The organism is Mesorhizobium sp. WSM4807 (genome assembly GCF_055811615.1).
In genome coordinates, this window is sequence record NZ_JBVVQY010000023.1 from 1 (window position 1) to 56,802 (window position 56,802).

Consider the following 56,802-nt stretch of genomic DNA (forward strand, 5'->3'; position numbering starts at 1 on the left):
CCCCCTCGCGCACAATGCGCAAAACTGTTCGCGATGTCCTCGCACACCTGTTCGCGATGTCCCCAGTCCAAACACCCACAAGGGGGAGGGAGACTTCCGCTGGCGCTGACCTCGGCAAATTGCCTGCCTTTCGGCGCCAAAGGGGAAGTAAGGGCGCGCGGCAGCGTTCCCTCCCCCTTGTGGGGAGGGTTAGGGTGGGGGTCCATCTTCGCAAGAATCCAAATGCGATTACCCTGCCCGCAAGGGGGAGATTGGCAGCTTCGGCGTTTACACCAGCCCGCGCTTGACCATCATCGCTTCGGGCGACGGCATCTTGCCGCGGAAGGCGGTGTAGAGCTCTTCCGGGTCCTTGGAGCCGCCGGCGGCGTAGATGTTTTTCCTGAGCCGCTCGGCCAGCGCCGGATTGAACGGGTCGCCCGTCTCTTCGAAAGCGGCGAAGGCGTCGGCGTCGAGCACCTCCGACCACATGTAGGAATAGTAGCCGGCCGAATAGCCGTCGCCGGCAAAGATGTGGCCGAAATGCGGGGTGCGATGGCGCATCGCGATGGTGTCGGGCATGTTGAGCTTTTCGAGCGTTTCGGCTTCGAAACGAAGCGGCTCCTCCGGCGCATCCGGCCGCGCGTGGTAGGCCATGTCGACCAGTGCTGACGCGGTGAACTCGACCGTGGCGAAGCCGGCGCCGAAGGTGCGCGCCGCCAGCATCTTGTCGACCAGCGCCTTCGGCATCGGCTTGCCGGTCTTCACGTGCAGCGCGTGCTTTTCCAGCACCGCCGACACCGTCAGCCAGTGCTCGTAGAGCTGCGAGGGCAATTCGACGAAATCGCGGCTGACCGAGGTGCCCGAGACCGACGGCCAGGTCACTTCGGTCAGCATGCCATGCAGCGCATGACCGAATTCGTGGAACAGGGTTTTGGCCTCATCGACCGACAACAGCGCTGCCTCGCCCTCCGGCGGCTTGGCGAAATTCATGATGTTGTAGATGACCGGCTTGGAACCATCGCCAAGCTTGTAGCCGGACTTCAGCGCGCTCATCCAGGCGCCGGAGCGCTTTGAGGGCCGCGCGAAATAGTCGGCCAGGAACAGACCGCGCTCGCTGCCGTCGGCATTCCTGACGACGAAAACGCGTGCGTCCGGATGCCAGGTGGCGATGCCTTTCTTCTCCTCGAAGGTGATGCCGAACAATCGTGTCGCTACGTCGAAGCAGGCTTCGATGATGCGGTCGAGCTGCAGATAGGGCTTCAGCTCGGCCTCGTCGAAGGCAAACTTCTCGGCGCGCAGCTTCTCCTGATAGAAGCGCCAGTCCCAGGCGGCGAATTCTTCGTTGCTGCCGGCCTCGGCCGCCAGCCGCTGCAATTCGATCTGGTCGTTTGCGGCCTTTTCCAACGCCTTTTCCCAGACCGGATCAAGCAGCGTATGCACCGCCTCCGGCGTCTTTGCCATGGTGTCGTCGAGCTTCAGCGCGGCGTAGGAAGCGTAGCCGAGCAGCTTCGCCTTTTCGGCGCGGAGACGCAGCATATCGCGCACCACGGTGGTGTTGTCGGTGGCGCCGCCGTTCTGGCCGCGCATGGTGAAGGCGCGGAAGGCAATCTCGCGCAGGTCACGGCGCTCAGAGAAGGTCGAGAACGGCTCGTAGATCGAGCGCGACAGGGTGACGGCATAGCGGCCCTTCTGGCTGCGCATCTCGGCGGCCTCGGCCATCGCGCTTTTCAGGAATTCCGGCAGGCCGGCAAGGTCGGCCTGGTCGAGGAACAGCGCCCAGTCGCGCTCGTCGGCAAGCAGGTTCTGGCCGAAAATCGTGCCGAGCGACGACAGTTCCTCATTGATCGTCGCCAGCCGCTTCTTGCCCTCGGCGTCGAGCTTGGCGCCGGAGCGGACGAAATTTTTCCAGGTCTTTTCCAGCACCCGCAGCGTTTCGGCATCGAGCTTTAGGGCTTCGCGGCGCTGGTAGAGATCGTCGATGCGGGCAAACAGCCTCTCGTTCATCGAGATCGCCGAGAAATGCCTGGACATCTTTGGCGAGATGTCGCGCTCCAGCGCCTGGATCGCCTCGTTGGTGTGGGCGCCGGCCCGGCACCAGAAGATCGACGAGACATGGTCGAGCGCCTTGCCGCCAAGCTCGAGTGCTGCAAGCGTATTCTCGACGGTCGGCGTCTCGGCATTGCCCGATATCGCCTCGATCTCGGCCTCATGCGCCTTTAACGCCGCATCGAAAACCGGAGAAAAATCGCCGTCGTCGATGCGGGTGAAATCGGGCAGGCCGAGCGGCCCTTGCCAGGTGGTCAGCGGATGGGCGGCGAGGTCGACGGTATTCGTGGACGGCATGGACAATCTTTCGTAAGTGAGGGGCTTTCGCTGAGTGGCTGTAAGGGCAGGGCGGGACCATCACCGATGTAAGGCGCTGGCTTGCCGCACGCAATATCGCGGCCGGTCAGTAGCCGTCGCAGTTTTCCGCGATCGCCGCCTGCGAACTGGCGGTGATGCGGTTATCGGCGATCGCGAAGGTTTCCTGCATCAGCATGTCGTTGTTGGGGAAATCATAGTAGGCGATGACGGTGGTGACGCCGCCTTCGGTCTTCTCGATCCGATGCCGGATTTCAGCCCCGGCGACAGCGCCTTGCCAGTCGTCGATGGAGGCGATGAATTCCTGCTTGGTCTGGACGACGCCGAGATCGTCGAGTTTTATCCGGACGTCGTCGGCAAGCAGATCCGACAATTCCGTGCGATCGGCGACCAGCAGCGCCGCGTACCAGCGGTCGATGAGCGCGCCGTCATCGGCGCGGGCGGACATGACTGAAAACAGCAGCGCCGCTGCGGCCAAGGCGATCGAACGGCATACCATGCAAGCCTCCTACGTCATCTCCGGCCGCTCGAAGTCACCGGTGTCCTTGTTCATCACCCAGAGCTCGCCGGTCGAGATGTCGAACCAGGCGCCGTGCAGCGACAGCCGTCCCTTGCCTTCCAGGATCGAGACGCAGGGAAAGGTCCTGAGATTGGCGATCGAATAGCGGATCGAAATGCGCTCGAGCGCGGTCTGCCGCTCGGTCGCCGTCATGAAGGTGCTTGACGACACGGTCTCGGCTGCCGGTGCAATCAGGCTCATCCACTTGCCGATGAAGTCGCCGGGCGACAGGGGCGCTGCCGTACTGTCGAGTGCCGCGCGGATGCCGCCACAGCGGCCATGGCCCATCACCACGATGTTCTTGACCTTGAGGCTCTGCACGGCGAATTCGAGCGCCGCCGAGGTCGAGTGGAACTGGTCGTCGGGCGCATAGGGCGGCACCAGATTGCCGACATTGCGCAGCACGAAGAGTTCGCCGGGGCCAGCGTCGAAGATCGCCTCGGGAGCGGCGCGCGAGTCGCAGCAAGCAACGATCATCGTTTCGGGCGACTGGCCCTCGCGAGCGAGCGAGCGATAGCGTCCGCTTTCGGCGAGGTAGCGGCCGCTCATGAAATTGCGGTAGCCGGTGAGGAGATGGTCAGGGAGATGAGGCATCGGCGGCGTCTGGAGCCTTTCGGGTTTAGACGGCAGCTCTTTTAAGTCAGGAAGGCTCTAACGGCAAAAGCCGGTCGCGAGCAATGCCGAATCGCAGATGGCTGCAATTGCCATGCTGGAAGGCCCCCTCATCCGGCCTCCGCTTCGCTACGGCCACCTTCTCCCCAAGGGGAGAAGAGGTCGCAGGCGCCGGTGCCAGCCTCTTCTCCCCAGCGGGGAGAAGGTGGCCCGAAAGGGCCGGATGAGGGGGGCCTTCGCCCAATGCGATTGTCTCGCCGATAGACGGGGCGAAGAAATTCATGCCCAGATCGCCACAGGGATGCCAAATCGGTCGGCGAGCGGCGGATCCGGAAACGGCCTTGCCTCGCCGCTGGCGATGCGGCCGGCGATCAGCATCATCGCTGCGGCGTCGAGAAAGTCGTCGGCAGCAGCGCCTCGCGGCGGCGTCCGGTCGAGAAAGCCACTGATATAGCCGTGCCGGCAAAGCAGCGCCTTGCGTTCCGCCATGCCGGCCGGGTTGACGGCGCCCTTGATCTTCTTCGGCAGGCGCATTGCCTGATCGCCGTTCAGGCGGCAGAAGGCGACTTCCGGATGCGATTCGAAGACGCGGCTGCGCAGTTCGGGACGCGCGATCAGCACCGCATCGACCTCGCGGATCTTGGCAAAGATGCCAAAAGCCTGGATCGAGACGCCGCGCGGCGGATCGGAGGTCGCCTTGGCCACTTCGCTTGCCTGGCGATGCGCGGCATACCAGGCCTCGATCGTGGTGAAGCCATCCGTATGCGCGTAAAGCGCCGCACGCGAGGGGATGGCGAAGACACTGGATTGCCTGTTACCAAGCAGCGGCCGCACCAGCGCTTCGGGCCCGCGGCCGCCCTTTTGCGAAAGATCGGGCAGGCCGATCGGCATGTCGACGGCGACTGTCGCATCGGCCGGCAATCCGTCGAGCAGCGCTGCGAAGCTGGCAAAAACGGCTACCACGGGTGCTGCGCCCGGATCGCGGCGAACGGCGATCCAGCCGGCCCTGCAGCCGTCGACGCCGACAAAAGTCACGCTCTTTTGTCCCGCCCCGGATGCAGGAGATGGCGAAGCTGCACCATCGCCATCGGGTGCGACAGGCTCTGCGCGTCGGTTTCGAGCTGCAATTCGTCGCCGCCGCGCTTGGCAGTGCGCGCCAGGATCTCGTAGACCGCCGCCGTGGTCGACTGCAGTGCCTTGATCGGCGGCTGGCCGGACAGGATGCGCGCCAGATAGACGGCCGCCGTCAGGTCGCCGAGGCCATTGGGCGGGTTGTCGATGAGGCGATGTTCGGCGAGCAGCGCCTGGTTGCCGTTGAGCAGCAGATTGCCGGTGCCGCCGGCCATCATCGCCGGCGCCGAAGTGACCAGCATGGTCGACGGCCCGGCATGAAGGGCGGCCGCCATCACCGCTTTCAGGTCGGGCAGCGGCGCTTCCGCCATCCATTCCAGCTCGTAGCGATTGGGCGTGGCGATGTCGGCGATCGGCATCAGTCGGTCGCGCATGGCAATGGCGGTCGTCTCCGGCACAAAGAGCCCGCCCGAATCGCCCATCACCGGGTCGCAGATATAGACGGCGTCCGGCGTCTTCGCCTTGACCGCGCCGACCAGCGAGGCGACGGCGTCGGCCTGGCCGCCTTCGCCGAGATAGCCGGACAGCACCGCGCCGACCTCGCCCAGCCACGGCGAGCGCTCGAGATCGGCCATCAGCGCCCTGAATTGATCGAGCGGCGGCACGATGCGCGTCGCCGGTCCATGGCCCGGATGCCAGGGCAGGATGACGGTCGGCACCGCCCACACCGGAAAGCCCAGCGTCTCCAGCGCAAAGACCGCGGCGCGGTTGCCGACCGAGCCGCGCGCGACATGGCTGGAAATGACGATGACCGCGCGCGGCGCGTCGTGTTCTTCGGTGCTCACGAGGTTCCTAACTTTGGCTGACGAAAACCACGAGCCAGATCAACAGGCCAATGGCGATAACGAACCCCAGCGCCCGGCCAATGCACGTGCCCCAATATTCGATCGGGTCCGACTGGTCGGCGTCTGCAGCAGTGACGCGATCGCGCGCGCCCTTCGCGGTCCGCGCAATGAACGAGGCCGGGTCGGATTCGCGTGCCACGCGCTCGATGATGCGGCGCGATTCGTCGTCGCTGTCCTGGCGTTCCGCCATGGCGATGCCCTGTTTTCGCGGCGACTTTAACCTGTTCGCCCGGCCAATTACAGGGCCTGGCAGTGAATGATAAAGCACCAGTAAGGTCCCCTCCGGAGGTCATGTTCTCGCGCACGGATTGTGGTAATGCTTCGCCTGTCAGTCTTATCGAGGGATCTTTCCATGCTTGCCCTTTCCTCCCCTTTCGTCTTCCGCAATCTGCCTGCCTTGCTGATGATGGCGATCGTGCTGCCGCTGCTGGCCGGCTGCGGCTACAACACCATCCCGACGGCGGAGGAAAACGCCAAGGCCGCATGGAGCCAGGTGCTGAATCAGTACCAGCGCCGCGCCGACCTCATTCCCAACCTGGTCGAGACGGTCAAGGGTTATGCCGCGCACGAGAAGGATACGCTCGATGCCGTGGTCGAGGCGCGCGCCAAGGCGACGCAGGTGACGGTGACGCCGGAAACGCTGAGCGATCCGGAAGCCGTCAAGAGATTCCAGGACAGTCAAGCCGGCCTGACCAGCGCGCTGTCGCGGTTGCTGGCAGTGGTGGAGAACTATCCCGATCTCAAGGCCAATCAGAATTTCCTGGCGCTGCAGGCGCAGCTCGAAGGCACCGAAAACCGCATCGCGGTCGCCCGCCGCGACTATATCCAGGCGGTGCGGGAGTACAATCTGACGTTGAGGACCTTCCCGTCGGTGATTTGGGCGACCCTGTGGTTCCGCGACAATCAGCCGTTCGCCAACTTCACCATCGAGGAAGACAAGATGCAGACGCCGAAGGTTGATTTCGGCACGCAGCAGGGCGGGTGAGCGCCCATTAGATCTGGTCTCCTGTTGACCTTGCACTTTTTCGCGCCCCCCTCTGTCCTGCCGGATATCTCCCCCACGAGGGGGGAGATTGGCGGTGCTTGCGAAGGCGACCATTCACCAGCTTTAGGAGTTGGCGAAAACGGCCGCGATAGTCGATCTCCCCCCAAGTGGGGGAGATGTCCGGCAGGACAGAGGGGGGCGCGAAGCAACGCCAGCCTGGCATTCCTGTTCATCGTCCTAAGCCTTCTCTTTCTCCCCCTCGCCACCATTGCCGCCGAATTGCCTGTTCTGACCGGGCGGGTTGTCGACAATGCCGGCATCATCGATGCCGCGACCGAGGCGGCGCTGACCCGGAAGCTGGCCGATTTCGAGGCCAAGGGCTCGGACCAGATCGTCGTCGCGACAATCAATAGCCTCGACGGCGAGGAGATCGAACCCTACGCCAATCGTCTGTTTCGCGCCTGGAAACTCGGCCAGGCCGGCGAGGACAATGGCGTGCTTTTGCTGGTCGCCAACAACGACCGCAAGATGCGCATCGAGGTCGGCTACGGGCTGGAAGATACGCTGACCGACCTGCACACCAAGCTGATCATCGAAAACGACATGGTGCCGGCCTTCCGCGCCGGCGATTTCTCCGGCGGCATAGCCAAGGCCGTTGACGACATGGTCATGGTGCTGGAAGGCAATCCGGAAGAGCTGGAAACACGCGGCGAACGCAACCAGCAGCCGCCGTTCAACACCGACGATCTGTTCTTTGCGATCTTCATAAGCACCTGGGCGATCATCTTCTTCGGCAGCATCGCCGCCTCCATCCTGCCGCCGATCTTCGGCCGGAAACTCGGCCCCGGCCGCTATCGCTGGCTGGGCATGACTTTCGAGCCGGGCCGGCGATCATCTGGCGGCTGGTCGTCTGGTGGTGGAGGTTGGTCCTCAGGCGGTGGCGGCTTTTCCGGCGGCGGTGGCTCGTCCGGCGGCGGCGGCTCATCGGGAAGCTGGTGACGGCATGACAAGACGCGTCATCAGTTCACCAGCTTCCGGCCGTTTCGCCGCGACGATCGGCACTGCCTTGGCGGGCGTGGCGGTGCTGCTGCTGGTCGGCTTCACCGCTCCCGCCGCCGAACTGCCTGTTCTGACCGGGCGGGTCGTCGACAATGCCGGTATCATCGATGCCGCGACCGAGGCGGCGCTGATCCGGAAGCTCGCCGATTTCGAGGCCAAGAGCTCGGACCAGATCGTCGTCGCGACGGTTCCTAGCCTCGACGGCGAGGAGATCGAGCCCTACGCCAATCGTCTGTTCCGCGCCTGGAATCTCGGCCAGGCCGGCGAGGACAATGGCGTGCTTTTGCTGGTCGCCAAGGACGACCGCAAGATGCGCATCGAGGTCGGCTACGGGCTGGAAGGTACGCTGACCGACCTGCACACCAAGCTGATCATCGAAAACGACATGGTGCCAGCCTTCCGCGCCGGCGATTTCTCCGGCGGCATAGCCAAGGCCGTCGACGACATGGTCATAGTGCTGGAAGGCCATCCGGAAGAACTGGAAGCGCGCGGGATCCGCAATCCGGCCGAAAGCAATGCCGTCGATCCCATCGTCGCGCTGTTCATCATCGTGTGGGCGACGCTGTTTCTAGGCGGCCTGGCGATGGCGTTCCTGCCGCCGATCTTCGGCATTAAGCTGTCGCCTGGCGTGTATAAATGGCTCGGCATGACATTCCGCTATGGCCAAAGGTCGGGTTCCGCGTCCTCGGGCGGCGTCTGGACAACCGGCACCGGCAGCGGCTGGTCGTCGGGCCGTTCCGGCGGCGGCTGGTCGTCGGGCAGTGGCGGCGGCGGCTTTTCGGGCGGCGGCGGCTCGTCCGGTGGTGGCGGTTCCTCAGGAAGCTGGTGAGACACAACATGGCAACACGACCGATCAGCCCCGAGGACCATGACCGCATCGCCAAAGCGATCCGCGCCGCCGAATCAAAGACCGACGGCGAAATCTACTGCGTGGTGGCCTATGCCAGCGACGGCTATTTCTTTCCGGCCGCCTTCATGGCGACGCTGGCCATGCTCGTTGTCAGCCTCGCCGTCAGTTACGGGCTGGAAGCGTGGTGGCTGTCGATCCGCGTGCCGCATTTCGTCATTGCGCAGCTTCTGGCGATGGCCTCGGTGCTTGTCGTGTTGTGGGCGCTGCCCGGCTTGCGCATCCACCTGGTGCCGAGACGGCTGCGTTACCAGGCCGCGCACGCCAATGCGATAAAGCAGTTCCTCGCCCGCAACGTCCACCGCACCACGGCGCGCACCGGCGTGCTGGTCTTCGTTTCGATTGCCGAGCACTACGCCGAAGTGATCGCAGACAGCGGCATCGACAGCCGTGTCGGCCAGCATGTCTGGGACGGCATTGTCCGCGACCTTACCGCGCATGCCCGCGACGATCGTCTCGCCGAGGGCTTCATCAAGGCGATCGGAGCGACGGGCGCGGTGCTGGCCGAGCATTTCCCGGTTTCTACCGGCGACAGCAACGAGCTAGACGACCATCTGGTCGAGATCTAAGAGCCTGCCTGCAAACGCTACTCTGCCGGACGCCTGACGCGATTTTCTGCGCTTCCGATGCTCACGGACTTAAATGTCCGCTGCGCCTCGGCAGAGCGCGTTTTCAGACAGGCTCTTTTCGTGTCGCAGGCACGTCTATCGTCTGTGCGAAAGCTTGGGAGGCGCTGACCGGACTCTTGCAATCGGCCGATGCGGGTTTATGGTTAACCAATCATGAAGACGCTGAGCATCGACATCAGGAAAGCCGAGCCGCGCGACGCAAGCGCCATCGCCGACGTGCATCTGCTGGCCTGGCGCGGCGCCTACTCCGGCATCATCCCGCATCGCACGCTGACATCGATGATCAACCGCCGCGGCGTCGACTGGTGGGCGAACGCCATCCGTCGTGCCGCCACCGTTCTGGTCGTCGAGATCGGCGGCAAGGTCGCCGGCTACGCCACGATCGGCAAGAACCGCGCCCGCGAGCTCAAGCAGCAGGGCGAGATCTACGAACTTTACGTGCGCCCGGAATATCAGGGCATCGGGCTCGGCAGCCGGCTATTCTCGGCCGCACGGGCGCGACTGGCAGACCACGGCCTGAAAGGCATGGTGGTGTGGGCGTTGGAGGACAACCAGAGCGCGCTCACCTTCTATGCCGGCGCCGGCGGCCGCGACGTCGCCGAGGGCGTCGAGATCTTCGAGCAGAAGGCTCTGAAGAAGGTCGCCTTCGTCTGGGAATGACGGCTCGACACGCCTTTCGCTAACACCCTCAGCTGCTTTCAGTACCATTCGCCGCATTGCACCATGCGCCGCTGCCCGCTATCGGTCTCCAATCGAAAGAGGGACAAAAGCCATGCGTATCGAAGCCATCGCCATCGGAAAGAACCCGCCGGAGGACATCAACGTCATCATCGAGGTGCCGATCGGCGGCGAGCCGATCAAGTACGAAATGGATAAGGAGGCCGGCACGCTGTTCGTCGACCGCTTCCTGCACACCTCGATGCGCTATCCCGGCAATTACGGCTTCGTGCCGCACACGCTGTCGGGTGACGGCGACCCGATCGACGTGCTGGTCTGCAACACGCGCGCGCTGGTGCCGGGCTGCGTCATCAATGTGCGGCCGATCGGCGTGCTGGTGATGGAGGACAATTCTGGTCTGGACGAAAAGATCATCGCAGTGCCTTCGCCCAAGCTGACGCTGCGCTACGAGAACGTCACCGAATACACGCACCTGCCCGACATCACCCGCCAGCAGGTGCAGCATTTCTTCGAGCACTACAAGGATCTCGAACCCGGCAAATGGGTCAAGATCGAGGGCTGGCACGATGCCGCCTACGCCAAGAAGATGATCGTCGAGGCGATCGAACGGGCCAAGGCAAGCAAGTAGCCGAAACTCCTGAAGTTGACCGAATGGGTTGTCGCAACGATTGAGGTTGGCCGAAGCCCCTCAGCTTCGTCATCCCTGGGCGGAGCGACGCGAAGCGGAGCGCAGTCCCTGGGATCCATTCCGTGACATCAACCGAAGTGCGCAGCGGACCAGAATTCTGCACCGTTGCGGCGCTTTGACGTCACGGCATGGATCCAGGGGTCTGCGCTGCGTCGCTGCGCTCCTTGCTCCGCCCCAGGATGACGAAGTCAGTTATCGACGCGGCCGAAAGCGGGCGCGTTGCCGATAACCACGCGCTGGTCCTTGCCGCAGGCAAAGGTCCGCGCCTTCTCGTCGGCGAGCTTGCGGGCCTGGTCGTTGGCGCTGGGGTTGCCGGTGGCCAGCACCAGGCCGACGGTGCAGCCCTCATAGTTCTCCGGCTGGGCGACCTTGGCGACGACCAGCACTTCTGTCGGTTTGTTCTCCCCCTCGGGATTGCTGATCGAGCGACGGTGGATGACCGCGAAAGGAATGGCCAGATCGCCGTTCGTCTCGATGCGCCACTCGAGTCTGGGTGCAGCCGAATTGAGCCCGACAAAACTTTCCCAGACCGCGGTCATGTCGCTGGGCGGAAAACCGTAGAACAGCGATTCCCGGGCATCGTCGTAGGAGATCAGCACCGGGTAGCCGCGATAGCCCGAACAGGCGAGACTGGCCCAGTCGCCTTCGTCTTCTTCCGCCTGCGCGTAGGTCACGCAGTCCTTCTTCCAGTCGAGATCGGTGTAGGCGCTGGAAATGTCGCCGGCCTGGGTGGCGTGACAGAGGCCGGCGAGCGCAAGCGGGATCAAAGAAACACGCACGGCGGAAATCCCCTCTGGCCAGCTACCTGGATCTAAGCCTTGCAAAAAAATACAGACCATACAACGCAGAAAACCAGGTGGCCATAACGAACGTTTGGTAGTCCATCCAGCAAATTGCCAGTAGCGACGCGCTGACTGCAAGTAGGACTACGGGAACAGCGACATCCAGGTATAAAAACACCAAAGCAGACGCGGATATCGATGCAGTTAAGATGTTCGCCATCTGGTTAAAGTCAGGGGCCTTGCCGAAGAAATACGCCGCAATCGATGATATGAGTATTAAGAAGACAACTCTGCGCAGTACGGCTTCCTTGACCGTATACTCGTTCAGGTCAAGGACCGTCCGAATGTCTCTTTTCTCTTGCTCGCCAATTAAGCCCGAGCTCCCCCGCCTCAGGTAATGAAGCAGGAACATCTTTTCGAGGTCGTCTAAAAACGTTCGAGCAAGGTTCAAGTCGGTACCGCAATTATCAACAGACTACGAGCGTGACGGCCATACTGCTTCCGGCTGGAAAGGACCGCAAGAGGTCTATTTCTTCAAGCTCGCTTCGATCAGCAGGTCGGCGTTTCGGGCTACAGACTTCGCCGGTCCGCCGGCACCGAACAGCTGGCCGCTGATATAGGCGCCCTCGATCAGAAGCAGCAGCCCGTCGCCCAGCGTATCGGGGTCGCCGGCACCCATTGCCGCCGCCATGGCGCGCAGGCGTCGCCGCAATTCCCGCTTGTTGGCCTCGCTCACGACGCGGGCCGGATGGCCGTGCTCGGGATACTCGACGGCCGCATTGGTCATGCCGCAGCCGCGATAGTCGGGTTTTTGCGTGCGCTTGCCGATGCGGGTCAGGAAGGCGGCAATCTGCGCGCGCGGATCGCCGGGATGGGCAGCCACTGCCGCGTCGAAGCGGGCCCAGAACTCGAGGTCGTATTGCCGGAGATAGGACGCGGCCAATTCGTCCTTGGAGGGAAAGCTGCGATAGAGGCTGGGCTTGGTGACGCCGGCCCGCCGCACGATCTCGTCGACGCCGATCGCCCTGATGCCTTGCCGGTAGAACAGGTCGCGGGCAACGCGAAGGATTTTTTCGCCGGCGCGCGGCGGTGCTACTCCATCCGCTTTGATCGCTGGTTCAATGCTTTTGATTCTCGACACGGTGTTGCCTGCTTGACAATGTTACCGATCGGTACGTATACCTCGGTGCAATAGCAACGTACCGGTCAGTAACATGATAGTCCAATCCCGCCCGTTTGGCCAGCGCTACGCTTTCGTCGTGGTTGCCGTCATTTTCCTCTGCCTGCTGATCGCGGCGGGCCTGCGGTCGGCGCCGGCTGTCATGATGCTGCCGCTGGAGGAGAGTTTCGGCTGGCGGCGCGACCTCGTTTCGCTCGCCGCGGCGATCGGCATCTTCCTCTACGGCCTGACCGGGCCGTTTGCCGCGGCATTGATGGAACGGATCGGGCTGCGCCGCACGCTGCTGGCGTCGCTGGTGGTGATGTCGGGCTCAACGGCGCTCAGCCTGTTGATGACCGAGCCGTGGCACCTGCTTCTCACCTGGGGCGTGTTTTCGGGTGTCGGTTCCGGCGCGGTCGCCACGGTGCTCGGCGCCACCATTGTCAATCGCTGGTTCAAGACCAATCGCGGCCTGGTGATGGGACTGATGTCGGCCTCCGCCGCCACCGGCCTGCTGGTGTTCCTGCCGCTGCTCGCCGCGCTCGCCCAGTGGGGCGGCTGGAAGCCTGTCGCCATCGCCATTGCGGTCGCCACCGCCTGCCTGGTGCCGCTGGTTTGGCTGCTGGTGCCGGAGCGTCCGGCTTCGATCGGCATGGTACGCTACGGTGCGGACGCCGACGATGTGCCGCCGGTTCCGCCGGCCTCGCAGGGCAATTTCCTCACGCACACGCTCAGCACGCTGCGCCGTGCCGCCGGCACGCGCGTGTTCTGGTATCTGTTCGCCACCTTCTTCATCTGCGGCTTCACCACCAACGGACTGGTCGGCACGCACCTGATCGCGTTTTGCGGCGACATGGGTATCGGCCAAGTGCAAGCCGCCGGCCTGCTGTCGCTGATGGGCATCTTCGACCTGATCGGCACCACGCTGTCAGGCTGGCTCACCGACCGTTTCGATCCGCGCAAGCTGCTCGGCGTCTATTATGGCATCCGCGGCCTGTCGCTGATCTATCTGCCTTATTCCGGCTTTTCGTCGACCAGCCTGATCATCTTCGCCGTGCTCTACGGATTGGACTGGATCGCCACCGTGCCGCCGACGCTCAGGCTGTCGAACGAGGCGTTCGGCGATCGCAGCGGGCCGATCGTCTTCGGCTGGATCGTCGCCGGCCATCAGGTGGGTGCGGCGGCGGCCGCTTTCTTCGGCGGCACCATGCGTGAATTGCAGGGCAATTACGAGCTTGCCTTCCTCATCGCCGGCATGACCGCAATAGCCGCAGCCTGCATCTCGCTGTTGATCAACACCAGCCGTCCGGCCTTCGAGCCGAAACCGCAGGCGGCTTGAGCTGTGAAGGCTGAGCGCTAATCTCCCCCCTTGAGGGGGAGATGGCCGCGAAGCGGCCAGAGGGGGTCGTCTTGCGTGGAGCGCCGACCTCCTGCGTCTGCGATAGGGGGCCGAGCCCGGTCGAACCGATCCCCTCTGTCGCCTTCGGCGACATCTCCCCCTCAAGGGGGGAGATTCGCCAGCCTGTTGATCGTCAGAAAACCTTCATGGTTTCGAGATGTGCCTGAAACATTGAGGCTGGACCTTGGCGGCGCCGTTCAACGCCATCCAGGAGACAGCCATGAACAAGATTTCGATGACCCGGCGCGCCTTCGTCACGTCCGTGAGCGCCGCCGGCCTCGTCGGCGTATCGGGCCTCGCGCTTCCCTATTATTCGCGCGCCAATCAGCGGCCCGCCTTCACCCATGGCATCCAGTCGGGCGATGTCGACGCAGCCAGCGGCGTGGTGTGGACTCGCACCGACCGCCCTTCGCGTGTCATGTTCGAAGTGTCGTCGACGGAAAATTTCGCCAACGCCGTCCGTCTTGCGCCGCTCGACACGTCGCCGGCCAGCGATTACACGGTAAAGCGGCTGCTCACCGACCTCGCCTCCGACCAGGACATCTTCTACCGCATGATCGCGGCCGATCTCGCCGACATCAACGCCGTCTCCGAGCCGATCGTCGGCCGCTTCCGCACGGCGCCGGCCTCGAAGCGGGACATTCGTTTCGCCTGGTCGGGCGATACCGCCGGCCAGGGCTGGGGCATCGACGACACCGGCATGAAGACCTATGCCACGATCGGCAAGCATACGCCCGACTTCTTCCTGCATTCCGGCGACACCATCTATGCCGACGGCGCGATGAAGGACGAGGTCGACCTTCCCAATGGCAGCAAGTGGAGGAACAACGTCCTCATCGACGAAAAGCGCAAGGTTGCCGAGACCCTGGACGAGTACCGCGGCCAGTGGAAATACAACTTGATGGACGGACATGTGCTGGGTCTCAACGCCATCTGCCCGACCTTCTACCAGTGGGACGACCACGAGGTGGTCAACAACTGGTCGGATTCGAAGGACCTGAGCGCCGACGACCGCTACTCGGAAAAAAACATCCATGTGCTGGCGGCACGCGCGGCACGCGCCTTCCACGAGATGACGACGATCCGCTACGAGCCGTCGGAACCGGGCCGCGTCTATCGCAAGATCGCCTACGGGCCGCTGCTCGACGTGTTCTTCCTCGACATGCGTTCCTATCGCGGCGCCAACGGCCCCGGCATGCAGGATACGGTGACGCCGCAATCGCGCATTCTCGGCGAACAGCAGACGAAGTGGCTGAAGCGCGAACTGGCAACCTCCAACGCGACCTGGAAAATCATCGCCGCCGATATGCCGCTCGGTCTCGTCGTCTGGAACGACGCCACCAAGAAGGCCGGCGCCGAGGCCATCAGCAATGGCGACAATGGTCCGGGCAAGGGTCGCGAGTTGGAAATTGCCGACCTCCTTCGCTATATAAAGAATGCCGGTATCACCAACACCGTCTGGCTGACCGCCGACGTGCACTACACGGCGGCGCATTACTACAATCCTGATAGGGCGCAGTTCCAGGACTTCAATCCGTTCTGGGAATTCGTTTCGGGTCCGCTCCATGCCGGCACGTATGGACCCAATGATTTCGACATGACCTTCGGCCCGGAGCTGAAATTCATCAAGGCGCCAACCGCCGAGCAGGGGCAGAACCTGCCGCCCTCGGCCGGCCTGCAGTTCTTCGGCCTCGTCGACATCGACGGCGCCACTGAACAGATGACGGTGCGGCTGATGGATCGCGACGACAATGAACTCTACAAGGTCACGCTCGACCCGGTGCAGTCGGCGTGAGGGGCTGGCTTCAATAATGGCCAAAACGCAGGCGGGACAGCGCCCCCCTCTGTCCTGCCGGACATCTCCCCCACACGGGGGGAGATTGGCAGCTTGGGCGCTCCGCTCGCGCCTGCAACGTTGGAGGTTGGCGAAAGCGGCGGCGACGACCGATCTCCCCCCTCGTGGGGGAGATGCCCGGCAGGGCAGAGGGGCGTGAAGGATCGCAGCGGAACGGTATCTCGGGATGACGACCGCCGTCGGCAGTCGTCAGTCAGGATAGCAAACGGTCGGAATTTCGGGCCAAACAGCGCTGTCGCAGTTGGCAGCCTCCTGCCTCTGCTTGAAGGCGGCGCTGACCGGCCCGGTCACCACCGGGTCGACGCCATCGGGCGCATCGGCAAACAACTGCTCCGCCGAACGCGTATCGGACGGCAGGGCAGGGGGCGCTTCCTTGAGGGTCGCGGCCGACTGTGCCGCGCCCGCCGCGAGGAGAACGGCGAGGGCCGCCCATGCGAGGATTGGCCGGTATCTGCTGCCCGTATTGCTCATGAAATTCGAACTGTCCCGACCGCGAAAGGTTCCGCTTTGGTTAATAATTCCATTTCACACCAAGACGCTTAAGATTTGGTGACCATATATTTGGTGGCACGCCTCCTCTTTCGCAATTGCGAAAAACCCTGTATGAGCCGCCCAACCGAAAGAGGCAGCGCCTTTTGGCCTGCTGCCTGCAACGCTCCCGAGACCACAACATGAAAATTCGTAATATCGCGATCATCGCGCACGTCGACCATGGAAAAACCACCCTCGTCGACCAGCTCCTGAAACAGTCCGGCTCGTTCCGCGACAACCAGCGCGTTGCCGAACGCGCCATGGATTCGAACGACTTGGAAAAGGAACGCGGCATCACCATCCTGGCCAAGGCGACCTCGGTCGACTGGAAGGACACCCGCATCAACATCGTCGACACCCCCGGCCACGCCGATTTCGGCGGTGAAGTCGAGCGCATCCTGTCGATGGTGGATTCGGCCATCGTGCTGGTCGACGCCGCCGAAGGGCCAATGCCACAGACCAAATTCGTCGTCGGCAAGGCGCTCAAGGTCGGATTGAAGCCGATCGTCGTCATCAACAAGATCGACCGGCCGGACGCCCGCCACGTCGAGGTGGTCAACGAAGTGTTCGACCTGTTTGCAGCGCTCGACGCGACCGACGACCAGCTCGACTTTCCGATCCTTTACGGTTCAGGCCGCGACGGCTGGGTGTCGGAAAACCCCGAAGGTCCGAAGGATCAGGGTCTGGCGCCGCTGTTCGACCTCGTCATCAAGCATGTGCCGGCACCGACCGTCCACCCCGGCCCGTTCCGGATGATCGGCACCATTCTGGAAGCCAATCCGTTCCTTGGCCGCATCATCACCGGCCGCATCGAATCCGGAACGCTGAAATCCAACCAGGCGGTCAAGGTGCTGCATCATGACGGCACCCAGGTCGAAACCGGCCGCATCTCGAAGATCCTGGCCTTCCGCGGGCTCGAGCGCCAGCCGATCGACGAAGCGCAGGCGGGCGACATCGTCGCCATTGCCGGCCTGTCGAAGGGCACCGTCGCCGACACGTTCTGCGACCCGTCGGTGACCGAGCCGCTGCATGCGCAGCCGATCGATCCGCCGACCGTGACGATGTCGTTCCTCGTCAACGATAGCCCGCTGGCCGGCACCGAGGGCGACAAGGTGACCAGCCGCGTCATTCGCGACCGCCTGCTGCGCGAGGCCGAAGGCAATGTCGCGCTGAAGATCGAGGAATCGCCGGACAAGGACTCGTTCTTCGTCTCCGGCCGCGGCGAATTGCAGCTTGCCGTGCTGATCGAGACGATGCGCCGCGAAGGTTTTGAGATCGCCGTGTCGCGTCCGCGGGTCGTCATGCAGCAGGGCGACAACGGCGAATTGCTGGAGCCGGTCGAGGAAGTCGTTATCGACGTCGACGAGGAGCATGCCGGTGTCGTCGTGCAGAAGATGTCGGAGCGCAAGGCCGAGATGGTCGAATTGCGCCCGTCGGGCGGCAACCGCCAGCGCATCGTTTTCCACGCGCCGACGCGCGGCCTGATCGGCTACCAGTCGGAACTGTTGACCGACACGCGCGGCACCGCTGTCATGAACCGGCTGTTCCATGCATACGAACCTTACAAGGGTGAGCTGCCGGGCCGCACCAATGGCGTGCTGATCTCCAACGAACAGGGTGAATCAGTGGCTTATGCCATGTGGAACCTGGAAGATCGCGGTCCGATGGTCATCGATCCAGGCGTCAAGGTCTATCAGGGCATGATCATCGGCATCCATTCACGCGACAACGACCTCGAAGTGAACGTGCTGAAGGGCAAGAAGCTGACCAACATCCGCGCCGCCGGCAAGGATGAGGCGGTGAAGCTGACGCCGCCGATCCGCATGACGCTGGAACGCGCGCTGGCCTGGATCCAGGACGACGAGCTGGTCGAGGTGACGCCGAAGACCATTCGCCTGCGCAAGCTCTACCTCGACCCGAATGAGCGCAAGCGTTTTGAGAAGTCGGCGAAAGTGGTCGGCGCGGCGTAAGCCTTTTCTTCTCAGCGACTATGAGGGAGGGAGCACGCGCGTGCTCCCTCCCTTTTTACTTTACCCGCCGGCAGCCGAGATAATGGCCTCGCGGTCGGGTTCACCGACGAGCTCGATGCGGATCGCCGTTCCCGCTCGAGCCGGCTTGCGCAAGGCTTTGGCCCCGTCAGGACCTACGACCAGCAATCGCTTCTCTTCCCAGGCCTGAAGCCGCGATCGCGAGATGCCGAGTTCGCCGGCGAGCAACCGGTCGAGCCGCAGCGCTGTCGGCATTTCGAACCCGAGCTGGAGTTCGAGAGCGGTGGTGTTTTCCGGCCCGTCGTCGAGCACCCGCTTGTGAACGGCGGCTTCAGGAAACTCCTCGACGCCTGACCCTGCCTCGCAGCGCCACGGCGTCGAAAGCATGGCGCCGCGCAAGGGCCGGGTCATTGCTTTCGAGTGAGTGCAGCAGCGCCGGCTCGATGTCGCGGCGGTTGCATCGCTCCAGAATGCCGAAATTCCAGGAATTGCCGCAATCGACGCAGCGATAGATCAGCCACGCATCGATGCGTTTGCCGTTGGCGTTGACGCGGAATTTCCCGCTGCAGTGGTAAGCCTTTAGGCCGCCGCAGCGATTGCAGTTGATGTGAGGTCGAGGTGCGGTTTTGGGTGCGATCGTCCAGCGGATACGCAGCATCGAAGACATGCCGAAAAGCCCTTCCCGTCGGGAAGTTCATCAGATCGGCGATGTCGAGATGCCCATGCGGGCACGGCGTGGCGAGAGGCTGCGGTGGTCAGAAATCAGGTGTCGCGGGGGATTGTGCGCGACAGCGGTTCAGCAGTGCCAAACCGGTCTCGAACCGCCACCCTGCGGAACACGTGAAATGAAACAGACGTCGCGAAAAGCGGCGCCATGCATTGTGTTGGGGGGAGTTGACGAGACCGGCGGTTACGTAGGCAAAATGAAGCTCGAAATTGTGTCGGGGTGGAAGTTCTAGCCGCGAGGTCTCGAGCCGGCAAGCCTCTTCCTTGGTCGGTGCTACCGCAGGTGGAACAGTTGCGCTACAATCGAGCGATCAACGTCCCAAGCAAAGATCCCGGTCATGCACTTCACCTCGCTTCTGATCTTCGCCGCCGCCCTTTTCGTCGCCGCCGGCTCGCCCGGCCCTTCGATTGCCGCTCTGGTGGCGCGGGTCATCGCAAAGGGCTTTCGCGATGTGTTCCCGTTCCTGCTCGCTATGTGGATCGGCGAGGGCATCTGGCTGTCGCTGGCGGTATTCGGGCTGGCGGTGGTGGCGCAGACCTTCCATCCCGCCTTCGTCGTGCTGAAATGGGTCGGCGTCGCCTATCTCGCCTACCTCGCCTGGAAGATATGGACCGCTCCGGTCGAAGCGCGCGAGGGCGAGATGCCGGGCGAGGAGTCGGCCGTCAAACTGTTCTTTGCCGGCATGGCGGTGACGCTCGGCAATCCCAAGATCATGATGTTCTACCTGGCGCTGCTGCCGACCATCATCGATCTCGCCTCGGTGACGGTCGTCGGCTGGATCGAACTGACGCTGACCATGGCCGTGGTTCTGGTCACCATCACTCTCGCCTGGGTGCTCGCGGCAGCGCAGGCGCGAAAACTGCTGAAGAGCAAGCGGGCGATGAAGATCGCCAACCGTGTCAGCGCCGGCACCATGGCCGGCGCCGCAGCGGCGATCGCGGCTCGATCCTGAGCCGGTGCGTCAACCCATTTCGATGATCGGCGCGATCTCGACACTGAAACCCGGGTCCTTCAGGATAGGACAGTCCTTGGCCTTATCGACGGCATCGTCGATATCTTTCGCTTCGATGATTGTGTAACCGGCGGTCGGATTGCTGCCGCCATTGTTCTCGACCTTACCGCCGGGCAGCACGGTCTTCGACATGCCGACCGGATTGCCACCGTCGACCACGGCCGAGCCAAGCTTGCCGTACCATCCGTTCCAGGCATCCATCGCTGCTTGCCGTTCGGCCTCCTCGGTCGGCATCTTGCCCGAGCCGTGATACACATAGAGAAATTTCGCCATGTTCTCCTCCGTTGATCAGCGGCGTCGAACCTGCATGCGGTCACGCCGCAGGGCGATCATCGGACCAAACTGGCAAACAAGCAACGAGAATGCGCAATAGCTAATATAAGGTTCGGTTGGGCCGCACCTCACCGCGCCATCGCGTGGTATTCATCGTTCGGCCGCATGTCGACCGCCGCCGCCACCCGGTTGGACATGTTGAAGAAGGCGGCGGTCGAGGCGATGTCCCAGATGTCGCGATCGGAAAACCCGGCCTCACGCAGCGCTGCCCGGTCGGCCTCGACGATCTTCGCCGGCTGCTCGGTCAGCTTCACCGCGAATTCGAGCATCGCTTTCTGTCTAGCGGAAAGGTCGGCGGCGCGGAAGTTCATCGCTATGATCTCGCCAAAGGCCGGGTCGCCGGAAAGCTGGCGCACCGCCGCGCCATGGGCGGCGAGGCAATAGTAGCAATGATTGATGGAGGAGACGGCGACCGCGATCATCTCGCGCTCCAGCTTCGACAGGCCGGATTGGCTCAGCATCAGGTCGTTGTACATATCGGTGAAGGCACGCAGCTTCGTCTCGTTGAAGGCGTAGGCCAACAGCACATTGGGAACGAGCCCGAGCTTCTCCTCGCATTTGGCGAAATAGGCCTTCGTCGCTTCGCTCAGTTCCGCGGGCGCGAGGTCAAGTGCGGTGATCTTGTCTTTCATGGCGGATTTTCTCTTCATTTTCGGTGACCCACCGGCGAATCCCGACATTTCGTCGCAAGTGGTCAAACCTTTGTCGCCAAATATCGGTCATCTGCTACCATAGTCGCAAAACATATGACGGGAGGGATTAGCGACATGGCCGGCCTGAAATCTGCAAGCCAGTTGAAAAAGATAAGCACGGCCAAAGGCAGCGAGAAACCCGGCAGGCTTGCCGATTATCTGCTGGCCCGAGCGCCGGCCGAAGATGTCGCCGCCTATGAGGTCACCGCCCTCGAGCGCGCAGCCGATCTCGCCGGACGCGCCGTCGCCAGGCACAGGAAGGGCGATTGCGTCGTCGCCATAGAGGTCGATTCCGGTGTTGTCCGCCAGGGCAGGCCGATGACCGTGATCACTGTCGTCAACGACAACATGCCGTTCCTGTTCGATTCCGTCCTCGGCGAGATCACCGAGAGCGCCGGCGAACCGCTGCTGGTCACCCATCCGGTCATCGTCGTCAGGCACGGCAAGAGCGGCGTCGACGAAATCCTCGGCGATGGCGGCTTTGCCAAGGGCGATCACAGCCATGAACGGTTGAGTGTCATCCACGTCCATATCGGCCGTCTTTCGGCCGAGCAGGCCGAGGCATTGGCCGAGCGGCTGAAAAAAATATTGGGCCAGGTGCGCGCCGCGGTCACCGACTGGAAGCCCATGCTGGCCCGCCTCGACCAGGCGATCTCGGAGTTCCGCTACGCCCCGGTGCCGCTCGACAAGGCCCACGTTGCCGAAGCGATCGCCTTCCTCGAATGGCTGCGCGACGACAATTTCACCTTTCTCGGCATGCGCGAGTTCAAATATACCGGCGGCGAGAAGAGCGGCACGCTGGAGCGCACCGAAAAACCCGGCCTCGGCATCCTCTCCGATCCCGACGTGCTGGTGCTGCGGCGCGGCACCGAAGCGGTGTCGACGACGCCGGAAATCCGCGCCTTCCTGCATGGGCCGGAACCGCTGATCGTCACCAAGGCCAACGCCAAATCGACCGTGCATCGCCGCATCTATCTCGATTACATCGGCGTCAAGACCTACACCGCCAAGGGCGTGCTTGCAGGCGAGTTGCGTATCGTCGGCTTGTTCACCTCGACCGCCTACACGCGCTCGGTGATGAAAATCCCTTATCTCAGGTCGAAAGCCGAAACCATCATCGCCAAATCCGGTTTCAACCCTGAAGATCACTCCGGCAAGGCACTGATCAACGTGCTGGAGAGCTATCCGCGCGACGAGCTGTTCCAGGTGCCGGTGCCGATCCTGCGCAAGCACGCCGAAGCCATTTTGGGGCTGATCGAGCGGCCGCGCGTCAGAGCGCTGGTGCGCGCCGATCAGTTCGACCGCTTCGTCTCGATCCTCGTCTTCGTGCCGCGCGACCGCTATGACAGCGTCGTACGCGAGAAGATCGGCACCTATCTGAAGACGGTGTTCCAAGGCCGGCTTTCGGCCTACTACCCCGCCTTTCCGGAAGGCGGACTGGCTCGTGTCCATTTCATCATCGGCCGTTCCGGCGGCAGGACGCCGAAGGTCGACCAGGCGACGATCGAGGCAGCGATCCGCGCCATCGTGCGGACCTGGGACGACGTTCTGCGCGAGACCGCGGCCGAGACCGGCGCCGATGCGGCGCTCACCGCGATCGCCTCGCGCTTCTCGGGAAGCTATCGCGACAGCTTCTCGCCGGCGGAGGCGTTGGCCGATGCCGGGCGCATCGCCAAGATCAGCGCGGCCAACCCGATCGCCATCGACTACTACCGTCATGCCAACCAGGAGCCGCATCAGGCGGCGCTGAAGATCTATCACCATGGCAGCCCGGTGGCGCTGTCGCGGCGGGTGCCGGTGCTGGAGAACATCGGGTTCCGCGTGATCAGCGAGCGCACCTTCGAGGTCGGCGACGAGGCTTCCGGCATGGTCTTCATCCACGACATGGAGCTCGAAAACAGCTACGGCAAGCCGATCGACCTCGGCGACCGCGGCGCGCTGTTCGAGGACGCGTTCCTTTCCGTCTGGCGCGGCGACATCGACAATGACGGCTATAACGGCCTTGCCCAGACCGCCGGCCTGTGGTCGAGCGAGGTCACCATCCTGCGCGCCTATGGCCGCTATCTGCAGCAGGCCGGCATCCCGCAAAGCCAGGACTTCATTGCCGCCGCGCTCAACCGCTATCCGGAGATCGCGCGTGGCCTGCATGAGCTGTTCGTCGCCCGCCTCGGACCGACGGCGGAGACAGAGGGCGTGGTCGCGGCCAAGCACCTCAAGGCCAAGATCAGGGATGCGCTGGAAGAGGTTCCCAACATCGACGACGATACCATCATCCGTCGCTACCTCAACCTGATCGAAGCCTCGCTGCGCACCAATCATTTCGTTACCGATACGAAAGAGAAGGGCCAGTCGCTGGCGATCAAGCTCGACTCGCAGGCGGTCGACGGCCTGCCGGCGCCGCGGCCGTGGCGGGAGATCTTCGTCTACGGTTCCGAGGTCGAGGGCGTGCATCTGCGCTTCGGCCCGGTCGCCCGCGGCGGCCTGCGCTGGTCGGACCGCGCCCAGGACTACCGCACCGAGGTGCTCGGCCTGGTCAAGGCGCAGCAGGTCAAGAATGCGGTAATCGTGCCGGTCGGCGCCAAGGGCGGCTTTTATCCGAAGAAGCTGCCGATGGGCGCCGGCCGCGACGCCATCTTCGAAGCCGGCGCGTCCGCCTACAAGAATTACGTCTCCAGCCTGTTGTCGATCACCGATAATATCGGACTGGACGGCGTCGTGCCGCCAGCCGGTGTGATCAGGCGCGACCAGGAGGATCCCTATTTCGTCGTTGCCGCCGACAAAGGCACGGCGACCTTCTCCGACACCGCCAACGCCATCAGCGAGAAGCATGGCTTCTGGCTCGACGACGCCTTCGCCAGCGGCGGCTCGGCCGGTTACGACCATAAGAAGATGGGCATCACTGCCAAGGGCGCCTGGGAAGCAGTCAAGCGGCATTTCCGCGAGATGAACCGCGACATCCAGACCACACCTTTCACCGTTGTCGGCGTTGGCGACATGTCGGGCGACGTGTTCGGCAACGGCATGCTCCTGTCCGAGCAGACCCGGATGATCGCCGCCTTCGACCATCGCGACATCTTCATCGATCCGGATCCCGACATGGCGGCTTCGATGGCCGAGCGCCGGCGCATGTTCGCCCTCGCCCGTTCGAGTTGGCAGGACTACGACAAGACAAAACTATCGGAAGGCGGCGTCATCGTCTCGCGCAGCCAGAAGTCGATCACGCTGCCGCCGGCCGCGGCCGCGGCGATCGGCCTCGGCAAGACGACCGCCTCGCCGGTCGAGATCATGAGCGCCATCCTCAAGGCGCCGGTCGACCTTTTATGGTTCGGCGGCATCGGCACGTATCTGCGGGCATCGACGGAAACCAACCAGGACGTCGGCGATCGCGCCAACGATGCTATTCGGGTGACCGCGCTCGAAGTGCGCGCCAAGGTCATCGGCGAGGGCGCCAATCTCGGCGTGACGCAGCGGGCCCGCATCGAGTTTGGGCTGAATGGCGGGCGCTGCAATTCCGACGCCATCGACAATTCGGGCGGCGTCAACTGCTCCGATGTCGAGGTCAACATCAAGATCGCGCTGGCTTCAGCCATGCGCAAGGGGGCGCTGACCCGCCCAGCGCGCAACAAGCTTCTCGCCGAGATGACCGACGAGGTGAGCGCGCTGGTGCTGTCCAACAATTACGAGCAGACGCTGGCGCTGTCCCTTGCCCGCAAGCGCGGCCTTGCCGACATCGCCCATCAGAGCCGTTTCATGGCTGCGCTCGAGGCGCGCGGCCTGCTCGACCGCAATGTCGAAGCTCTGCCGCCGCCGGCAGCCCTTGCCGAGCGCGAGGCGCGCGGCGAGCCGTTGACCAGGGCCGAGCTCGGCGTGCTGTTGGCCTATGCCAAGATCGTGCTGTTTTCCGACATCGTCGCCAGCGATGTGCCGGACGATCCGCATTTCGACCGTGACCTGATGGGCTATTTTCCGGACCGTATGGCGAAGAAATACGCGGCCGAGATCCATGGCCATCGCCTGCGCCGCGAAATCATCGCCCGTGTCGTCGCTAATGATCTGGTCAATCGCGGCGGCCCGTCCTTCGTCAACAGGCTGCTGGAAGCGAGCGGCCAAAGTGCTGCAGACGTGGTCCGTACCTTCGCCGTGGTGCGTGACGGCTTTGGGTTGCCGGCGCTCTATCGCGAGATCGACGCGCTCGACAACCAGATCGACGGACAGGTGCAGCTCGACCTTTATCAGGCTGTTAGCCGGCTTATCTATGTGACCAGCGGCTGGTATCTCAAAAACGATACCAGCACCGCACCGCTCGGCCAACGGATCGCCGAGTTGCAGGACGCGCGCAAGGCTCTGGAGCCGAAGCTCGTTTCGCTGCTGCCGGCCTTCTCGCGCGAGCGAATCGAGGAGCGGAGGCATGATCTGGCCAAGGGCGGCGCGCCCGAAAAACTGGCCGAACAGCTGGCGCTGACCGATGTGGTGGGCGTCGTCCCTGACATCGCGCTGACGGCCCGAACGGCGAATGCCAACATCGTCGTCGCCGCGAAGGCGTTTTTCGCGGTCAGCGATGCCTTCCGCATTCCGCGCGTCGAGGACGCGGCGCGCTCGATCGCGCCGTCCGACTACTACGATCAATTGGCTCTTTCCCGCGCCACCGATGCGATCGGCGCGGCCAGGCGCGGCATCGCGGTGGCGGCGCTCACCGGCCATGCCGAGGCGGCGGAGCCGGTGGCGGCGTGGCTGGAGGCCGGCGGCGAGAGGGTCGGGCGCATCCGCGAGCGGCTGCAGGCGCTGACCGAGGGCGGCGACATCACCGTGTCGCGGCTGTCGGTGGCGTCGGGGCTGATCAGCGACCTGACGGCGCTGTGAGAAGTCTTCCGAATCGCGCGCGATTGCCGGCAAGAACTGCGCTATAGAGCGAAACGGTTCCCCGCTTCGGGGGTACTGTTCGTGGGAGGACATATGGCCGAGGGAGCAGTGCAGCGAGCGCCGGAACGCGGCATCTGGGGATGGATGCTGTTCGACTGGGCGGCACAGCCGTTCTTCACGGTCATCACCACCTTTATCTTCGGACCCTATTTCGTCTCGCGCATGGCGAGCGATCCGGAAACGGGCTTGGCTGTGTGGGGCTATGGAATCGCCGCGGCGGGGCTGGCCATTGCCGTGCTGTCGCCGATCCTGGGCTCGATCGCCGACCAGACCGGCCCGCGAAAACCGTGGATCGCGTTCTTCGCTGCGGTCAAGATCACCAGTCTTTGCCTGCTATGGTTCGCCGCGCCGGGCTCAAATCTGTTCCTAATCGCGGCTTTGTTTTCGCTGGCGTCGGTGGCGGCGGAATTCTCGACCGTGTTCAACGATTCGATGATGCCGCGCCTGGTTCCGAAGAGCGAAATCGGCCGCATCTCAAACATGGCCTGGGGTCTTGGTTATCTCGGCGGCATGATCGCGCTGATCTTCGTCGTCGCCTTCATGGCGGGTTCGCCGGAGACCGGCAAGACGATCATCGGCCTCGACCCGCTCTTCGGCCTCGATCCGAAGCTCGGCGAGGACGCGCGCGCCACCGGACCACTGTCGGCGGCTTGGTATTTTCTATTCATCCTGCCGATGTTCTTCTTCACGCCCGACGCCGTCAAAGGCCTTCCAATCAGGCCTGCTGTGCGCGAAGGCCTGTCGGAATTGAAATCGACGCTGGCCGAGGTACGTCAGCGCAGCGGTATCTTCCGCTTCCTCGTCGCGCGCATGATCTATCAGGACGGCGTCAACGCGCTGCTCGCGCTGGGCGCACCCTTTGCCGCGAAGATGTTCCACTGGTCGATCACTGAGGTCGGCCTGTTCGGCATCATCCTCAACGTCGTCGCCATCTTCGGTTGCTGGGGCACAGCCCATTTGGATACACGGCTCGGATCCAAAGCCATTGTGATGATTTCGATTGTATTGCTCAGCGTCGCCACGATTGGCATTGTGTCGACTGGGCCGGGCTTCACGCTGCTCGGCCTCATACAGCTCTCTACCGCCGATTCGGGCGGCCTGTTCGGCACGGCAGCGGAGAAAGCCTACATCCTTTACGGGCTTCTGATTGGGCTGGCCTTCGGGCCGGTGCAGGCGTCGTCGCGGTCCTACATGGCGCGTAGTGTTACCGCGGCAGAGTCGGGCCGCTATTTCGGCATCTACGCGCTGGCCGGGCGGGCGACCAGTTTTCTGGCGCCGTTCATGGTGGCAACGATCGGTTTGGTCAGCGGCTCGGATCGGCTCGGCATGGCTGTAATCGTGCTGTTCCTCGGCGTCGGCCTGGCGATCCTGATCCGCACGCCGTATCCGGCGGACCAGTCGGCGGAGTGAACTGCACTTCCCTTCTCCCCTTGGGGGAGAAGGTGGATTGGCGCGATAGCGCCGAGACGGATGAGGGGTGTTGGAAGAAACGATACGTGAAAACATCAAGGGATTTGAAGCGCTTACGTCTTCATCGAAGCGATCCTGCCAACACCCCTCATCCGACCGAGCTTCGCTCGACCACCTTCTCCCACAAGGGGGAGAAGGGAAGAAGTGCTCAATGCCGGAAATGCCTCACACCGGTAAACACCATGGCGATGCCGTGGGCGTCGGCGGCGGCGATGACATCGTCGTCGCGCATCGAGCCGCCGGGCTGGATGACGGCGGTGGCGCCGGCTTCGATGGCAGACAGCAGCCCGTCGGCGAACGGGAAAAAGGCATCCGAGGCGACAACAGAATTTTTGGTCAGCGGCTCGGCCACGCCGGCTGCCTCGGCCGCGTCGAGCGCCTTGCGCGCGGCGATGCGTGAGGAATCAACCCGGCTCATCTGGCCGGCGCCGATGCCGACGGTGGCACCATCTCTGGCATAGACGATAGCGTTCGACTTGACGTGCTTTGCAACGCGGAAGGCGAATTTGAGATCGGCCATTTCGGCCGGCGTCGGCGCGCGCCTGGTCACCACATTCAGGTCGACGTCGTCGACCACCGCATTGTCGCGGCCCTGCACGAGCAACCCGCCGGAAACGGATTTCACAGTGGTGCCGGCCGTGCGCGGATCGGGCAGGCCGCCGGTGACAAGCAAGCGCAGATTCTTCTTGGCGGCGACGATGCGGATCGCTTCTTCAGAGGCGCCCGGCGCGATGATGACCTCGGTGAAGGTTTTGACGATCTCTTCGGCGGCCTCGGCATCGAGGGTACGGTTCATCGCGACGATGCCGCCAAAGGCCGAGACCGGATCGCAGGCAAGCGCCTTGGCGTAGGCCGCCTTCAGCGAAGCGCCCTCGGCGACGCCGCACGGGTTGGCATGCTTGATGATGGCGACAGTAGCGGAGCGGGCCGGATCGAACTCGCCTACCAATTCGAAGGCGGCGTCGGTGTCGTTGATATTGTTGTAGGAAAGCTGCTTGCCCTGCAGCTGATGCGCCGTCGCGACGCCCGGCCGCCTGTCGCCATCGACGTAGAAGCCGGCGCCCTGGTGAGGGTTCTCGCCGTAGCGCATCACCTGGTCCAGCCTGCCGCCGAAGGCGCGCCAGGTGGGATGCTCGATCTCCAGCGCTTCGGCGAACCAGCCGGAGATAGCCGCATCATAGGTGGCGGTGCGGGCGAAGGCCTTGGCCGCCAGCTTCTTGCGGAAATCCAGCGAGAGCGAGCCGAAATTCATCTCCAGCGCGTTGAGCACCGAGGCATAGTCCTCGGGGTCGGTGACTATGGCGACATAAGCGTGGTTCTTGGCCGAAGCGCGGATCATCGCAGGACCGCCTATGTCGATGTTCTCGACGATCGAGGCGTAAGCGGCGCCGGAGCGGCGGACATCCTCGAAAGGGTAGAGATTGGAGACGACCAGATCGATCGGCTCGATGCCGTGATCGCGCATCGCCGCGGCGTGTTCGGGATCGTCGCGCACGCCGAGCAGCGCCCCATGCACCGACGGATGCAGCGTCTTGACCCGACCATCCATGATCTCTGGAAAACCGGTGAGGTCGGAGACGTCGCGCACGGCCATGCCTGCCTCAGCGATCGCCTTTGCCGTGCCGCCGGTGGAGACCAGCTCGACACCGGCCGAGACGAGGGCCTGCGCGAAATCGATGAGGCCGGTCTTGTCGAAAACGGAAAGCAGCGCGCGACGGACGGCAACGAGGTCGGGCGCGGGAATGTTCTTGGCGGCGACGGCCATGGGCTGGCGGCCTTTCACGGCTGGTTGGGAAAGTGTCCGCGCGCCGTAGCACATGAAGCCTGGAAATCAAACTGCGAGGCTAATTGCAATCTCAGCTTTTTGCGAGCTGACCGGCGATGACCGTTCGCGTCAGTTGCCAATGGACTTCGGAAACCTCCGCCGCCCTAAAGGCCAGCACGATCTGCCGGCTGCGGCGCGGGCCGCCCAAACCGGCGAAGTAGATGGATTCCTCGACCTCGGGCGCCACCTCGGTGCAGGTGAATACCCATGTGTCGGCCTGTTCGGCGGTCAGCACCAGGCGGCCGTGCTCGTCCTGGAGCAGGCCTATGGCGGGATGGATGTGGAAGCGCACCGTGACGAAATTGCGGCCGTTGTTGCGGATCGCAGCATTGCCCGGCCGCAGAAAGCGATCCCTGCCGGCGAGCACATTGCCGTTCGTCGACAATTTCAGCTCGCGCTCATGCAGCAGACCGAAGCGCGCGACATAGCCGTCGTGGCGAGCCAGGAAACCCTGGCTGCCTGGCTGGTCGGTGCGCTTGCAAGGCACATGCTGCGGGCCGCCGATCAACGGCGTGCCGAGCAGATCGTTGACGCGCAGCGAATGACTGAAACGCGCCGACGAGGTGTCGTTGAGGGTGGCGGTCGAGTGGGCGGCCGTGGCGCGGGCAAGCGGTCGAAATTCGGCGGCGCCATAGGTGTCGACGCCGGCATTGACGACATAATGTTGGCGGCCGGAGGACAATTCGAAAGCCAGGCATCCGGCGTGCGCCGCGTTGGAAACGTCGATGGGGGGCGGCGGGCCGGTATCGGCGATCACGGTGACGCCGCCCATTGAGAGGCGCTCGTAGCCTGAATGCGACGCGTGCAGCAAAGGCGCGCCGGCGGTGTCGTCGTGGCGCAGAATGGTGGCAATGCGGTCGTGGATGGTCGCGCCCATACCATTGAAGCGGGCGAGGCTGCCGTCCTGGTGGCGAAAGAAGCGCAGCGCCGGCAGCATACGGTCGATGGCGCCCATCAGCGCCGCCGGCGGCGTTTCGGCTTGATTGGCATAGGTCTGGCGAAGCGGCAGAAGGTCGGCGAGGATTTCAAGAACAGTTATCGGATTGCGGGAAATATGGCCGCCATCCGGCAGAATCTGACGGTCAAGCTCATCGGCGAGGTTGCGGGTCGCACCGCGCAGCGCCGATGCCGGCGCCGGCAGCGACAGAGCGGCAAAAGCGAGCGCGATGCGGGCGCGCAGCCTGTCCTTGCCGTCCGGCATCTCGCGTGCCATCGCCCTGAGATAGCGGATCTGCATGGCCAGCGACTTCAGGAAGGCCCGGTAGAAGGGAAATTCAGCGCCCTGCAGCACCACCGAGGAATGCTGCAGCCAGGCAATGACGCGCTTGGCCGTCGTGCCGGGCTCCCAGGCGACACCGGCAATATTGCTGCCGTGCATGGCGATCCAGTCGGAGACCAGCGCCCGGGCATTGGCGGCGGCAAGCTCGGTGCCGGCGGCGCGCATGTGGCGCAACCAGCGAAAGCCGTGCAGCGTCTTTTGCCAGCCGGGATTGGGCACGGTGATCTGGAAAGGCGACTTGCCGCCGGTTTCGACCAGATGCCCCGACAGCGGATAGCGGCCAAAATAGATCTCGAGCGCGATCTGCGGGTCGGCCAGGCGCAGATCCGGCGGAGCGATCAACACGCGTTCCGGCGTGCGGCCGGAGTAGCGCCAGCGATAGAGCGGCCCGGCACGCAGGCGCCGGCGCGTCTTGCGCCAGAACTCCTTCGCGACAAGCGTCCATAGACGCGTCGTGCTGCCGGCAGCGATCGCCAAAAGCCCTCCTCATACCCCTCAACCCGAAGACAAGTTTATATGATTCAAGAACTTATGCGAAGGCGAATTCCATGGAGGCCTTGGCGTTCAGTCTGTTTTCCGCAGGATTCTTCCTAAAATAACGGACAAATTTTCAGCACCAGCCGGCTCTGCGCATGCGGGCGGCGAAGAAGCCGTCCAGGCCGGACCGTTCCGGTGAGCCGAGATCCAGATCGGCGGGCGTGGTGCGCAGCGTGCCTTGCGGCGTCAGGAAGGGATCGATGCCGGCGATCTCGCCTGGGCGGAGCGGATCGTCGACGATATCAGTCGTTCCGGCGAGGAAGGCGCGGTGAAGCGCCTCGCCTTCGAGCGGGTCGAGCGAACAGTTGGAAAAGACGACGCGCCCGCCGGGCTTGACCAGGGTGACGGCGCGGGCGAGCAGCCTTCGCTGCAGATCGGCGAGTTTTTCGATGTCGGCCGCTGTCTTCGTCCAGGGCACGTCGGGATGCCGCCGCACCGTGCCGGTCGAAGAGCACGGTGAATCGAGGAGAACGGCGTCGAACAGTTGTTCCGGCTCGTATTTGAGCAGATCGGCCTGGACGATCTCTGCGGACAGACCGAGCCGTTCGAGATTCTGCGAGAGCCGCGCCAACCGGTTCTTCGAGGTGTCGACGGCGGTGACATGGGCGCCGCCGAGAATGAGCTGAGCGGTCTTGCCGCCAGGGGCTGCACAAAGATCGGCGACGCGCAAACCCCTGATGTCGCCGAAGAGCCGGGCCGGAAGGCTGGCGGCGGCATCCTGAACCCACCAGGCGCCGTCTTCGAAGCCGGGCAGTTCGGTGACGGAGGCGCTGAGCTTTTCCACGCGCACCGTGCCGGTCGGCAGCACGATGCCGCCGAGCCGCTCGGCCCACAGCTCGGGATCTGACTTGACGGTGAAGTCGACCGGCGCCTCGTACCGATGAGCGGCGAGGATTTGCCTGGTCTTGTCGACGCCATAGGCGGCCTTCAGCCGGTCGGAAAACCACTTCGGCGCCTCGTCGGTACCGGCAAGCGCTGCAGCCAACTCGGCCTGCTTGGACCGCGCCAGCGTGCGCAGCACGCCGTTGACGAGACCGGAGAAGCGCACCGTGCGCGGATCGGACTTGGCGTGGGTCACGGCGAGGTCGACGGCGGCGCTGTCGGGAATATCGAGGAACAGGATCTGCGCCGCCGCCACATGCAGAATATGCGAAAGCACGGTGGCATTGGGCGGCAACGGCTTCTCCAGGCGGCGGGCCAGCAACCCTGATATTGTCATGCGGAAGCGCAGCGCAGTGACCAGTATGGCGCGCACCAGCGCTCGGTCGCGCAGGTCGAGCGCCTTGTACTGCGGATGGCCGTTCTCGTGGTCGGTCAGTCCATCAAGCGGCGTTTTGGCATCGATGACGGCGGCGAGCAGCCGGGCAGCCGCCTTGCGCGCGGCGAGACCGGCAACGGGCTCGCCGGGGCTCACTGCATTGTCTTCACGATCGCCTGAAGTTCCGTGTCGGCGCGTCGCGCCACTCACGACCACGGGCCTTTGGATCCGGTCGGATTGCGGCCCCAGGGATTGGACTTCGGCTTGGCCGGTTCAGCCGGCTGCTCAGCTTTCTCCCACGGGCCCGATGGCCGCTGTTCGTCTGCCTGCCGCGGCATCGGCGTTTGCGGCCGCGCGGAGGCGGATGCGCCACCGGCCATGTCCTGCGCCATCGCTTGCAGGGCGGCGATGCGGTTGTCGGTGCTCGGGTGGGTGGAAAACAGGCTGTCCATGCGCTCGCCGGAAAGAGGATTGATGATGAAGAGGTGGGCGGTCGCCGGATTGCGTTCGGCATCCGGGTTGCGGATGCGTTCGGCGCCACGGGCGATCTTGTCAAGGGCCGAGGCAAGCCAGAGCGGCTGTCCACAGATCTCGGCGCCGCGCCGGTCGGCCTCGTATTCGCGGGTACGGCTGATCGCCATCTGCACGATCATAGCGGCGAACGGCGCCACGATCATCGCCACCAGCACACCGACAATGCCGAAGGAATTGTTATTGTCGCGGTTGCCGCCAAAAAAGAAGGCGAAATTGCCGAGCATCGAGATCGCGCCGGCAAGCGTGGCGACGATCGTCATGGTCAGCGTGTCGCGGTGCTGCACATGGGCGAGCTCGTGCGCCATGACAGCCGCGACCTCTTCGTGCGATAGGTGCTGCAGCAATCCGGTGGTGGCGGCGACCGCAGCATTCTGCGGATTGCGGCCGGTGGCGAAGGCGTTGGGCTGCGGGTTGTCGATCAGATAGGTTTTCGGCATCGGCAGCCCGGCCTGCCTGGCGAGGCTCTGCACGATGGCGTAATATTCCGGCGCGTTCCTTTCGTCGACCTCGACGGCACGATGCATCGCCAGCACCATCTTGTCGGCGTTCCAATAGCTGAACAGGTTCATGGCGGCGGCGATCAGCAAGGCGATCACCATGCCGCCCGATCCGCCGATCAGATAGCCGACGCCCATGAACAGCGCGGTCATCGCGGCCAGAAGCATGGCGGTGCGAAGTGTGTTCATTGTCTGCTCCGTTTCTGCCGGCGTTGGGCAAAAGGGTCGATCCCTGTCGGGTCATCGCTATATGATGGGAAACGTGTGGCCCTGTTTCAATCAGGGCCCGTTTCAATCGGCCGGGAATATCGCATGATCGAAGAAACCAGTAAAACGGGTGAAACCAGTGAAACAACTGCCGGCCCCGGCCACGACGCGCCGCAAAAGACGCTGACGCCGGCAGCGCGCCGCGCTTTGGCGGAAGCGGAAGCACGGCGCGAACACTATCGCCAGCAGGAAGCCGCGATGCCCCAGGAGATCGGCGGCCGTGGCGGCAAGGAGCCCGGCCGCTATGGCGACTGGGAGGTGAAGGGCCTGACCAGCGATTTCTAAGGGCACCCTAAGCCGCAGCGCGCTCCGCCGCGAGCATAATCCAGCCGCGGTCGTCGACCGTGATGCCTAGCCCGGCATAAGAGGCGATCGCGGCGTGCGGCGTTTGCAACGGATGCTGGTGGGTGGCGCTGATCACCACGACCGTAGCTCCGGCGGCCTCGGCCGCCGTTATGCCTGCGGGCGCATCTTCGAAAGCAAGGCAGTCGCGCGCATCGACGCCCAGCCGCTCGGCCGCCAGCCGGAAGCAATCCGGCGCCGGCTTGCCGCGGGAAACATCCTCGGCCGCGACAAGGATGGCGGGAAGCGGGATGCCGGCGGCGGCGATGCGCAGGAGAGCCAGTTCGCGCGGCGCCGAAGTGACGATGGCCCAGCGCTCGGGCGGCAGCGACGCCAGAAACGCCGCTGCGCCGGCGATCGGAAGGATGCCGTCGATATCGGCCGCCTCGGCCTTCAGAAGCGCATCGGCTTCGCGCATCGGGTCGATGCCTGGAAGCGCCAGCCGAGCGATAGTCTCGATTGCCCGCACGCCGTGGATCGTCGGCAGGAATGCGGCAACGTCGAGACCTTGCCGTCGTGCCCAATCTGCCCAGACCCTTTCTGCCGCGGCGATCGAATTGACCACCGTGCCGTCCATGTCGAACAGCAGGGCTGCGAATTTTCTGCCTGCGAACATCTGCTATCCCGGGTTGTTTCGGAAGGGACCAAAAGCCTGTCGATCGACCGTAACGTCGCATCGGCGGCATGGGAAGGCGCAAGATCGCCTTTTTCGACAAGACCAGGGAACCACGGCCGGCCATCTCGCGTTAACTTAACTGTCTTCCACGACACTCAAAAGAGGGGAACCGCGATGCTGATTCGGCTCGGCTACGAAATCGCCATCGACTGTGCTGAAGCCACCCCGGTGATTTCGCTGCTCGAGATCCACAAGGAGCGCCAGGCCGAAATCAAGCGGCAGACGCGCGTGCTGACCTCGCCGCCCGTTCCAACCAGGCTCTATCACGATCTCTATGGTAACACCTGCCGCCGCTTCACGGCGCCTGGCGGCGGCTTTCGCATTCTTTACGATGCCGTCGTCGAGGACAGCGGCGAGACCGACGAAGTCAACACGCTGGCCAGGGAAGTGCCGGTGGCGGAGTTGCCCGACGATGTGCTCTGCTATCTGCTCGGCAGCCGCTATTGCGAGACCGATCATCTCAGTGATCTGGCCTGGCAGGTTTTCGGCCCTGTTCCATCCGGCTGGCCGCGGGTGCAGGCGATCGTCGACTACGTCCACAACCGTCTGTCGTTCGGATACGGCTATGCGCGCCCGACCCGCACGGCAGCGCAGGCGCATGAAGAGCGCGTCGGCGTCTGCCGCGACTTCGCTCATCTGGCGATCACGCTCTGCCGCTGCATGAACCTCCCCGCCCGCTACGTGAACGGCTATCTCGGCGACATCGGCGTACCGGTCGACCCGGCACCGATGGATTTTTCGGCGTGGCTGGAAGTGTTCCTCGACGGCAAATGGTACACGTTCGACCCCCGCCACAACATGCCGAGGATCGGCCGCGTCGTCATCGCGCGCGGTCGCGACGCGACCGACGTGCCGCTGCTGCACAGTTTCGGCCCGCACCGGCTCAGCCTGTTCAAGGTCTGGACCTACGAGCAGGAAAGCAATCTGTTCAGCCCGCCCCATCGCGGCGTCGACAGAACCGTCAGCGCGCAGATGCTGGCATAAAAGCGCAAGCGCGAACGGCGTGCGTCCCGCTGTTGCGATCATCCGGGCTGTCCTACTGATCCGATGCGCCTGATCCGCTCCGGCACAGAGCCCCTGTGCCGAAGCGGGATCGGGTTCTTGTGCTCCACGGCAGACATCGGGATCATGGTAAGCGCTTCGTAAACGAAACTGCCGCAGCGGCCTGTCTTTTACCGGCTGTTCACCTTGCCGCATTTCGAAACCAAGCAGAAACAACGGTTTGACAATGAGCCGGTAGCTGTTGGTCCCTTCGCGGCGCCATCCGGCCGGAATCCTGCAATGCGGCCTTCACACGGCCTTGAGTTCGTGGCGAATGGAGGCGGAAGCATGCGGCATTTTGGGCGTCTTTTTCACGCAATCGGCAGCGTTGCCGGGGATCGCAGCGGAAATTTAGCGGTTCTGTTCGGCATGGTTGCGTCGGTGCTGGCGCTGGGCGTCGGCTTTGCCGTCAACGTTTCCCAACTCTACAACGCCAAGTCGAGCCTGCAGGGTGTGATCGATGCGGCGGTGACCTCTACGGCACGCGACCTGACGACCGGCGTCATCAAGGAGGCCGATGCCAACAAGTCGGTGCAGGCGTTTCTCGATGCCAACAGCCAAGCGGGCATCCTGCAGGCTGATCGGATCGTCCTCGACAAATTGACCATCGACAGGACCGCCAAGACGGTTCAGGCGGACGTTCATGTCGATCTCGGCCTTTATTTTCCGCTTTTCAGCATGGGTGACATGAAGCGCGTTGCGGCATCGACGACAGCGCTCTATTCGGACAAGACCATCGAAGTGGCGATGATGCTCGACGTCACAGGGTCGATGGCCGGCCAGAAAATCATCGATCTGAGGACAGCTGCAGCGAACGCGGTCGACAGCTTCCTGGACGGCCAGGACTCCTCCAACCCCCGGGTGCGTGTCTCCATCGTACCATACGCCAATTCGGTGAATGCCGGCGCGCTTGCCACCAGCAGCGTCTATGTCGAAACCTCGACCAGCCAGCGCAAGCAGGCGCCAGGCAATGGCGCCATACAGTACGTCTCCGGCTTAATGCGTCCAGACAATTGCGCCACCGAGCGCAAAGGCACCTATCAATATTCGGATGCGGGCCCCGAGGTCAGCATGGTCAATCGCGATTACCTGTTGTCGTCCTTTGCCTGGCAGATCGGCACGGCTGCCTGCCCGGCCGCCGCGTTGAAGCCGCTGACGGCGGACGCCGCGGCGCTCAAGAACGTCATCAAGAACTTTGTCGCATCGGGCGGCACCTCGGGCCATATCGGCGTGCAGTGGACCTGGTACATGCTTTCGGAAAATTGGGGCAGTGTGATGAATGCTTCGCAGCGGCCGGCCAAGGCGGATCCGAACAAGGTCGCCAAAATCGCGATCCTGATGACCGACGGCGAGTTCAACCTGTCCTATTTCGATGCCAGCACTGTCGGTGAGGTCTACAATGATGCCGGCAAGGAACCGACCCGCACGGCAGCCAAGACGCTCTGTACCGCCATGCGCGCCAAGGGCATCGAAATCTTCACCATCGGTTTCGATCTCAACGAGGAGATTGCCCGGGCGACACTGCAGAATTGCGCGAGCCCGGATACCGCCAAGATCAAGCACTTCTATCAGGCCGCCAACGGGACGGAACTCAACCAGGCTTTCCAGGACATAGCGCACAACATCGAAAGCCTGGCATTGACCAAATAGAGGGCATTGACCAGACAGGATCCGGACAAGGAAAAGGCCGCCGCTTCTTTCGAAGCCGGCGGCCTTCCGTGTTTCCGTCCATGGCGCGGCTCATGGCGGCGACGTGACTTAAAGTGCTGGAGCGTCCTTTGCGCGTCCAAAGGACGCGCGGCGCTCCAGGCGTCGCCAGCCGCGCATCTCGCGCCTTAACGGGAAGACTGCTTCCCGAAAGTGCAATCCGCTGAGGCCACGTTCTGGAAAACGAAATCACTCGACATCGGATCACCTCCTTTCGATTTGTTGAAGACGCCCCCATGATGGGGTGTCGATCCGCAAATGGCAAGGCGCCATGGTGAAAATGCCGTGCGGGCTTGTCGCTGGCGGCTTGCGGCTATCCGATCGGACAGGCAAAGTCGGCGTCGGACCGCGAGCGTGCTGAGCAGGGGAGGACGGGGATGGAGGCAGCCGACAGAGCCGCACGGATCGTTCGAACGGTTATCGAAACATTGAAGCCGGGTTTCGCGGTCAGGCTGTGGAACGGCGAGCGGATCGGGCCCGCCACCGGCCCGGTGCTCACCATCAACGATCAGGACATCGTCTGGCAAGTGATGCGTCGGCCCAACCTCTCGACGCTGATCGAAATGTGGATTTCCAAGACCATCGACGTGGAAGACGGGTCGCTGTTCGATTTCTACGCTCTGCCTGCGCACGGCAAGCTCAGGACGAAGCTCAAGTCGTTGCCCAAGCTCGCGGTCCTGCGCGACCTGCCGGCCGTGCTGTTTTCGAGAAAACAGATGACGGCGCGGACCGACCTTTCCGGGCGCAACCCCTTCGTCAGCGGGTCGAACAGGCAAGCGATCCAGCACCACTACGACATTTCGAACGCCTTCTACCGGCTCTTCCTCGACGAACGCATGGTCTATAGCTGCGGCTATTTCACCGATTTCGCCAATGGAATCGACGAGGCGCAGAAAGACAAGCTCGATCATATCTGCCGCAAGCTCCGGCTGAAGCCCGGCGAAAAGCTGCTCGACATCGGCTGCGGCTGGGGTGCCATGCTCATCCATGCCGCGAAAAATTACGGCGTCATCGGCCACGGCGTCTCGCTGTCGGAAGCCCAGACCCAGCTCGCCCGCGAGCGCATCCGCGCTGAGGGCCTGGAGGACCGCATCACCATCGAGATAAAATCCTACGCCGAGCTGTCCGTCTCCTTCGACAAGATATCGTCGATCGGCATGTTCGAGCATCTGGGGCTCGCCAACCACGCCGCCTATTTCTCGACCATCCATCGGCTGCTCAAACCGGGCGGCATCTATCTGCACCACGCCATTACCCGGCGCGACAAGGGCAGCATCAAGAAGACGTTGCGCAAGGGCCCGGAATTCAAGGCGCTGATCAAATACATCTTTCCCGGCGGCGAGCTCGACACGATCGGCATGACGCTCGGCAATCTCGAGGCGCACGGCTTCCTCGTCTACGATGTCGAGAATTTGCGAGAGCACTACGCTCGCACCTGCCGCCTGTGGGCCGAGCGCCTCCACGCACGCTTCGACGAGGCGATCGCCGAGGTCGGCGAAGCCAAGGCGCGCCTCTGGCTGCTTTATCTCACCGGCTGCTCGATCACTTTCGAACGCGCCTCGGCGCAGATTTTCCAGACCGTCGTCACCAAGCGCGCGCGGGGCCCGAGCGGCCTGCCGCCGACGCGAGCAGATCTTTACCGATAATTGGTTTCGTGAACTCATGAAGGCAACGGCTTAGCGGCTAGTGTTTGACGCCTTTGGTTGCTGCGAGAAGCGCTGCGAAGTCTGCTGGGGTCATTTTGGAGAGCGTCGCCGGCGATGTCGCTGCGTTCGAGGATATCGAACTCCGCATTGCCCCGCTGCTTTTCGAACAGCAAATCGGTCGACGACAGCCGGCTGCAGCCATAGGCCAAAATCGTGCCGCGAGGCCGCGCACCAGACAAGGTGGCGCGTCTGCGACGGCAACGCTAGCGACTAACGATCGAGGTGTTTTGGCACATCACAAGCCCGCCCGCTGGTGTTATGCTGCCTTTCGCCTCCGAGGCTTGGTCAATGCTGACGTGCGACGAGGCGGAGGAGGAGGGCATGGCAGCGACGGAGCTTCAAAATCGCAGTGGCGTGCGGATTGGCACTGATCTTATCGATGAGTTCGCCGTCGGGTTGGCCGGACGCTTGATCCGGCCCGCTGATGCAGACTACGACGAGGCGCGTCGGATTTGGAACGCGGCAATCGACCGGTATCCTGGATTGGTTTCACGCTGCCTCGGCGTCGCCGATGTAATCCACGCGGTGAAATTCGCCGCTAGAAACAACCTTCTCGTCGCGGTGCGTGGGGGCGGTCACAATGTCGCCGGGCGGGCACTATGCGACAACGGCATTGTTGTCGATCTCTCCGCCATGCGTGGCGTGCTGGTTGAACCCAAGACGCGCACCGTGCGGGTGCAAGGCGGCGCGACGCTTGGCGACCTCGACCGCGAGACACATCTGCATGGGCTGGCGGTGCCGGTCGGCGTCGTATCGAAGACCGGCGTTGCCGGGCTGACACTCGGCGGTGGCGTAGGCTGGCTGGTGCGAAAGCACGGGCTGAGTTGCGACAACGCGATCTCGTTTGAGCTGGTGACGGCGGAGGGACGCCTGCTGACGGCCAGCGCAGAAGAACACCCGACCTCTTCTGGGCCCTACGCGGCGGAGGCGGCAATTTCGGCATTGTCACCTGCTTCACCTTCCGCGCGCAGCGAATATCGTCGGTGTTCGGCGGCTTGATCGTTCATGGCCGCGACAAGGCTCGCGAGGTGCTGCGCTTCTATCGCGACTTCATGGCCACGGCACCGGAGGAACTGACTGCCTACGCGGCCATGTTGACGACGCCGGACGGCATGCCGGCGGTCGGCATAATCGCATGCTGGTGCGGTGACATGGAAGAAGGCGCACGCGTGCTGGCGCCGCTGCGAGCCTTCGGTCCGCCGCTGCTCGACGCCATACAGCCAATGCCCTACCCGTCGATGCAGAAACTGCTGGACGGGGCATTCCCGGACGGCACCCACAATTACTGGAAGGCGAGCTTCGTTCCGCGACTTACCGATACGGTCATCGACCTGCTTGTTGAGCATGGAAACCGCATGGAGTCGCCTCTCTCGGCCTGTCTCGTGGAGTTCTACGGCGGCGCGCCGGGCCGGGTCAGTCGCACGGACTCTGCCTTCGCTCAGCGGAACGCGGAATACAACATTGGGATGACTGCGCAGTGGACCGATCCGGCCGAAAGCGAAAGGCATATAGCCTGGGTGCAGGCCATGTACGATGCGTTCGAGCCGCATTCGAGTGGCATGCACCTTCTCAACTTTCAGAGCGAACCCGCGGACCAGGTGATCCGTGCCTCCTTCGGTGATAATTACAGTCGGCTTGCCGAGGTGAAGCGGAAATATGATCCCATGAATTTTTTCAGCCTCAACCAAAACATCTCGGCCGCGGCACACTAGGTTGGCGGCTGCGAGGTCCGGTTCGGGTGGGAAGGCGTCTTAGACCAGCTGCATCGCCTCGCCGAGGCTTTGAAGCCGAGATAGGAGGAAACGGCGCGGTTGCTTTCGGCGCCCGGTGCCGCCAACCAATCGCCGTCGGGAATCGCGATCTCCAGTTCGCAGGCTTGCGACAGCCGGCTCCGGATGCGCGGCACCTGTGCCATTTCGTGTCGCGATCGGGCCGCGCGATCTCGTTGTTCGAAGCATCGATGAGGCCGAACAGGCGGTCGCCGTCGATCCCCTCTGGACCGACCGAAATTGCCTCCAGGCGTTCGCCTGCGAGCGAACTCGCCGGGTAGCGCCAAAGTTGGCTGGCGGCACCTATTGCCGCCTGCATCAGGCCCTCTTGTTCTGCCGGTTGGCGACGAGGTCGTCGACGACCGCCGGGTCGGCCAGCGTCGAGGTATCGCCGAGCGCGGCAAAATCGTCCTCGGCGATCTTGCGCAGGATGCGCCGCATGATCTTGCCGGAACGGGTTTTCGGCAGGCCCGGAGCGAACTGGATCTTGTCGGGCGTGGCGATGGCGCCGATGTCCTTACGGACATGGGCGACGAGTTCCTTGCGCAGCTCCTCGTCCGGCTTCTCGCCGGCCATCAATGTGACGTAGCAGTAGATGCCCTGGCCCTTGATGTCGTGCGGATAGCCGACGACGGCGGCTTCCGAGACTTTCTCGTGCGAAACCAGTGCCGATTCGACCTCGGCCGTGCCCATGCGGTGGCCGGAGACGTTGATGACGTCGTCGACGCGACCGGTAATCCAGTAGTAGCCATCGGCGTCGCGGCGGCAGCCGTCACCGGTAAAATACTTGCCCTTGTAGGTGGAAAAATAAGTCTGCACGAAGCGCTCGTGGTCGCCATAGACAGTGCGCATCTGGCCCGGCCACGAATCGGTGATGCAGAGGTTGCCGCTTGCAACGCCTTCCAGCACCTTGCCGTCACCGTCGACCAGCTGCGGCTTGACGCCGAAGAAGGGCCGCGTCGCGGAACCTGCCTTCAGGTCAGTGGCACCGGGCAGCGGCGTGATCAGGATGCCGCCAGTCTCGGTCTGCCACCAGGTGTCGACGATCGGCACCTTGCCGTTGCCGACGACGTTGAAATACCACTCCCAGGCTTCCGGGTTGATCGGCTCGCCGACGGTGCCCAGCACGCGCAGCGATTTGCGCGACGTCCTGGTGACATGGGCGTCGCCGGCGCCCATCAAAGCGCGCAACGCCGTCGGCGCGGTATAGAAGATGTTGACCTTGTGCTTGTCGATGACCTCCCAGAAGCGGGATTGCGACGGATAGTTCGGCACGCCTTCGAACATCAGCGTGGTGGCGCCGTTGGCGAGCGGCCCGTAGACGATATAGCTGTGGCCGGTCACCCAGCCGACATCGGCGGTGCACCAGTAGATGTCGCCGTCATGGTAGTCGAAGACATATTGGTGGGTCATCGAGGCGTAGACGAGATAGCCGGCCGTGGTGTGCAGCACGCCCTTCGGCTTGCCGGTCGAGCCTGATGTGTAGAGGATGAACAAAGGGTCCTCGGCCTTCATCTTCTCCGGCTTGCACTCCGCCTTCACCGAAGCGATCTCGTCGTGGTACCAGACGTCGCGCCCCGGAGCCCAGCCAACCTTGCCGCCGGTGCGGCGCACGACGACGACCTTGTTGACCATCACGAAATTCTTCGCGGCGATGTCGATCGCCTTGTCGGTGTTGTCTTTCAACGGAATCGGCTTGCCGCCGCGCAGGCCCTCGTCGGTGGTGATGACGAAAGTCGATTCGCAGTCGACGATGCGGCCGGCCAATGCATCCGGCGAGAAGCCGCCAAAGACCACCGAATGGATGGCGCCGATGCGCGTGCAGGCAAGCATCGCGTAGGCCGTTTCAGGGATCATCGGCATGTAGATGGTAACGCGGTCGCCCTTCTTGACGCCGTGCTTCTTCATCACATTGGCGAGCCGGCAGACATGCCCGTAGAGCTCGCTATAGGTGATCTTCCTGTCGTCGTAGGGATTGTCGCCTTCCCAGACGATGGCGGTCTGGTCGCCGCGCTTCTTCAGATGCCGGTCGATGCAGTTCCAGGAAACGTTGGTCTCGCCGTCCTCGAACCATTTGATCGAGACCTTGCCGTTGAAGGAGGTGTTCTTGACCTTGCTGTAGGGCTTGAACCAGTCGATGCGTTTGCCGTGCTTGCCCCAGAACTTGTCCGGGTTCTTCACGCTCTCGGCATACCATTTCAAATAGGTGTCATTGTCGATCAGTGCGTTCTTCTTCCACGCCGGCTGGACGCGATGGACATGAACCTCGGACATTTTTTCACTTTCCTCCCAAGACCAACTGCCAGCTTGCTCGCCGAGCAGCATCGCGGCGCGGAGGCCACGAATTCGCGCGCATTATTAACAGTTCCGCCGTGACGGCAATATTAGACGTTGGATTTGCGCGGCGGGATGCCGCAGACGCTTTCTTCACTGTTATCAGCACTCGGGTTGGATCGCTGCTAACTACATGTTTTTGCGTCGTAAACCCGGCCTCAGCTACGAAATATCAATAGACGATTAAGCAAATTGCGCGCACAATTTCAAATTGGGAGGAAAGGAGAATCAACCAGGGGACCGCGATGCGCGACCATTCCGAAATGGACCTGATGCTCAAGGGATACGGCTTGACCACGGCCAAGATCCTTTATCATTTTCCCGATCATCCGCATCTGCTGCAGAGCTTCATCTGGCAGGACTACGACATCGCTCCGAAATTTCCGGTGCTGATCCGGTTCATCGAGTTCTGGCAGACCAAGCTCGATGGTCCGCTGCATTCGGTGAGTTATACGCACCAGAAGCTGATCGCGCCCAACGAATGGCACAAGGTGGACGGCGAGTTCGTGCTGCATTAGGCAACGGCGCAGGACGTCAGCTTGCAATCGTGTGGTTGCTGAGGTCGGCGCTCTACGGCGCCCCCCTCTGTCCTGCCGGACATCTCCCCCACAAGGGGGGAGATCGGCAGCTTCGCTGACCGCGCCGTTCTTTCACAACGTTGGCGATCTGGCGAAAGCCGTTGCGACATCCAATCTCCCCCACGTGGGGGAGATGTCCGGCAGGACAGAGGGGGCGCTGTCCCGCGGCCTGCCGGCCCGCGCGCAATTAAACCGCAGGCGGGCTCAGCCGGGCAAAACCCTCCTGCCGGCGATAGGGGAAATACGGATAGGGCGCGGTGACTGCGCTTGCCGCGTCGAGCTTCTTCATCTGGTCTGATGTCAATGACCAACCGACGGCGCCGAGGTTCTGGCGCAGCTGCTCCTCGTTGCGCGCGCCGATGATGACAGAGGCGACGGTCGGCCGCTGCAGCAACCAGTTGATGGCGATCTGCGGCACCGTCTTGCCGGTTTCCTTGGCGACAGTGTCGAGCGCATCGACGACCCGGTAGAGTTGCTCGTCCTCGACCGGTGGCCCGAAGCCTGCGGTGTCGTGCAACCGGCTTGTTTCCGGCAGTGGCTCGCCGCGGCGGATCTTGCCGGTCAGGCGGCCCCAGCCGAGCGGGCTCCACACCAGCGCGCCAACGCCCTGGTCGAGGCCGAGCGGCATCAGCTCCCATTCATAATCGCGCCCGACCAGCGAGTAATAGACCTGATGGGCGACATAGCGCGGATAGCCGTTCTTGTCCGCCAGGCCGAGCGATTTCATCACTTGCCAGCCGGAAAAATTGGAGACGCCGACATAGCGCAGCGTGCCGGCGCGCACGAGACTGTCCAGCGTCGACAGCACCTCCTCGATCGGCGTTGAGGCGTCGAAAGCGTGCAGTTGCAGCAGGTCGATGTAGTCGGTGCCGAGCCGCTTCAGTGCGCCCTCGACGGCCTTGATAAGACGCGAACGGGAGGAGCCGGCATCGTTGGGTCCGTCGCCCGTCGGCAGCGAGGTCTTGGTCGAGATCAGCACGGCATCGCGGCGGCCCTTGATGGCCGCGCCGAGCACCTCCTCGGAGGCGCCATTCGAATAGACGTCGGCGGTGTCAAACAGGTTGACGCCGGCCTCAAGGCAGATGTCGACCAGCCGCCGCGCTTCCGTCGCATCGCTGTTGCCCCAGGCGCCGAACAGCGGCCCCGAACCGCCGAAGGTTCCAGCGCCGAACGAGAGCGCCGGGACCTTCAGACCCGAGGCGCCAAGACGTCGATAATCCATGGTTTTGCTCCTTGTATCGAAGGGTGGTTGGATTTGTTTGGGATCGTCACGACCGGGCGGATGCCGGTGCGCCGAGCTCCGAGCTGCGGTCGAGGCGCAGCGCTAATCCCGCCACGGCCAGTGCGGAGAGCGGCAGCAGGGCGGCGACCCAGCTGACGGCGCCGAGGCCGGGGCCATGGGCGATGACCACGCCGCCGAGCCAGGCGCCGGCGGCGTTGCCGAGGTTGAAGGCCGCGATGTTGAAGGATGAGGCCAGGCTCTGGCCGGCGCCTTCAGCCTTTTCCAGCACCCACATCTGCAGCGGCGCCACGGTGGCGAAGGCGGCGGTGCCGAGCAGGCCGACATAGATGACGGCCATCACCTGGCTGTGCAGGGCAAAAGTCATCGTGCCGAGCACCAGCGCCAGCACAACGAGACTGCCGAGGACGGAAGGCACCAGCCAGCGGTCGGCGAACTTACCGCCGGCGAGATTGCCGGCGATGAGGCCGCCGCCGAAGACCAGCAGGATCGGCGACACGGCTGCTTCCCCAAAACCCGTGATCTCGGTCAGCAGGGGAGCGATATAGGTGAAGACGGCGAAGACGCCGGCATAGCCAAGCACGGTGGTGGCGAAGCCAAGCAGGACCGGCGCGCGGCCGAGCACGGCGAGATCGCCGCGCAGGTCGCTCTTCTCAGGCGCTGCCTGGCTGCGCGGCACCAGCAGGAGAATGATGGCGAAGGCGACGATGCCGACCAGGGTTACCGCCCAGAAGGTCGCGCGCCAGCCGAAGGCCTGGCCGAGCCATGTGCCGAAGGGCACGCCGAGGATGTTGGCGATGGTCAGGCCGGTGAACATCAGGGCGATCGCCGAGGCCTTCTTGTTGGGCGCCACCAGCCCGGTCGCCACGACCGAACCAACGCCGAAGAAGGTGCCGTGGGCAAAGGCGGTGAGCACGCGGGCAGCCATCAGTGTCCAGTAGTCGGGGGCCAGCGCACAGGCGAGATTGCCCAGCGTGAAGATCGCCATCAGCGCCAGAAGCACCGTCTTGCGCGGCCAGCGGCTGGTGGCGATCGTCAGCAGCGGCGCGCCGATGACGACGCCGAGCGCATAGCCCGAAATCAGCTGGCCGGCAGCCGAGATCGAGACTCCGAGATCGGTGCTGACGTCGAGCAGCAGGCCCATGATGACGAATTCGGTGACACCGATGCCGAAGGCACCGGCGGCGAGGGCGTAAAGAGCAAGAGGCATGGCGGTTCCCACTTCGATGACAGCCAGTGTTGAAGACGGGACGCCGTGTCCTCCCACGCCCCGTCCCGGAAGATCGTGTCGCGGCGTGCTGTGAACCAGTCTTGCGCAGGGCACATTGTCTGTGAAATAGATTCACGAATGGCGAGACCCGACATCAACCGCTCCGGCGAGATCGAAGTGTTCGTCCGCGTCGTCGAGGCGGGCAGTTTTTCGGCCGCCGCTCGCGCGTTGCGGATGACGCCGTCGGCAGTGAGCAAACTGATTGCGCGGCTTGAGGCCCGTCTTGGCGCGCGGCTGATCAGCCGTTCGACACGCACGCTGCAACTGACACCGGAGGGCGCGGCCTTCTTCGACAGCGGCGTGCGCATCCTGGCCGACATGGCGGCAGCCGAGCGCGAGGCGGCGGCCGGCGCCGCCCCGCGCGGCCGGCTGCGCGTCAACAGCTACGTGCCCTTCGGGCAACACCGGCTGATCCCGCTTTTGCCGCGTTTCCTCGAACGCTATCCGGAAATCACCATCGATCTGGTTTTGACCGATCATGTCATCGACCTCATGGAGGAGCGCGCCGATGTCGCGATCCGCGCCGGGCCGCTCGGCGAATCACGGTTGGTGGCGCGCAAGCTCGGGCAAAGTCCGGTGGTCGTCGTCGCTGCGCCGTCCTACCTGAGGACGCACGGCACGCCCCGAACGCCGGCCGATCTCGATCATCACAGCCGGATGGGTTTCTGCTTCGTGCGCCATCTCGATGATTGGCCATTCGTCGACGCGGCCGGCGAGGCCGTTCTCGTCCCGATAACCGGAAATGCGCTGGTCAGCGATGGCGAGGCGATGCGGCTGATGGCGCTTTCGGGGGCGGGCATCGCCCGGCTGGCGCGCTGGCATGTGGAACCCGACATCGCCGCCGGGCGGCTGGTACCGCTTCTGGAGGCCTTCAACCCAGGCGACGAGGAGCGTACCCACGCCGTCTATGTCGGGCAGGGCAAGCATTTGCCGGCGCGGGTGCGGGCCTTTCTCGATTTTCTGGTCGAGACGGTCCGCCTGACCTGAGCCTAAAGAAGATCGGAGCCCAAAGAAGATCGGGAGCCGGTCGGCTCCCGAAACATCAATCGAGGTGAGATTGAATTACTTTTTCGGCGCAAAGGGCGCCGGCCGCCGGCCGGCCGCCTGACGCTCGAGCATCCAGCCCGGATATTCGGCCGGCAGCGCGCTGACCTCGTCGAGACGAGCAAGATCGTCGGTGTCGAGCTTCAACTCGGTGGCGGCAAGGTTCTGTTCGAGCTGCTCCATGCGGCTGGCGCCGATGATCACGCTCATCACGAAGGGTTTGGCGAGCACATAGCTCAGCGCGACCGTGGCGACGCTGACGCCATGCTTGCCGGCGATCTCGCGCATGACGGCGACCGCCGCCCAGGCGCGGCCCTCATTTACAGGCGGGAAATTGAAGCTGGCGCGGCGGCCTTCGCCATTGCCGGGCGCGCCGGGTCCGTATTTGCCGGAAAGCAGCCCGCCCGCCATCGGCGACCAGACCATCAGTCCAAGCTTCTCCTCGTTGAGCAGCGGAACGATCTCGCGCTCCAGGTCGCGGCCGGCGATCGAATAGTAGGACTGGACGGTCTCAAAACGGGCGAAGCCCTTGCGTTCGGCGATGCCCAATGCCTTGGCGATGCGCCAGGCCGCCCAGTTCGAAACGCCGACATAGCGGACCTTGCCGCTGGCAACCAGATCGTCGAGCGCCCGCAGCGTCTCATCGATCGGCGTCACCGTGTCGGTGCCGTGAAGCTGATAGAGATCGATATGGTCGAGCTGCAGCCGCTCGAGACTGCCCTCGACCGAACCCATGATGTGGCCGCGCGAGGAACCGCGCTGGTTGGGGCCGTCGCCCATGGCGCCATGGACCTTGGTGGCGATGATCACATCCTGCCGGTTGATGCCGAGATTCCGCAGCGACTGGCCGAGAAGCCGTTCCGATGCGCCGAAGGAATAGACGTCAGCCGTGTCGAAGAAATTGACGCCGGCGGCGAGCGAGCGCTGGACGATCCCGTCGACGCCGTCCTGGTCGAGGCTGGCGATCAGGCCCCATTGGGCGTTTTCGCCGGCGGCGCCGAAGGTCATGGTGCCCAGGCAAAGTTCGGAGACGAACATCCCCGTATTTCCAAGTTGATTGTAACGCATGCTGGCTCCAGAAAGTTTTGGAATAACCCGGCCAATATAGGAACGATACGTTCCGTTTCTATTCGTTGGCTTAACGGCCTAGTGGTTCTGGACCAAGCTCCGCGACCCGACGATCCGGCGTGGTGGGGAAACAGGTCAGATTGTCCAAGGATTGAGGACCGTCACCCCAGTATCGTCGAAATCGGCGACGTTTCGCGTAACCAGAATGAGGTCGTGGACGAGCGCGGTGGCGGCGATGAGCGTGTCGGCGCTGCCTCGCGTGCGGCCAGCCGAGATGCGACCCCACGACAACGCGACATCTTCAGTAACCGCAAGGATGCGGTCGGCATTGACCCGCCGAAGCTCTCGCAGCCACAGATCGAGGCGCATTGCCCGTTCGGGATCGACCTTGCGCAGCTTGACGATCCCGCGTTCGATCTCCCCGAGCGTGATGACACTGAGATTGACCGAATCCGGATCCACTGAAGCTAGCCACGCGGTAGGCTTGGGCAAGCGTCGTTCCACATCCGAAACGATGTTCGTGTCGAGCAGGTACATCAGAGGTCGATGTCGCGGATCATCGTATCCGAGCGACGGTTGACCTCCTCGGCGAAATCATCATCCCAGACGGGACCGGTCAGAAGATATTCTGCCAGTGACTTCTTTTTTCCCGACAAGCGGTCATAGTCTTCGGCAGAAAGCACCACCGCCGCGCGCTCGCCACGCAGGGTCACCGTCTGCGGTCCCTCGCTGCGCGCGCGCTGAACCACTTTGGAAAAGTTGTTTTTCGCATCCTGAAGATGCCAGTTCATGGGCCCTCTCCTAGCTAGCTTGGCTAGGTATATGCCTGACGCGCCCGACTATCAAGGCTGATCGCTAAACTGCCGCTAAACGAAATGTCCGCTAGCGGCTGCCGAAAATCGCCGAGCCGACCCTGACACTTGTCGCGCCGAAGGCGATCGCCGTCTCGTAATCGCCGGACATGCCCATGGAGAGCTTTTCGACCCCGGTCTCAAGCCCAAGTTTCTCCAACAGCGCGAAATGCGGACCGGGATTCTCGTCGGCCGGCGGAATGCACATCAGACCTTCGATGGCGAGGCCATGAACCGTACGGCAGCGGGTGACGAAGGCGACGGCTTCGCGCGGTTCGATGCCTGCCTTTTGCGGTTCCGAGCCGGTGTTGACCTGGACGTAGAGTTTTGGTGACCGGCCTTGTCTGGCGATTTCCTTGGCGAGTTCGGCAGCGATCTTCTCGCGATCGACCGTCTCGATGACATCGAACAGCGCGACCGCTTCCTTCGCTTTGTTCGATTGCAGCGGACCGATCAGGTGCAGCTCGATGTCCGGAAAAGCTTCCTTCAGCGCCGGCCATTTGGCTTGTGCTTCCTGGACGCGGTTCTCGCCGAAGACACGCTGGCCGGCGTCGATGACCGGGCTGATATCGGCGGCGTCGAAGGTCTTCGAAACCGCGACCAGCGTCACCGCGTTGGCTTGCCGTCCCGCCTCGCGCTCGGCGGCGGCGATCTTCGCCTTGACCGTGAAAAACTGTTCGACGGCGCTCGCCATGCCTATATCCTGACCCTAGTTTTTGCCCTGGCCGGAGCGTCGCAGTTGACGGGTCCGGCAATCCATGGTGAACACCGCGACGACATTTCCTGAGCCGCCGGGCATGTCCGGCTGTTCGCGCATGCTTTTAAGTGAAAAACACCCGATGGCAATCGAACGTTACAATCCGCGCGCGTCAGAGCCCAAATGGCAGAAGGCCTGGGACGCCAAGAAGCTGTTCGAGGCTGATAACGACGACCAGCGTCCGAAATACTACGTGCTCGAGATGTTCCCCTATCCGTCGGGGCGCATCCATATCGGCCACACCCGCAACTACACGATGGGCGACGTCGTGGCGCGCTACAGGCGAGCCAAGGGTTTCAACGTGCTGCACCCGATGGGCTGGGATGCCTTCGGCATGCCGGCCGAGAACGCGGCGATGCAGAACAAGGTCCATCCCAAGGACTGGACCTATCAGAACATCGCCGCCATGCGCGAGCAGCTCAAGGTCATGGGCCTGTCGCTCGATTGGGCACGCGAATTCGCCACCTGCGATGTCGACTACTACCACCGCCAGCAGATGCTGTTCCTCGATTTTGTCGAGAAGGGGCTGGTGACGCGCAAATCCTCCAAGGTCAACTGGGATCCGGAGGACATGACGGTGCTTGCCAACGAGCAGGTCATCGACGGACGCGGCTGGCGCTCGGGCGCGCTGGTCGAACAGCGCGAGCTGACGCAGTGGTTCTTCAAGATCACAGACTATGCGCAGGATCTGCTGGACTCGCTGGAAGGCCTCGACGAATGGCCGGAAAAAGTGAAGCTGATGCAGGCGAACTGGATCGGCCGTTCGGAAGGCCTGCTGATCCGCTGGCCGCTGGCCACTCCAGTCGATGGCGAAGATGAGCTGGAGGTCTACACGACGCGGCCCGACACCATCTTCGGCGCCTCCTTCATGGCGGTCGCAGCTGATCATCCGCTGGCGAAGAAGGCGGCCGAAAGCAATCCGGCGCTGGCCAAGTTCATCGACGAGGTTCGCCATATGGGCACTTCAGTGGCGGCACTGGAGACAGCCGAGAAGAGGGGTTTCGATACCGGCATCCGCGTCGTCCATCCGTTCGACGCGAACTGGACGCTGCCTGTCTATGTCGCCAATTTCGTGCTGATGGAGTACGGCACCGGCGCCATCTTCGGCTGCCCGTCCGGTGACCAGCGCGACCTCGACTTCGCTAACAGATACGGCCTGCCGGTCATTCCGGTGGTGATGCCGGAAGGCGAGAATCAAGGAAGCTTCCAGATCATTGACGAGGCCTATGTCGGCGACGGCGTGATGATCAATTCGCGCTTCCTCGACGGCATGAAGCCTGATCAGGCGTTCGACGAGGTGGCGAAGCTGCTGGAACAAAAGACCATCGGCAATCGGCCGATGGCCGAGCGCAAGGTCAACTTCCGCCTGCGCGACTGGGGCATTTCGCGCCAGCGCTACTGGGGCTGTCCGATCCCGATGATCCACTGCGAGGATTGCGGCGTGGTGCCGGTGCCGAAGGCGGATCTGCCGGTCAGGCTGCCGGACGACATCGAGTTCGACCGGCCGGGCAATCCGCTCGATCGCCATCCGACATGGCGGCATGTCAAATGTCCGCAATGCGGCAAGGATGCACGCCGCGAAACCGACACGATGGACACGTTCGTCGATTCGTCCTGGTATTTCGCGCGCTTTACCGCGCCCTGGGCGAACGACCCGACCGATCCCAAGGCAGCTACCGAATGGCTGCCGGTCGACCAGTATATTGGCGGCATCGAGCACGCCATTTTGCACCTGCTCTATTCGCGCTTCTTCACCCGCGCCATGCGCGAGACCGGACATGTCGATCTGGCCGAGCCATTCAAGGGCCTGTTCACGCAAGGCATGGTGGTGCACGAGACCTATCGGGTCGGCAGTGGCTCGAACGGCCGCTGGCTTGCGCCCAGCCAGGTCCGGCTGGAGGACGTCGACGGCAAACGCCGCGCCCTCGAAATCGCGACCGGCGAAGAGGCGGTGATCGGCCCGCTCGAAAAAATGTCGAAGTCGAAGAAGAACACGGTGAGCCCGGAAGAGATTACCGACGGCTACGGCGCCGATACCGCGCGCTGGTTCATGCTGTCGGACTCGCCACCCGAGCGTGACGTCGAATGGACCGACGAGGGTGCTGCCGGCGCGCACCGCTTCATCCAGCGTATCTGGCGCCTGGTGTCGACGGCCGCCGAATCGCTCGCTGCAGTCCAGCCGGCAGCGACGAAGGAGGGCGAGGCAGGGACTGTTTCCAAGGCCGCGCACAAGGCGTTGAAATCAGTCGGCGAGGATATCGAAAAGCTCGCCTTCAACCGCGCCATCGCCCGCATCTACGAGCTCGCCAATGCGCTTACCACGCCGCTCAACGAGGCGGCTGAAGGCAAGGCCGATCCGGCGCTCAAGGCTGCGTGCCGGCAAGCCGTCGACATCCTCGTGCATCTGATTGCGCCGGTGATGCCGCATCTGGCCGAGGAATGCTGGCTGACGCTCGGCGGCACCGATCTGGTCGCCGAACGGTCCTGGCCAGTCTATGAACCGTCGCTTGTCGTCGACAGCGAGATCGTGCTGCCGGTCCAGGTCAACGGCAAGAAGCGCGGCGATTTGACAATTGCCCGCGACGCGGACCAAGGTGCGGTCGAAAAAGCGGTTCTGGCTCTCGACTTCGTGCAGAAAGCGCTCGAAGGTAAGGCACCGCGCAAGGTGATCATCGTCCCGCAGAGGATCGTCAATGTCGTTGCCTGATCCGAAGAAGACAGAAGTGACGCATTTACTGCGCCGTATCGCGCTGTATGGCCTGGTCGCTTCGGTTGCGCTGGTTTCGGCCTGCACGGTGCGCCCGCTCTATTCGAGCGCGCCGCTGTCGGCCGGCTCGCAAGTCGGGGCTGCCGCCGAACTCGGGTCCATCTCGGTCAAGCCGGTCAACACCCGCTACGCCCAGCAGGTCCGCAACAATCTGATCTTCGCGCTCGGCCAGGGTGCGGGCGAGCCGGCTTCGCCCGCCTATTCGCTCGATCTCGGCGTTACCGAACTTGTTGAATCCGCTGCAACCGTGCAGGTCACGACCGATGACGACGAGCCAACGGCGGGCACCGTGACACTGACCGCAAACTATGTGCTGACCGACGCCAAGACCGGTACGACGATCGCGACCGGCAGGCGCTCGATAGCGTCGTCCTTCGACAGGCCCCGTCAGGAATTTGCCTCCTACCGGGCGCAAATCGACGCCGAGAACCGCGCGGCGCGCGAACTGGCGGACCTGCTGCGCCTGTCGATCGCCCAGAATCTGGTCAAGCACCGCAAGACGGTGGCGGGTTAGAGCCTTTCGGCCTGGATCGAGATGTTTCGGTTATCCCTGGCGCAGAAAAAGGCCGATTGCTCGGCCTTTTTTGCGGGAACGCGACGTCTTGATTTCAGCCGATCTTCTGGCCGGTCTTGGCCCAGTCGGCGAGGAACTGCTCCAGGCCCTTGTCGGTCAGCGGGTGCTTGACCAGCGCCTTCAGCGTCGCCGGCGGGGCGGTGATGACGTCGGCGCCGATCAGTGCGGCCTGCTTGACATGGTTCACCGTGCGCACCGAAGCGGTCAGGATCTCGGTCTGGAAATCATAGTTGTCGTAGATGGTGCGGATGTCCGAGATCAGTTCCATGCCGTCCCAGCCGCTGTCGTCGATGCGGCCAACGAAGGGCGAGATGAAGGAGGCGCCGGCCTTGGCCGCGAGCAGCGCCTGCGTGGCCGAGAAGCACAGCGTGACATTGACCATGCGGCCGTCCGACCGGATGTCCTTGCAGGCCCTCAGGCCGTCGAGCGTCAGCGGCACCTTGATGCAGACATTGTCGGCGATCCTGGCCAGGATCTTGGCCTCCGCCATCATGTCCTTGTATTCGGTGGCGACGACTTCGGCCGAGACCGGGCCCTTGACGATCTCGCAGATCTCTCGTGTGACGTCGGCGATCTTGCCGCCGGATTTGAGGATCAGCGAGGGATTGGTGGTGACGCCGTCGAGCAGCCCCAAATCGTTCAGCTCACGGATTTCCTTGACATCGGCGGTGTCGACAAAAAATTTCATGATGGTCTCCTGAAGATTTTTTCATGTGCGTGTCATGCACATTTGGGGTCGGACTTTGATCTAGACGAAAGTCGGGGCAAGGTCACGCCTCATGATCGAAGATTCGCCCTTTGTCGCAGCCGCGCCAGTGCTGGTGCCGATGCCCGCCGAGCGGCCCTACACCTATGCCGTGCCCGCCGGCATGCGCGTGGTGCCGGGCTCGATCGTGCGCGTGCCGCTCGGTCCGCGCCAGGTTGCCGGCATCGTCTGGGACGGCACCGTCGAAAAGGTCGATGCCAAGAAACTGCGCCCGATCGAGCAGGTCTTCGACTGTCCGCCGATCGACCGCGCTATGCGCCGCTTCGTCGACTGGATCGCGCAATACACGCTGTCGCCGCCCGGCATGGTGGCGCGCATGCTGCTGCGGGCGCCGGAGGCCTTCGACCCGGAACCGTGGATCGAAGGGCTGCAACGCACCTTCGCCAAACCCGACCGGATGACGGGTGCGAGGATGCGCGTGCTCGAAACCGCGGAAGGCGGGCTCGCCTGGACGCGATCCGGGCTGGCGCATGCGGCCGGCGTGTCGTCGACCGTCATCGACGGGCTGAAATCGCAAGGCGTGTTCGAGACCGTCATGATCCCGCCGCGACCGGTGGTCGCAGCACCCGATCCGAATTACGCCCAGCCTTCGCTGATGCCGGACCAGAGCGACGCGGCCGAGATGCTGCGCACCAATGTCGCGGCCGGCGCATTCGGGGTCACGCTGCTCGACGGGGTGACCGGATCGGGCAAGACGGAGGTTTATTTCGAGGCGGTGGCGGCGGCGCTCGACCGCGGCAGGCAGGTGCTGATCCTGCTGCCGGAGATCGCGCTGACCCACGCCTTCCTCGAGCGCTTCCAGGAACGGTTCGGCGCCAAGCCGGCGGAATGGCACTCGGACCTGCCGCCAAGGATGCGCGAGCGTGTCTGGCGGCAAGTGGCGGACGGTGGCGTGCGCGTCGTTGCCGGCGCGCGTTCGGCGCTGTTCCTGCCGTTCAGGGAACTTGGGCTGATCGTCGTCGACGAGGAGCATGACCCCGCCTACAAGCAGGAGGACCGCGTCTTCTACAATGCCCGCGACATGGCGGTGGTGCGTGGCCATATCGGCGGCTTTCCGGTGGTGCTCGCCTCGGCGACGCCGTCGGTCGAAAGCCGGGTCAATGCGAGCCAAGGCCGCTATAGCAGGGCGGTGCTTTCGGCGCGCTTTGCCGAGGCAGCGCTTCCCGACCTGAAGACGATCGACATGCGCCGCGCCCCGCCGACGCGCGGCGGCTTCCTGTCGCCGGTGCTGCTTGGCCATATGCGGCAGACGCTGGAGAAACACGAACAATCCTTGCTGTTCCTCAATCGGCGCGGCTATGCGCCGCTGACGCTGTGCCGGGTCTGCGGCCATCGCTTCGGCTGCCCGGTCTGCTCGGCCTGGCTGGTCGAGCACCGCTTTCGCGGCCAGCTCGTCTGCCACCATTGCGGACACAATGAGCGACGGCCCGAGGCCTGCCCGGAATGCGGCACGCTCGACCATCTGGTCGCCTGCGGGCCGGGCGTCGAGCGCATCGCCGAAGAGGTCGTCGCGCATTTCCCAGACGCCCGAACCATCGTCCTGTCGTCCGACCTGATGGGCGGCGTGCGGCGGCTGAGGCTCGAGCTTGAAGCCATCGCCAATGGCGAGGCCGATATCGTCATCGGCACGCAGCTGGTCGCCAAAGGCCACAATTTCCCCAACATGACATTGGTCGGCGTGGTCGACGCCGATCTCGGCCTGGCCAATGGCGATCCGCGCGCCGCCGAACGTACCTTCCAGCTGCTCAGCCAGGTGACCGGCCGCGCCGGCCGCACCGGCAAGAAGAGCCTTGGCCTGCTGCAGACCTTCCAGCCCGACCACCCGGTGATGCGGGCGATCGTCTCCGGCGACGCCGAGGCTTTTTACGAGCGCGAGATCGCCGAGCGCGAGCGGGCGGCGCTGCCGCCTTTCGGCCGGCTCGCCGGAGTCATCGTTAGTGCAGCGACGCGGGCGGAAGCGGAGGGGCATGCGCGGGGTTTGCGGCGCGCCGCACCTCAGGCCGCCGACCTGTTCGTACTCGGCCCGGCCGAGGCGCCGCTGTCGCTGCTCGGCGGCCGCCATCGCTTTCGCCTGCTGATCCAGGGCGAGCGGCGCGCCGACATGCAAGGCTTCATTCGCACCATGCTGGCGGACGGACCGAAGCTACGGGGCTCGGTGCGCGTGCAGGTCGACATCGACCCGCAGAGCTTTTTGTGAGCCCGACCATGCAATTTGGACCGGAGCTGTGAAATAGATGAAAACCCTTGGCCTCATCGGCGGCATGAGTTGGGAATCAACGGCGATCTATTACCGGCTGCTCAACGAGATCGTGCGCGAGCGTCTGGGCGGGCTGCATTCGGCAAGATTGCTGCTGTGGTCGTTTGACTTTGCCGAGATCGCTGAACGGCAGCACGCCGGCGACTGGCAAGGTGCCAGCATGCTTCTCACCGAGGCGGCGCGCAAGCTGGAAGCAGCCGGCGCCGAAGGGCTGCTGATCTGCACCAACACCATGCACAAGCTGGCCGACACGGTGCAGACGGCGGTGTCGATACCGCTCATCCACATCGCCGACGCCACCGCCGTTGCGATCAGCCAAGCTGGCGTCAAGCGCCCGGCGCTGTTGGCGACGCGCTTCACCATGGAACAGGATTTCTACAAGGGCCGGCTCACCGACAAATACGGCCTTCGTCCAGTGGTCCCGGATGAAGCCGGGCGGGACATGGTTCATCGCGTGATCTATGACGAACTCTGCCAGGGTATTGTCACCGCGGAATCGAAGGCGGCTTACATTGATGAAATCGCTCGCCTGCGGCGCGACGAAAAGATCGACGGCG

Annotated in this window: 51 protein-coding genes and 1 pseudogene (1 of these 52 only partly in view); 24 read left to right on the top strand and 28 right to left on the bottom strand. The window is 63.6% G+C overall.

Annotated features, from left to right (window positions below):
- Positions 1-267: 267 nt before the first annotated feature.
- From AC0L3N_RS24780 to AC0L3N_RS24805, 6 genes are all read right to left on the bottom strand, one after another.
- Positions 268-2,322, bottom strand: a complete 2,055-nt coding sequence (locus AC0L3N_RS24780) for a M3 family metallopeptidase (protein ID WP_473550021.1) — start codon at positions 2,320-2,322, stop codon at positions 268-270.
- Positions 2,323-2,428: 106 nt separating this feature from the next.
- Entirely contained in the window at positions 2,429-2,839 is a 411-nt protein-coding gene (locus tag AC0L3N_RS24785) for a nuclear transport factor 2 family protein (protein WP_473550023.1), read from the bottom strand.
- Between the two features lie 9 nt (positions 2,840-2,848).
- Entirely contained in the window at positions 2,849-3,493 is a 645-nt protein-coding gene (locus AC0L3N_RS24790) for a carbonic anhydrase (protein WP_473550024.1), read from the bottom strand.
- Positions 3,494-3,790: 297 nt separating this feature from the next.
- Entirely contained in the window at positions 3,791-4,546 is a 756-nt protein-coding gene (locus tag AC0L3N_RS24795) for a DUF429 domain-containing protein (protein ID WP_473550025.1), read from the bottom strand.
- Positions 4,543-5,427, bottom strand: a complete 885-nt coding sequence (gene pdxY / locus AC0L3N_RS24800; protein ID WP_473550027.1) for a pyridoxal kinase PdxY — start codon at positions 5,425-5,427, stop codon at positions 4,543-4,545. The genes AC0L3N_RS24795 and pdxY overlap by 4 nt, the downstream gene beginning before the upstream one ends.
- A gap of 7 nt (positions 5,428-5,434) precedes the next feature.
- Positions 5,435-5,677, bottom strand: coding sequence for a hypothetical protein (locus tag AC0L3N_RS24805; RefSeq protein ID WP_473550029.1), 243 nt, complete (start codon positions 5,675-5,677; stop codon positions 5,435-5,437).
- A gap of 162 nt (positions 5,678-5,839) precedes the next feature.
- On the opposite strand from AC0L3N_RS24805, the gene AC0L3N_RS24810 reads away from it, so the two are divergent.
- The 6 genes from AC0L3N_RS24810 (at position 5,840) to ppa (ending at position 10,373) form a co-directional block, all read left to right on the top strand.
- Positions 5,840-6,472: a LemA family protein gene (locus AC0L3N_RS24810; RefSeq protein ID WP_095495497.1), complete on the top strand. Its 633-nt coding sequence runs from the start codon at positions 5,840-5,842 to the stop codon at positions 6,470-6,472.
- 216 nt (positions 6,473-6,688) lie between these two features.
- On the top strand, positions 6,689-7,471 hold the full coding sequence (locus AC0L3N_RS24815; RefSeq protein ID WP_473550135.1) for a TPM domain-containing protein: 783 nt from the start codon (positions 6,689-6,691) through the stop codon (positions 7,469-7,471).
- A 4-nt stretch (positions 7,472-7,475) separates the two neighbouring features.
- A complete protein-coding gene (locus tag AC0L3N_RS24820; RefSeq protein WP_473550030.1) occupies positions 7,476-8,360 on the top strand; it encodes a TPM domain-containing protein in 885 nt (294 codons plus the stop codon).
- An 8-nt stretch (positions 8,361-8,368) separates the two neighbouring features.
- Complete coding sequence (locus AC0L3N_RS24825) at positions 8,369-9,007, top strand: TPM domain-containing protein (protein WP_473550032.1); 639 nt, start codon at positions 8,369-8,371, stop codon at positions 9,005-9,007.
- A 213-nt stretch (positions 9,008-9,220) separates the two neighbouring features.
- On the top strand, positions 9,221-9,727 hold the full coding sequence (locus AC0L3N_RS24830) for a GNAT family N-acetyltransferase (protein ID WP_123148909.1): 507 nt from the start codon (positions 9,221-9,223) through the stop codon (positions 9,725-9,727).
- Between the two features lie 112 nt (positions 9,728-9,839).
- Positions 9,840-10,373, top strand: coding sequence for an inorganic diphosphatase (gene ppa / locus AC0L3N_RS24835; RefSeq protein WP_023800478.1), 534 nt, complete (start codon positions 9,840-9,842; stop codon positions 10,371-10,373).
- A gap of 248 nt (positions 10,374-10,621) precedes the next feature.
- On the opposite strand, the gene AC0L3N_RS24840 is transcribed toward ppa, so the two are convergent.
- From AC0L3N_RS24840 to AC0L3N_RS24850, 3 genes are all read right to left on the bottom strand, one after another.
- Positions 10,622-11,212 (bottom strand): hypothetical protein, encoded by a 591-nt coding sequence (locus AC0L3N_RS24840; protein WP_473550033.1) that lies wholly within the window; start codon positions 11,210-11,212, stop codon positions 10,622-10,624.
- Between the two features lie 22 nt (positions 11,213-11,234).
- Positions 11,235-11,666, bottom strand: coding sequence for a hypothetical protein (locus AC0L3N_RS24845; protein ID WP_473550035.1), 432 nt, complete (start codon positions 11,664-11,666; stop codon positions 11,235-11,237).
- A 75-nt stretch (positions 11,667-11,741) separates the two neighbouring features.
- Complete coding sequence (locus tag AC0L3N_RS24850; RefSeq protein WP_473550137.1) at positions 11,742-12,347, bottom strand: TetR/AcrR family transcriptional regulator; 606 nt, start codon at positions 12,345-12,347, stop codon at positions 11,742-11,744.
- An 82-nt stretch (positions 12,348-12,429) separates the two neighbouring features.
- Here AC0L3N_RS24850 and AC0L3N_RS24855 point away from each other — a divergent pair, with 82 nt between their 5' ends.
- Both AC0L3N_RS24855 and AC0L3N_RS24860 read left to right on the top strand, forming a co-directional pair.
- A complete protein-coding gene (locus AC0L3N_RS24855; RefSeq protein ID WP_473550036.1) occupies positions 12,430-13,713 on the top strand; it encodes an MFS transporter in 1,284 nt (427 codons plus the stop codon).
- A gap of 280 nt (positions 13,714-13,993) precedes the next feature.
- Entirely contained in the window at positions 13,994-15,568 is a 1,575-nt protein-coding gene (locus tag AC0L3N_RS24860; RefSeq protein ID WP_473550038.1) for an alkaline phosphatase D family protein, read from the top strand.
- Positions 15,569-15,817: 249 nt separating this feature from the next.
- On the opposite strand, the gene AC0L3N_RS24865 is transcribed toward AC0L3N_RS24860, so the two are convergent.
- Positions 15,818-16,099 (bottom strand): hypothetical protein, encoded by a 282-nt coding sequence (locus AC0L3N_RS24865; protein ID WP_473550039.1) that lies wholly within the window; start codon positions 16,097-16,099, stop codon positions 15,818-15,820.
- Positions 16,100-16,299: 200 nt separating this feature from the next.
- Between AC0L3N_RS24865 and typA the strand changes: the two genes are divergently transcribed.
- On the top strand, positions 16,300-18,129 hold the full coding sequence (gene typA, locus AC0L3N_RS24870) for a translational GTPase TypA (RefSeq protein ID WP_473525786.1): 1,830 nt from the start codon (positions 16,300-16,302) through the stop codon (positions 18,127-18,129).
- A 60-nt stretch (positions 18,130-18,189) separates the two neighbouring features.
- On the opposite strand, the gene AC0L3N_RS24875 is transcribed toward typA, so the two are convergent.
- Positions 18,190-18,534: a DUF1062 domain-containing protein gene (locus AC0L3N_RS24875; RefSeq protein WP_473550041.1), complete on the bottom strand. Its 345-nt coding sequence runs from the start codon at positions 18,532-18,534 to the stop codon at positions 18,190-18,192.
- The gene (locus tag AC0L3N_RS24880) at positions 18,479-18,814 is read right to left on the bottom strand and encodes a DUF1062 domain-containing protein (RefSeq protein WP_473550042.1); all 336 of its coding nucleotides are present in this window, start codon (positions 18,812-18,814) and stop codon (positions 18,479-18,481) included. The genes AC0L3N_RS24875 and AC0L3N_RS24880 overlap by 56 nt, the downstream gene beginning before the upstream one ends.
- A gap of 397 nt (positions 18,815-19,211) precedes the next feature.
- On the opposite strand from AC0L3N_RS24880, the gene AC0L3N_RS24885 reads away from it, so the two are divergent.
- Complete coding sequence (locus AC0L3N_RS24885) at positions 19,212-19,826, top strand: LysE family translocator (protein WP_473550043.1); 615 nt, start codon at positions 19,212-19,214, stop codon at positions 19,824-19,826.
- 9 nt (positions 19,827-19,835) lie between these two features.
- Here the strand turns inward: AC0L3N_RS24885 and AC0L3N_RS24890 are convergent, their stop codons facing one another.
- Together AC0L3N_RS24890 and AC0L3N_RS24895 are read right to left on the bottom strand one after the other, a co-directional pair.
- Entirely contained in the window at positions 19,836-20,159 is a 324-nt protein-coding gene (locus tag AC0L3N_RS24890; RefSeq protein ID WP_192355741.1) for a YciI family protein, read from the bottom strand.
- A 128-nt stretch (positions 20,160-20,287) separates the two neighbouring features.
- Positions 20,288-20,851, bottom strand: a complete 564-nt coding sequence (locus AC0L3N_RS24895) for a peroxidase-related enzyme (RefSeq protein WP_473550045.1) — start codon at positions 20,849-20,851, stop codon at positions 20,288-20,290.
- 135 nt (positions 20,852-20,986) lie between these two features.
- On the opposite strand from AC0L3N_RS24895, the gene AC0L3N_RS24900 reads away from it, so the two are divergent.
- Both AC0L3N_RS24900 and AC0L3N_RS24905 read left to right on the top strand, forming a co-directional pair.
- Positions 20,987-25,771, top strand: a complete 4,785-nt coding sequence (locus tag AC0L3N_RS24900) for an NAD-glutamate dehydrogenase (protein WP_473550046.1) — start codon at positions 20,987-20,989, stop codon at positions 25,769-25,771.
- Between the two features lie 93 nt (positions 25,772-25,864).
- The gene (locus AC0L3N_RS24905) at positions 25,865-27,241 is read left to right on the top strand and encodes an MFS transporter (protein ID WP_473550048.1); all 1,377 of its coding nucleotides are present in this window, start codon (positions 25,865-25,867) and stop codon (positions 27,239-27,241) included.
- A 208-nt stretch (positions 27,242-27,449) separates the two neighbouring features.
- Here AC0L3N_RS24905 and purH read toward each other — a convergent pair whose 3' ends face one another.
- From purH to htpX, 4 genes are all read right to left on the bottom strand, one after another.
- A complete protein-coding gene (gene purH, locus AC0L3N_RS24910; RefSeq protein ID WP_473550049.1) occupies positions 27,450-29,066 on the bottom strand; it encodes a bifunctional phosphoribosylaminoimidazolecarboxamide formyltransferase/IMP cyclohydrolase in 1,617 nt (538 codons plus the stop codon).
- Positions 29,067-29,157: 91 nt separating this feature from the next.
- A complete protein-coding gene (locus AC0L3N_RS24915; RefSeq protein ID WP_473550050.1) occupies positions 29,158-30,882 on the bottom strand; it encodes a heparinase II/III family protein in 1,725 nt (574 codons plus the stop codon).
- Between the two features lie 133 nt (positions 30,883-31,015).
- Complete coding sequence (locus AC0L3N_RS24920) at positions 31,016-32,356, bottom strand: RsmB/NOP family class I SAM-dependent RNA methyltransferase (RefSeq protein ID WP_473550052.1); 1,341 nt, start codon at positions 32,354-32,356, stop codon at positions 31,016-31,018.
- Positions 32,357-32,406: 50 nt separating this feature from the next.
- Complete coding sequence (htpX, locus tag AC0L3N_RS24925) at positions 32,407-33,420, bottom strand: zinc metalloprotease HtpX (RefSeq protein WP_473550054.1); 1,014 nt, start codon at positions 33,418-33,420, stop codon at positions 32,407-32,409.
- Positions 33,421-33,543: 123 nt separating this feature from the next.
- Here htpX and AC0L3N_RS24930 point away from each other — a divergent pair, with 123 nt between their 5' ends.
- Entirely contained in the window at positions 33,544-33,783 is a 240-nt protein-coding gene (locus AC0L3N_RS24930) for a DUF1674 domain-containing protein (RefSeq protein ID WP_473550056.1), read from the top strand.
- Between the two features lie 7 nt (positions 33,784-33,790).
- Here AC0L3N_RS24930 and AC0L3N_RS24935 read toward each other — a convergent pair whose 3' ends face one another.
- A complete protein-coding gene (locus AC0L3N_RS24935) occupies positions 33,791-34,456 on the bottom strand; it encodes an HAD-IA family hydrolase (protein WP_473550057.1) in 666 nt (221 codons plus the stop codon).
- A gap of 174 nt (positions 34,457-34,630) precedes the next feature.
- Here AC0L3N_RS24935 and AC0L3N_RS24940 point away from each other — a divergent pair, with 174 nt between their 5' ends.
- From AC0L3N_RS24940 to AC0L3N_RS24960, 5 genes are all read left to right on the top strand, one after another.
- Positions 34,631-35,500 (top strand): transglutaminase-like domain-containing protein, encoded by an 870-nt coding sequence (locus AC0L3N_RS24940; RefSeq protein ID WP_473550059.1) that lies wholly within the window; start codon positions 34,631-34,633, stop codon positions 35,498-35,500.
- A 345-nt stretch (positions 35,501-35,845) separates the two neighbouring features.
- On the top strand, positions 35,846-37,207 hold the full coding sequence (locus tag AC0L3N_RS24945; protein WP_473550061.1) for a TadE/TadG family type IV pilus assembly protein: 1,362 nt from the start codon (positions 35,846-35,848) through the stop codon (positions 37,205-37,207).
- A gap of 434 nt (positions 37,208-37,641) precedes the next feature.
- Entirely contained in the window at positions 37,642-38,910 is a 1,269-nt protein-coding gene (locus tag AC0L3N_RS24950; RefSeq protein WP_473550062.1) for a class I SAM-dependent methyltransferase, read from the top strand.
- Between the two features lie 381 nt (positions 38,911-39,291).
- Positions 39,292-39,969, top strand: a complete 678-nt coding sequence (locus AC0L3N_RS24955; RefSeq protein WP_473550064.1) for an FAD-binding oxidoreductase — start codon at positions 39,292-39,294, stop codon at positions 39,967-39,969.
- Positions 39,954-40,682 carry a BBE domain-containing protein gene (locus AC0L3N_RS24960; RefSeq protein WP_473550066.1) on the top strand — a complete coding sequence of 243 codons (729 nt, stop codon included), beginning with the start codon at positions 39,954-39,956 and terminating at the stop codon, positions 40,680-40,682. The genes AC0L3N_RS24955 and AC0L3N_RS24960 overlap by 16 nt, the downstream gene beginning before the upstream one ends.
- Positions 40,683-40,738: 56 nt before the next feature.
- On the opposite strand, the pseudogene AC0L3N_RS24965 reads toward AC0L3N_RS24960, so the two are convergent.
- Positions 40,739-41,058 (bottom strand): annotated as a pseudogene (locus AC0L3N_RS24965) (MOSC domain-containing protein); the annotation flags it as partial.
- Positions 41,058-43,013, bottom strand: a complete 1,956-nt coding sequence (gene acs, locus AC0L3N_RS24970; RefSeq protein WP_473550068.1) for an acetate--CoA ligase — start codon at positions 43,011-43,013, stop codon at positions 41,058-41,060. The pseudogene AC0L3N_RS24965 and the gene acs, both read right to left, overlap by 1 nt.
- A gap of 305 nt (positions 43,014-43,318) precedes the next feature.
- On the opposite strand from acs, the gene AC0L3N_RS24975 reads away from it, so the two are divergent.
- Entirely contained in the window at positions 43,319-43,591 is a 273-nt protein-coding gene (locus AC0L3N_RS24975; protein ID WP_065011174.1) for an usg protein, read from the top strand.
- 247 nt (positions 43,592-43,838) lie between these two features.
- Here AC0L3N_RS24975 and AC0L3N_RS24980 read toward each other — a convergent pair whose 3' ends face one another.
- A complete protein-coding gene (locus AC0L3N_RS24980) occupies positions 43,839-44,873 on the bottom strand; it encodes an aldo/keto reductase (protein ID WP_473550070.1) in 1,035 nt (344 codons plus the stop codon).
- A 46-nt stretch (positions 44,874-44,919) separates the two neighbouring features.
- Positions 44,920-46,101 carry an MFS transporter gene (locus tag AC0L3N_RS24985; protein WP_473550072.1) on the bottom strand — a complete coding sequence of 394 codons (1,182 nt, stop codon included), beginning with the start codon at positions 46,099-46,101 and terminating at the stop codon, positions 44,920-44,922.
- A gap of 138 nt (positions 46,102-46,239) precedes the next feature.
- Here AC0L3N_RS24985 and AC0L3N_RS24990 point away from each other — a divergent pair, with 138 nt between their 5' ends.
- A complete protein-coding gene (locus AC0L3N_RS24990; RefSeq protein ID WP_473550074.1) occupies positions 46,240-47,148 on the top strand; it encodes a LysR family transcriptional regulator in 909 nt (302 codons plus the stop codon).
- A gap of 75 nt (positions 47,149-47,223) precedes the next feature.
- On the opposite strand, the gene AC0L3N_RS24995 is transcribed toward AC0L3N_RS24990, so the two are convergent.
- From AC0L3N_RS24995 to AC0L3N_RS25010, 4 genes are all read right to left on the bottom strand, one after another.
- The gene (locus AC0L3N_RS24995; RefSeq protein ID WP_473550076.1) at positions 47,224-48,273 is read right to left on the bottom strand and encodes an aldo/keto reductase; all 1,050 of its coding nucleotides are present in this window, start codon (positions 48,271-48,273) and stop codon (positions 47,224-47,226) included.
- A 135-nt stretch (positions 48,274-48,408) separates the two neighbouring features.
- On the bottom strand, positions 48,409-48,810 hold the full coding sequence (locus AC0L3N_RS25000; RefSeq protein WP_123151234.1) for a type II toxin-antitoxin system VapC family toxin: 402 nt from the start codon (positions 48,808-48,810) through the stop codon (positions 48,409-48,411).
- Entirely contained in the window at positions 48,810-49,064 is a 255-nt protein-coding gene (locus AC0L3N_RS25005; protein ID WP_123151235.1) for a type II toxin-antitoxin system Phd/YefM family antitoxin, read from the bottom strand. The genes AC0L3N_RS25000 and AC0L3N_RS25005 overlap by 1 nt, the downstream gene beginning before the upstream one ends.
- A 91-nt stretch (positions 49,065-49,155) precedes the next feature.
- Positions 49,156-49,818: a YggS family pyridoxal phosphate-dependent enzyme gene (locus AC0L3N_RS25010; RefSeq protein ID WP_123150479.1), complete on the bottom strand. Its 663-nt coding sequence runs from the start codon at positions 49,816-49,818 to the stop codon at positions 49,156-49,158.
- Between the two features lie 145 nt (positions 49,819-49,963).
- Between AC0L3N_RS25010 and leuS the strand changes: the two genes are divergently transcribed.
- Positions 49,964-52,588, top strand: a complete 2,625-nt coding sequence (leuS, locus tag AC0L3N_RS25015; protein WP_473550078.1) for a leucine--tRNA ligase — start codon at positions 49,964-49,966, stop codon at positions 52,586-52,588.
- Positions 52,575-53,162, top strand: a complete 588-nt coding sequence (gene lptE, locus AC0L3N_RS25020) for an LPS assembly lipoprotein LptE (protein ID WP_473550079.1) — start codon at positions 52,575-52,577, stop codon at positions 53,160-53,162. Before leuS ends, lptE begins: the two co-directional genes overlap by 14 nt.
- A gap of 94 nt (positions 53,163-53,256) precedes the next feature.
- Here lptE and fsa read toward each other — a convergent pair whose 3' ends face one another.
- Positions 53,257-53,910 (bottom strand): fructose-6-phosphate aldolase, encoded by a 654-nt coding sequence (gene fsa / locus AC0L3N_RS25025; RefSeq protein WP_123150477.1) that lies wholly within the window; start codon positions 53,908-53,910, stop codon positions 53,257-53,259.
- Between the two features lie 91 nt (positions 53,911-54,001).
- Here fsa and AC0L3N_RS25030 point away from each other — a divergent pair, with 91 nt between their 5' ends.
- Together AC0L3N_RS25030 and AC0L3N_RS25035 are read left to right on the top strand one after the other, a co-directional pair.
- The gene (locus AC0L3N_RS25030) at positions 54,002-56,185 is read left to right on the top strand and encodes a primosomal protein N' (protein WP_473550081.1); all 2,184 of its coding nucleotides are present in this window, start codon (positions 54,002-54,004) and stop codon (positions 56,183-56,185) included.
- 37 nt (positions 56,186-56,222) lie between these two features.
- Positions 56,223-56,802: the 5' portion of an aspartate/glutamate racemase family protein gene (locus AC0L3N_RS25035; RefSeq protein WP_473550083.1), read on the top strand. It continues 116 nt past the right edge of the window; only the first 580 of its 696 coding nucleotides appear in the window; the start codon lies at positions 56,223-56,225; the stop codon falls past the right edge of the window.

What these genes read in the sequence shown, in the direction of transcription:
- AC0L3N_RS24780 (WP_473550021.1), bottom strand. Translation starts at nt 2,322, where the DNA reads ATGCCGTCCACGAATACCGTCGACCTCGCCGCCCATCCGCTGACCACC.
- AC0L3N_RS24785 (WP_473550023.1), bottom strand. Translation starts at nt 2,839, where the DNA reads ATGGTATGCCGTTCGATCGCCTTGGCCGCAGCGGCGCTGCTGTTTTCA.
- AC0L3N_RS24790 (WP_473550024.1), bottom strand. Translation starts at nt 3,493, where the DNA reads ATGCCTCATCTCCCTGACCATCTCCTCACCGGCTACCGCAATTTCATG.
- AC0L3N_RS24805 (WP_473550029.1), bottom strand. Translation starts at nt 5,677, where the DNA reads ATGGCGGAACGCCAGGACAGCGACGACGAATCGCGCCGCATCATCGAG.
- AC0L3N_RS24810 (WP_095495497.1), top strand. Translation starts at nt 5,840, where the DNA reads ATGCTTGCCCTTTCCTCCCCTTTCGTCTTCCGCAATCTGCCTGCCTTG.
- AC0L3N_RS24820 (WP_473550030.1), top strand. Translation starts at nt 7,476, where the DNA reads ATGACAAGACGCGTCATCAGTTCACCAGCTTCCGGCCGTTTCGCCGCG.
- AC0L3N_RS24825 (WP_473550032.1), top strand. Translation starts at nt 8,369, where the DNA reads ATGGCAACACGACCGATCAGCCCCGAGGACCATGACCGCATCGCCAAA.
- AC0L3N_RS24830 (WP_123148909.1), top strand. Translation starts at nt 9,221, where the DNA reads ATGAAGACGCTGAGCATCGACATCAGGAAAGCCGAGCCGCGCGACGCA.
- ppa (WP_023800478.1), top strand. Translation starts at nt 9,840, where the DNA reads ATGCGTATCGAAGCCATCGCCATCGGAAAGAACCCGCCGGAGGACATC.
- AC0L3N_RS24855 (WP_473550036.1), top strand. Translation starts at nt 12,430, where the DNA reads ATGATAGTCCAATCCCGCCCGTTTGGCCAGCGCTACGCTTTCGTCGTG.
- AC0L3N_RS24860 (WP_473550038.1), top strand. Translation starts at nt 13,994, where the DNA reads ATGAACAAGATTTCGATGACCCGGCGCGCCTTCGTCACGTCCGTGAGC.
- AC0L3N_RS24865 (WP_473550039.1), bottom strand. Translation starts at nt 16,099, where the DNA reads ATGAGCAATACGGGCAGCAGATACCGGCCAATCCTCGCATGGGCGGCC.
- typA (WP_473525786.1), top strand. Translation starts at nt 16,300, where the DNA reads ATGAAAATTCGTAATATCGCGATCATCGCGCACGTCGACCATGGAAAA.
- AC0L3N_RS24875 (WP_473550041.1), bottom strand. Translation starts at nt 18,534, where the DNA reads ATGCTTTCGACGCCGTGGCGCTGCGAGGCAGGGTCAGGCGTCGAGGAG.
- AC0L3N_RS24880 (WP_473550042.1), bottom strand. Translation starts at nt 18,814, where the DNA reads ATGTCTTCGATGCTGCGTATCCGCTGGACGATCGCACCCAAAACCGCA.
- AC0L3N_RS24885 (WP_473550043.1), top strand. Translation starts at nt 19,212, where the DNA reads ATGCACTTCACCTCGCTTCTGATCTTCGCCGCCGCCCTTTTCGTCGCC.
- AC0L3N_RS24890 (WP_192355741.1), bottom strand. Translation starts at nt 20,159, where the DNA reads ATGGCGAAATTTCTCTATGTGTATCACGGCTCGGGCAAGATGCCGACC.
- AC0L3N_RS24895 (WP_473550045.1), bottom strand. Translation starts at nt 20,851, where the DNA reads ATGAAAGACAAGATCACCGCACTTGACCTCGCGCCCGCGGAACTGAGC.
- AC0L3N_RS24900 (WP_473550046.1), top strand. Translation starts at nt 20,987, where the DNA reads ATGGCCGGCCTGAAATCTGCAAGCCAGTTGAAAAAGATAAGCACGGCC.
- AC0L3N_RS24905 (WP_473550048.1), top strand. Translation starts at nt 25,865, where the DNA reads ATGGCCGAGGGAGCAGTGCAGCGAGCGCCGGAACGCGGCATCTGGGGA.
- purH (WP_473550049.1), bottom strand. Translation starts at nt 29,066, where the DNA reads ATGGCCGTCGCCGCCAAGAACATTCCCGCGCCCGACCTCGTTGCCGTC.
- htpX (WP_473550054.1), bottom strand. Translation starts at nt 33,420, where the DNA reads ATGAACACACTTCGCACCGCCATGCTTCTGGCCGCGATGACCGCGCTG.
- AC0L3N_RS24930 (WP_473550056.1), top strand. Translation starts at nt 33,544, where the DNA reads ATGATCGAAGAAACCAGTAAAACGGGTGAAACCAGTGAAACAACTGCC.
- AC0L3N_RS24935 (WP_473550057.1), bottom strand. Translation starts at nt 34,456, where the DNA reads ATGTTCGCAGGCAGAAAATTCGCAGCCCTGCTGTTCGACATGGACGGC.
- AC0L3N_RS24940 (WP_473550059.1), top strand. Translation starts at nt 34,631, where the DNA reads ATGCTGATTCGGCTCGGCTACGAAATCGCCATCGACTGTGCTGAAGCC.
- AC0L3N_RS24945 (WP_473550061.1), top strand. Translation starts at nt 35,846, where the DNA reads ATGCGGCATTTTGGGCGTCTTTTTCACGCAATCGGCAGCGTTGCCGGG.
- AC0L3N_RS24950 (WP_473550062.1), top strand. Translation starts at nt 37,642, where the DNA reads ATGGAGGCAGCCGACAGAGCCGCACGGATCGTTCGAACGGTTATCGAA.
- AC0L3N_RS24955 (WP_473550064.1), top strand. Translation starts at nt 39,292, where the DNA reads ATGGCAGCGACGGAGCTTCAAAATCGCAGTGGCGTGCGGATTGGCACT.
- acs (WP_473550068.1), bottom strand. Translation starts at nt 43,013, where the DNA reads ATGTCCGAGGTTCATGTCCATCGCGTCCAGCCGGCGTGGAAGAAGAAC.
- AC0L3N_RS24975 (WP_065011174.1), top strand. Translation starts at nt 43,319, where the DNA reads ATGCGCGACCATTCCGAAATGGACCTGATGCTCAAGGGATACGGCTTG.
- AC0L3N_RS24980 (WP_473550070.1), bottom strand. Translation starts at nt 44,873, where the DNA reads ATGGATTATCGACGTCTTGGCGCCTCGGGTCTGAAGGTCCCGGCGCTC.
- AC0L3N_RS24985 (WP_473550072.1), bottom strand. Translation starts at nt 46,101, where the DNA reads ATGCCTCTTGCTCTTTACGCCCTCGCCGCCGGTGCCTTCGGCATCGGT.
- AC0L3N_RS24990 (WP_473550074.1), top strand. Translation starts at nt 46,240, where the DNA reads ATGGCGAGACCCGACATCAACCGCTCCGGCGAGATCGAAGTGTTCGTC.
- AC0L3N_RS24995 (WP_473550076.1), bottom strand. Translation starts at nt 48,273, where the DNA reads ATGCGTTACAATCAACTTGGAAATACGGGGATGTTCGTCTCCGAACTT.
- AC0L3N_RS25000 (WP_123151234.1), bottom strand. Translation starts at nt 48,810, where the DNA reads ATGTACCTGCTCGACACGAACATCGTTTCGGATGTGGAACGACGCTTG.
- AC0L3N_RS25005 (WP_123151235.1), bottom strand. Translation starts at nt 49,064, where the DNA reads ATGAACTGGCATCTTCAGGATGCGAAAAACAACTTTTCCAAAGTGGTT.
- AC0L3N_RS25010 (WP_123150479.1), bottom strand. Translation starts at nt 49,818, where the DNA reads ATGGCGAGCGCCGTCGAACAGTTTTTCACGGTCAAGGCGAAGATCGCC.
- leuS (WP_473550078.1), top strand. Translation starts at nt 49,964, where the DNA reads ATGGCAATCGAACGTTACAATCCGCGCGCGTCAGAGCCCAAATGGCAG.
- lptE (WP_473550079.1), top strand. Translation starts at nt 52,575, where the DNA reads ATGTCGTTGCCTGATCCGAAGAAGACAGAAGTGACGCATTTACTGCGC.
- fsa (WP_123150477.1), bottom strand. Translation starts at nt 53,910, where the DNA reads ATGAAATTTTTTGTCGACACCGCCGATGTCAAGGAAATCCGTGAGCTG.
- AC0L3N_RS25030 (WP_473550081.1), top strand. Translation starts at nt 54,002, where the DNA reads ATGATCGAAGATTCGCCCTTTGTCGCAGCCGCGCCAGTGCTGGTGCCG.